Below are 57,671 nucleotides of genomic sequence, written 5' to 3'. Positions count from 1 at the left end.
TCGAAATGGTCTGATGAGGAATTATCCGGAAAAACTGAAAATAACCGAGTGGTCAACTTCGCCGGTCCGAAACGATTGATTGGACAACTGGTGGATGTCACCATCACTGAAGCATTACGCAATTCATTACGAGGCCGTGTAAACATTAATGACTGAACCAAAAGAACAACACAATAAGGACAACGAAATAATTGATAACAACACTGTTCGTAAACTCAATTTCCCTGATATCAATAATGGCAGCTTAATTAATTTGTATGGCTTACATGACAGTCATTTAAAAATGCTGGCGCGACATACCGGAACCGATATCAAAGCCCGTGGTCAAAATTTCCAAATCAGCGGCAATGAAGCGCAAGTCAACCAAGCGGTTCACATGTTAAATTTATTGGCGCAAGAAGCCAAAAAAGAAGCGCTTAATCCGGAAATTGTTCACGTCATATTAGCAGGTAACGCCACCAAACCAGATTACCAGCCACAAGATGTCGCCATTCGCACCAAAGCCGGTGTCATCACCGGGCGTTCTGATAACCAAAAAGCCTATCTGCATAACATCGTCACCCATGACATAAATTTTGGTATCGGTCCAGCCGGTACCGGCAAAACCTATCTGGCAGTGGCTTGTGCTGTGGAAGCCTTTGTCACTGACCAAGTGCGGCGTTTGGTGCTGGTCAGACCGGCTGTGGAAGCCGGTGAGCGCTTAGGTTTCTTGCCCGGTGACTTAAGTGAAAAAGTTGACCCCTATTTGCGACCACTTTATGATGCTTTATACGACATGCTGGGTCACAACAAAGTCGAAAAGATGCTGGAAAAGAACGAGATCGAAGTCGCGCCCTTGGCCTTTATGCGTGGTCGAACCTTGAATGATGCCTTTGTGATTCTCGACGAAGCCCAAAACACCACCACCGAACAGATGAAAATGTTTCTCACCCGTACCGGCTTTAACACCACCGTGGTGGTTACCGGCGACATCACCCAAATTGATCTGAAACCCGGCCAACAATCCGGTCTCAAGCACGCCATGAACATCTTGCAGGATATTAAAGGCATCAGTTTCTCCTGGTTTAAATCCAAAGACGTGGTACGTCACTCCCTGGTACAAAAAATTGTCGACGCCTACGATAATCAGAAACCTGCAGTTGAATCTAAGAAAGGTGAATGATAACACTCGACTTAATCAACGATGACAATCTACCGGCGCCTGATTCAGCCCAGTTCCAAAACTGGCTCAATCAGGTGGCCACCAGGCTGAATATAACCGGCGAGGTTTGCATAAAGATTGTTGATGAGGCCGAAAGCCAAAATCTCAACAAAACCTACCGCCAAAAAGACAAACCCACCAACGTTCTCTCTTTCCCCTCAGACATTCCTGAATTCGTCGAATCGACTCACCTCGGCGACCTCGCCATCTGCGCCCAAATCGTCGAACAAGAAGCCCAAGCTCAAAACAAAAACATAAATGATCACTGGATCCACCTCACCATTCACGGCTTTCTCCATCTCTTAGGCTACGACCACATAGAAGACACCCAAGCCGAAACCATGGAAGCCCTGGAAATTGAATTACTGGCCGATTTGGGAATAGGGAATCCGTATATTTAACTTAACCGCGACGTCCTTGTATCTTAGAAATCGTCTGTTATTTATCAAGTGATAGACTATCCAATGGCGATTGGATAAAGGGGTAGTGACATTGCAACGTCCTCCAATCGTAAAAGATTGTGCGCGAGATTAATGCCTACCCCTTACTTTAACTTCCTCAAGTACGAACAGTATCTGGTGCATCGCCGACAAGCCTTAGCACGCATAGCTACAAGAATGTATCGAAGTTAAATCATCCAATCACTGTTAATTATAACAAAACAGAGGTGATCGTATGTTTTATTGTGGAATTGATATTTCTAAACTTAAATTTGATGCAGCCATTGTTCATGACGGCGTCATTAAAACGAATACATTTAACAACACCATCGCAGGCATTAAATCATTTTATTCCTGGCTCAAAGGTTCTGACCATGAGATTATTTTTTGTATGGAAGCTACCGGTATTTATAGTGATTTATTAGCAAAAAAGCTACATCATTCAGGCTATCAGCTGGCTGTTGTTAACCCAATTAAAACCCATAACTTTAGTAAACTGGAGATGCAGCGTAACAAGACCGATTTGATTGATTCACAAATGATCGCAAGGTATTGCCGATATCTGTGGAATGAATCTAAATTCGAATTAAATCGTTACAAACCTAAAAGCAAATACTTTGAAAAGTTACAGTATTTGTTCACTCGGCTTGACCAGCTTAAGAAGATGCAGACTCAAGAAAAGAATCGAATAGAAGCCTGTTCAGACAAATCAATACGCCGAATGCTCAAGACCATGCTGAATAATATCAGCAAACAAATTGAACAAGTTGAGCGGCAAATCCGGCTTTGCCAGAAGCAAGATAAGCTACTTGATAAACAGTCTAAATTACTAACCAGCATTCATGGTGTTGGTGAAATAACTTCATGGGCTATATTAGCTTATGTGGGTGATGTTTCGCTTTTTAACAGTTCTAAGCAAGTGACAAGCTTTGCCGGATTAAACCCAAGAAAAATGGAATCAGGAACCAGTTTAAAAAAATCATGTTTATCTAAAATGGGGCACAGAAGATTACGAAGATCACTTTACATGCCGGCATTAGTGGCCATTAAACACAATCCAGTTATGCTGAAACATTATGAGAAATTGTTGGCCAAAGGTAAACCTAAAAAGGTAGCGATTTGTGCTGTTATGCGGAAACTACTGGTTGTCTGTTATGGTGTACTTAAATCTGGTAAAGAGTTCGATGTTAATTACAGAGCCCAATAAGACACTTGCCCAAGCCTCTGCGGCGAGCAGTGGGGTTTGGGGCAAAGCCCCATTTAAAAACATGAAATAATGGTTTACTTTTAAGACAGTATCTCGCGGTGTCTTTGGTCACCCAGCCTTCAACCAGAGCCAATTTCACGCCTTTGTCTTGTCTAACCATATCAAACTGTGGTCCGGTCCAACTGGACGCCACCGTTGACCAGGGATAGGCCGCCGGTTTGGTGTCATGAATAATAATGGCTGCAGCCGCACCCTGACGCGCAGCTTCGTCGTATTTGTAATCCCAACGACCGTAATAGGTCATGCTGTTGCCATTAAATAAATCATCGTCCTGGGTGGCATAGCCCGGATCATTGACCAGCATCACCACTGTTTTACCGCTTACATCCATACCCGCATAATCATTCCAGTTTTGTTCCGGGGCATTGATGCCATAACCAACAAACACCAATTCGCTGTCATCAATGGCCACAGATTCAGTTTGCTGCCGAGTCCATATCACTTGTTCTTTGGTGTAGTGTAAAGTCAAATCCTGACCTGAATCGTCATGAATGGTTAGGCTTGGTTTATTCATGGCTTCAACCGAAGTCAACGGCACGGCTTGTGTATAACTGTCGCCATTGCCGGGTTTAAGACCCGCGGATTTAAATTCTTTAATTAAATGATCAACGGTTAATTCCTCACCCCGGGTGCCGGGTCCACGGCCTTCAAATTTATCAGAAGCCAGGGTTTTGATGTGGTCTGTTAATGATTCGACTGTCATGGCATTGGCACCGACTTGCTCAGTCACATTAACAGGCAGGTTGGAATCTTGCTTATGCAGCTCTTGGCTGCATCCAAATAAGAATATGGGCAATACACAGATAAGGGATTTCATGGTTGCTTGGCTCCTAAAGGTTACAAATCAATATGTATTGATTTGGCTAAAATGAAACAGTTTCTTTCTCATAAGCCATGTTTAATGGTTTGGTTGACTAAAGTCAACTACCCAATATAAATACACCCGTGGTGCATTTAGAGCGATAAATGGTAAATAAACATGATTTAATAACCAAAAAGACGACTCGTCATTCCGGCCAATACCACATCCTGTTAACTTGGCACACCTACGTCCTGTAGGCGACTAAGCGAAGCGCATGGACGCCGCCAAGGATGGCGGTGTTAGAATCGAGACCGGATCGGAGATTGAGGAATCTTCTCAATTTAGTCAGAATTTTAAACTTTGGGAGATATCTCCACTCGCTTCGCTCGGTCGATATGACAACATTTGTTTTGGGTTCTTCCAAATGCACCACGGGTAAATACGTTTAATCTGAATTAAGGAAATATTTAAAAGTTTGATTGTTTGGGTAGTTTGTTTAACCGACCCAAGTTTTATTATGTCAGTGATTTTTAGGTATATTTCAAAATAATAGATAGTTTAATCATGATAATATCTTGATTCTTATCGATATCATACTGCCATGCAAAATAACAAGTCTGTTTTAGTTGTCCGAATTATAGCCATCGTAACCGCGGCAATCGCGCTGTATTCTCTTGCGGGTCTATTGAAGGTTATTTGGTTGGAATCGAGTTACACGCCTCAAAGTGATTCCATGTCTAAAATTTTTGTGTTGAATTTAGTGTGGTACATCTGGTTTGCTTTGTTGCTTGTTCTGAAGATTGTATCGGCCTATGGTCTATTTCGAATTCGACCTTGGTCCTGGAAGTTTGCCATTGCTGTATTCTCTGCTGATTTTCTCAGTCGTCTATACGGTATAATGTCTATGCTCGGTGAAGCCCCCACTCTAAATCAGAGTGAAGGGGGAATAATCGGATCCTTCAATATTTGGCCCATCTATATTCAGGCAATCATACCGCTTATTGTAGTTATTATTTTATTGCAGAAACCCATTAAAAAGCTATTTAGTAAGAACGAAAGGATTTAATCGGTCTTAATTTCAGTTCATTCCTTACTCATAACTAACTTGCATATTTTCAATGCTGGCTTCGACTTTTTTGGGTTTATTAAAGTAGGCGATGTGATACACGGCTTCGCCTTCTTGCACCAGTGGGATGTTTTGTTTGCCGATGATAATACCGTCGGCATTGCTCAAAACTTTTGAGGAGACATCGCCCAGGGGTTTTTTGATTTCCGCCAATACATCATGCTCAGACACGCGATCGCCCAGTTCCTTTTTATGAATGACAAAGCCGCTGTCAGAAGCCCGTACCCAGCCGCTGTTTCTGGCGACAAAAGGCTCAAAGGGTGGTTTTTTTGATTTCAGTTTGGGTAGCATCTCTAAATGGCGTAAGACATTAATAATGCCTTTGACGCCAACCTTAATGGATAACTCGTCAAACCGCAGGGCTTGGCCCGCTTCATAAAGTAACATGGGAATGCCGTGTTCATCGGCACATTGCCGTAAGGAACCGTCTCTTAAGTTGGAATTAATCAATACCGGAACCGCAAAGGCTTTGGCCATTTCTAAGGTGACCGGATCATCCAAATTGGCTCTGATTTGCGGCAGGTTACTGCGATGAATGGCGCCGGTATGTAAGTCAATACCAAAATCACATTTGGTGACCACTTCTTGCATAAATAAATAAGCAATCCGCCCGGCCAGAGAGCCTTTGGCAGAACCCGGAAAACAGCGGTTTAAATCGCGCCGATCGGGTAAATAACGACTTTGATTCAGCACCCCAAAACCATTGACTATCGGAACCGCAATTAAGGTCCCACGCAAGGAATTAATTGATCGACTATTAATTAAACGACTGATGATTTCTATGCCATTGAGTTCATCACCATGAATGGCGCCACTGACAAAGATGGTTGGTCCGGGTTTTTTACCGCGTTTCACATAAATCGGAATCGACATATTGGTGTCGGTGTATAATCGTACCGTTGGTAGTTCAATTTTCTTGGTTTCTCCCGGCATAATGCGGTGACTGCCAATCACTAGCTCATCTTTTGATTTGTCATTTTGATTCATAAATTTAAATTTACCTTGGGTGTAAGAAAACTGAATACAATTTTATGCAATGCTGATTATAGGATTAATAAGTTAAAAGGGTAAGGTTAATTATGCAAAGAAATTTAATCAAATAAGTACTGTAGGAAGGGCTCTGCCCATCAACAGCTATGTCCTAAATTTTAGCATTTATACAGCTTAGCATGGCATCTGTTTTCAGGCAGAATTGTGATGGGCGGAGCCCATCCTACTGTTGTCATGTTGGTTTGTGTACTGTTAATCGGGTGTAAAATGTGAGCCATTTGGCACTTTAAGCAAGACATGAAGCATTCGGAATGCTCTGAATATAGGTCAATTAAGAAATATGTTAGACTAATCGAAATTAAACATAATTGAGGATAATTAATGCAAAAATTGAGTCAAATTAAACAACAATCTCGTGTTACTTTTAAATTTGTTTTTATCACGTTAATCGCTTTACTACTGAGTAATTGTGGTAAACCAAATTTTGAAGAATTTTACCTCGCTGAAATGGCCGAGATTGGTAATGATGTCACCGGAGTGAAAGTCATCGATCGAATCGAGGTCGATAATTATGGTGTCGCTTTAACGGCTAAGATTATAGATGGGGAAGGGCTTAAGTATGTCAGCATGAAGCCTTACGAAATAACAGCAGATGGCTGGGACCTTAAACCCGGTTCAGGCTGCAGCAGTGCCTATGCCCGACTAGGCTCAGGAAATAATAATGCCTACTGTGGAAAAATTGACCCGCGTTATGAAGGTGTGACAGATGTTTTACTTAATGATGAAAAAGTAAAAATCATTGAACTTCATAATCAAAAATACTGGTACACAGTGTCCCAAAAAGACACGGCCATTATAAGCTATGTTAATAAAGATGGAACAACACTGAAAAATTACGAAGTAGATTAATGGCTTTGGGATGCATTAAACAGTAGAAATTTCTTAGCACTTAAAATTGTTACAATTTTTACGTTCCATAAATCAGATGACTGATTTATGGAACGGTTATGGCATCTTCGTTTCTGAAATTCAATAACCAGTGATAAATATCATGGCCGGCGCTTAAATCATAGGTGCGACGCCATGAATTATGACCAACACCAGGGTAAATGACCATGCTCACATCTGCCAATGGAGATTGGCAGTCCAGTATTTTATTAATGGGCGTTGTGGTCCCTGTCACATCTACGGTGCCATCATTGTCACCATGAAAAGCCCAAATGGGTGTTTTTCCCAAATCACAGCCGGCATTGTTGTAGGCACTTTTGCCGTTACCGGCAATCGGTACCATCGCAGCAATTTGTGTATTGGTGTTTTTACCGAGATAATTCCATGCGCCAATCGCGCCACAACTAATTCCGGTTAAATAAACCCGTGTTGGGTTGATGTCATAGTTAATCAGGGCATAGTTAATAAAGTCTCTGATCTGATTGCTTGAAGTGCAACCATTGGACGAGCGTTGTGGCGAAAGCACCACAAAAGGTAAATCCTCATGCCAAGAATTATTGTTGATTAATTTGGGCGGACCATTGGCTAAGACACGGTTAAGTTGGCTGTCGCCATTGCCGTTTTCACCTAAGCCATGAATAAATAAAAGCAGTGGGTATTCTTGACCCGGAGTTTCGTAACCGGCTGGCAAGTACTCATAATAGCCTTGTGCGGCATCGGTTGTTCCTATTGGTTTAGGTGTATGGCGACTTGAAGGCTGGCCATTGCCCGTAGCAATCGTCGGTAAATCAGATTTTTCAAAATTATTGACAAAAATGGCCTGACTAATTGTGGGCTGGAACAGCCAACATAAAACCATTGCCATAAAAATTATGTTTTTAATCATTCATTAATTACTTTCCTGAGTATAAAGAAATTGTAATTGGCTAAGCCTTAAGTTTCGAGAACTGGTTAGCATAAAAAACAAATAGATTGAAATTGAAAAATATTGTGAGAAAGATATGTCAAAGAACACTTTAGAAATCTAAAACCACTATCTAGTCCGTAAATGAGTCAAATTGATGGTATTTTTGATAATTGACCCTATGTCTGATTGTCCAACTAGCATACTATCTATTAGCATAATAATGCATTGATATGAAAGTCCACCATTTAAGCGGTTATATTCAGTCGATTTATCTCGTTGAGTACCCAACAGGCTTATTGTTGCTTGATGGTTGCTGTCGAGCTGATGTGCCAATGATCAGTGAATTTATAGAACAACAGCTACAACGCCCCCTATCTGATTTAAAAACCCTGGTGGTAACCCATATGCACCCAGATCATGCCGGTGCTGCGCATAAATTGCGTCAATTAACAGGTTGCGTGATTGTTTCTGCTGATAAACCCCAACAGTGGTACCGTGGACTTAATGGACTGTTGATGCATTGGATTGATATGGCTTTGACTGTTTTTGTGGCAAGGAAACTTAAAAAGCCTTGGAAGAACGTCCTCTATAGTCGAAAACTAAAACCTGATGTTAAAGTCAAAGAAGGCGACCAGGTGCCGCATTTCCCCGACTGGACATTACTGGAAACTCCCGGTCATACGGATCGAGATTTATCGGTGTTTCACCCTCAGGGAAATTGGATTTATGTGGCCGATTTAATCATTAAGCTTAAGCGCGGATTTATCGCACCTTTTCCGGTGTTTCACCCCAACAAATACCGCCAATCCTTGCGCAGAATTAAACAGCTTGCACCAACTAAAATCATGTTGGCTCATGGCGGTATGTTGCAGATGCAAGACGCCGATTTTGATCACATGATGAATGAAATGATTGAGAAGTCACCAAAATTACCGCGCACACCCTTAAGGGCTTCGCTGCTTAAAATTAAAAGGGTTATGGGTAAAATCGATACAGACAAAGACAATAAACTCTAATTCAATTTTTGATTCGATTTCTTGGGCATAAAATTATGGTTACATTGTATTATGCTCTTGATAATCACAATCATAATAGTCAAATACCTCTATGATTAAAATTCAACGCTCGCAAGAACTGGCGAAGTTACGTCGACTGGCTCTGGCTGGTCAGGGTTTATTGCACAGGCAACCCTTTGGTCAGGGCTTGTCTGGCGTGCGCAGTGCCATTGAACATTTAGGTTATGTCCAGATTGACACCATATCGGTTGTCGAGCGGGCGCATCATCATGTTTTGCAGACGAGGGTGCCGGGCTTTAAGCCGGATATGTTGGATCAACTGTTGCTGGGTGGTGATGTTTTTGAATATTGGTCACACGCCGCGGCTTTTCTGCCGATGACTGATTTTCGATTTTCCTTACCCTATAAGCAGGCCATAAAAAGTGGCCAAACCCACTGGTACAAAAATCCGGATAAAAAGCTCATGGCAGAATTGCTTGAGCGGATACGTCTTGATGGTCCGTTACGCTCGCGGGATTTAGAAATAAAGCGCACCACAACCAAAGGCTGGTGGGACTGGAAGCCGGCTAAAAAAGCCTTGGAGCAATTGTATATGCAAGGGGATTTAATGGTTAGTAGCCGAGAAGGTTTCCAAAAAATATATGACTTGACCGAACGGGTATTGCCATCAGACGTCAATACCCGGATACCAACTATGGCAGAATTTGCGGCACATATTGTGGAGCAACAATTACGCTGTCATGCCCTTGTTTCACTGAAAGGCCTGACCTATCTGCGACGTAATATCGAACTCAATAAAGCGGTCAAAACTCTGGTTAATGAACGTTTGACACAAGGTTTTTTAGAGCAAGTCAAATTGAGCAGTGGTGAAGTTTATTACATAACAACCGGAGCGCTTGATGCGCGTTTACCCAACGTTAGCAACCGCATGGTTATTCTGTCACCCTTTGATAACAGTGTGATTCAACGCGATCGACTAAAAAGCCTGTTTGGTTTTGACTATAAAATTGAATGCTATGTACCCGCAGCCAAACGTCAGTATGGTTACTTCTCACTGCCACTGCTGTACCGCGATGAGTTTATTGGCCGCATGGATTGTAAATCCCATCGCAAGACCCAACATTTAGAGATTAAATGCCTGCATTTTGAAAAACATAATTTTGATGTGGATTTGGTGACTTCGGCTTTTGTCGATGCCATTCAACAGTTCAGGCAGTTTCAACAATGTAATACGGTGTCCTTGACCAAGGTGGAGCCGAATGATATCTCTCAACTATTGCGCAATGCGCTTAAATGACTGGAGTAAGCAATGGACAATAAACAACCTCTTTTAACAGAATACCCATTAGGTGATATGACCCTAAAAAACCGCGTGGTTATGGCGCCGTTGACCCGGAGTCGGGCCGATAATCCGGGTAAAGTCCCGAATGATTTGATGGTTGAGTATTATGCTCAGCGAGCTTCAGCCGGTTTAATCATTTCTGAGGGTTCCCAGATTTCCGAGCGCGCTGTTGGTTATATCAATACCCCGGGGATTCATACCGATGAACAGGTGCAAGGCTGGCAGAAAGTCACCGAAGCGGTGCATGCCAGGGGTGGCAAGATCTTCTGTCAGTTGTGGCATGTGGGTCGCATGTCGCATCCGGATTTTCATCAGGGTGAGTTGCCGCTGTCGGCGTCTGCCATTAACCCAAATTCTCAGTCTTTCACACCTGAAGGTTTTAAAGACACGGTGACACCCAAAGCCATGACCATCGACGAGATAAAACAGACCATTTCTGATTACGGCCAGGCGGCCAAAAATGCCATGGCAGCGGGATTTGATGGTGTTGAGATTCATTCCTCCAATGGCTATTTATTACATCAGTTTTTCAGCAAAACATCGAATCACAGAAGCGATGAATATGGGGGTACCATTGAAAATAGGGCAAAAATTCTGTTTGAAGTGATTGATGAAATTAAACAGCATGTTCCTGAAAATCGCATCGGTTTGCGACTTAACCCCTCATTGCACGGCATCTTTGGTATGACCCTTGATGAAGAAAGTATCCCGACCTTTGATTACATCGTAAAGTCGCTCAATAATTACGATTTGGCCTACCTCCATCTTTCAGAGCCTTTTAATGATGTCAGTGATGTGCCATACGCCGAGCCGAACATCGCCAAGCATTACCGACCACTCTATAAAGGTACTTTGATGATTAATACCGGCTTTAATCGAGAACGCGGCAATCAAGTGATTGCCGATGGCTTGGCTGATTTGGTGGCTTTTGGTAAGTTGTTTATTTCCAATCCTGATTTGGTTGAGCGCTTTGCCGCGAAGGCTGAAACCGCACGATGGGATGAGGATACCTTTTATACCCCGGGTGCCAAAGGTTATACAGATTACCCAGTGCTTGATCCGACTTAATGTGATTGGACCATTTTTAGTTTGGCGGCCTGATGTCGTAAGAATGGCGTCAGGGTTTTGAGGTGATTATGTTTTAATTCAGGGTTTATAATAATGAGCATCTGCTAAATATGAAAAATACTGAAATGAACATAGCCACAGAAAAACTCAAAGACCAACGACAAGGTAAAGGTTGGACCCAACAGCACTTATCTGATATCAGCGGACTTAGCCTAAGAACAATCCAACGGGCTGAAACGGTTGGTAATGTATCGAATGAAACCTTAAAAGCCCTGTCTGCCGTTTTTGAAGTCGAGCGTTCCTTTTGGCAAGTGGATTCTTTTTCAAAAAAAGAGAAACAACAAATCCTACAAAAAGGCTGGCGCATTGCTTTGCAGTCCATTGCTTTGGCGCAAGTGATTGCTTCGCTTGTTGTTTGGTTATTTGTTGGTTCAATTAGTATTATATGGCTAAAAGTCCTGATGGCAACTTGGCTGGTTTTGGGATTTTGTTTCTTCGTGGTTCGCTCTACTGCCTATCAGCATAACCTTAATTCATACCAAGCATTTCAAGCGATACGGGATAAGTTTAAACTGTATTAAGATTTAGGAATTAAACATGTATAAGTATTTATTTGTGTTGTTTTTTTTATTTTCAGGTTGTGATCAGTTTGATTTAGCTGTTAGCTTGAACGATAGAGTCAGAGCTGTCGAAAAAATTATCCAAGAAAAATGTAATGTTATAAATAGAGCTGAATCAACAACGACTTCAAAGAAAATACAATATATCAAAATTTTAATTCTGAAAGGATATGAAAAATCTCAGTGTGAGAATAGTGATGTTCTGAGGATATTAACTGACTATTTAGAGGAAGAATTTGGTCATTCGGATATACCACTATATATTGAGTATACTAGGAATAACAAACAAGTTCTGGAAGAGTTATAAATCAAAAAAATAATTATACTTTAATTATTGATTCATAATGATATGCTGTAGTTGCTTTTTAGACTTATAATAAAACCATGGAAGAAAGAAAAAAATTAACGGTACTGATCGATGCCGACAACATCAGTCCGGCGCTTTGTGAGGCTTTGATTCAGGAGGTGGCTAAATACGGCGTTGCCAGTGTTAAGCGGGCTTATGGAGATTGGACCACGCCACAATTGACCTCATGGAAGCCGATGTTGCATGAATATGCCATTAGTCCGATGCAGCAGTTCAGCTACACCACTGGTAAGAATTCCACGGATTCATCGATGATTATTGATGCCATGGATTTGCTTTATACGGATAAATTCGATGGCTTCTGCCTTGTTACCAGTGATTCTGATTTTACTAAGCTGGCGACCCGAATCCGGGAAGCCGGCTTGGTTGTTTATGGCTTTGGTGAGAAGAAAACCCCCGGTTCGCTGCAAGCGGCATGTGATAAGTTTGTGTTTTTAGAGGCCTTAGTACTGCCGAGCAGTGATTCAGATGCGGATAAAGGCAAAAAAGTGGCTTCTAAAGAACGAAAAACCAAGAAGCAGTTAAACCAAGATACCAAGCTCATCAGTCTTCTTCGGGGTGCCGTTGAAGCCACATCAGATGATGAAGGCTGGGCAAATATAGCTGCAGTCGGGGCTCATATCGCCAATCAGAGCTCCTTTGATTCGAGAAACTACGGTTATCGCAAGTTGAGTGCTTTAATTGAAACCACTGAATTATTTGACATAGAAAAGCGCAATCCACGGGGTAAGAACACCTATGATTTGTATCTGCGAGATAAGCGATTTGCAGAGTAGTTTCAGCAATTTATGACCTTAAAGGTTTAAACAATCATATTTTAGTCATGAACAAGCATGTTAGTATTGGTAACAAAGCATGCTTGTTCAATGATGTTTGCCTATGATTGGTCTAAACTTTCACCACCATTTTGCCTTTATTTTTACCTTCAAAAAGATCCATAAAAGCCTGGGGAATGTTATCGAAACCTTCGCGGATGGTTTCGGTGTATTTGAGTTTATCTTGTTGTAGCCATTCGGCCAGTTGTTTTATGCCTTCAGGGTGGCGCTCAACATAGTCGAAAATAATAAAACCTTGCATGGAAGCACTGTTTTTGACCAAGAAGGGTTGCGGACTGATGCCTTTCGGGGCTTCGGTGTTGTTATAAACCGCAATGGCACCGCAGTTAATGGTTCTGGAGAACTTGTTGATGTTAAATAACACGGCGTCAGAAATTTCACCGCCGACATTATCAAAATAGACATCGACACCGTCGGGACAGGCTTGACCAATGGCTTTCACCATGTTGTCGGTGGTGTTATAGTTAATACCGGCATCAAAACCAAAATCTGATGTCAGCATCTCGATTTTCTCATCGCTGCCGGCAATACCAACCACCCGTAAGCCCAGTATTTTACCGATTTGGCCGACAACACTGCCAACAGCACCGGCTGCACCGGAAATCAGCAGGGTTTCACCTTTTTTCGGTTTGCCAATATCAGTGAGACCAAAATAAGCGGTTAAACCGGTCATGCCTAAAATGCCCAAATAGGCAGATAGGGGTGCCTTATCAGGATCAACTTTTATCAGACCGTCGGTTTTTAAAACCTGAGTTTCTTTCCAGGGCATCATACCGGAGACAAAATCACCGGCTTTAAAATCATTATGTTTAGATTCGATGACCTCTGCAATGATTCCTGACGCCATGGGTTTCCCGACTTGAAAAGGTTCAATATAAGAAGGTGCATCACTCATGCGACCTCTTAAATAGGGATCGACCGAAACATAGCGGGTGCTCAATAAAACCTCGCCATCTTTTAATTTAAGCACTTCTGAGGTGGTGAATTCAAAGTCTGATAAGGTCGGCTTGCCAACCGGTCTGCTTTTTAAATTAATTGTTTTTGTGGTTTGCATGGTTTCTCCTTTACGCATTATTATTTTTGAATTAAAGATAACAGCCCTAAATATTATCCACGGAACGTGACAAACCTTCTGTATGGTTTTAAATAATAGAAAGGACAGTTTTGTTATTTATCATTATAAGCTTTTGCTTGTGAAGTTTAAGTAAATCGAGTTGAGTGATTAAGGAATATTTACTGATAATGATAATTTATGACAACAATCGTGCTTAAATAGGATTGTAAATTTCTTTCAATGCGAGAATAAGTGATGAAAATAAGCTGTCACTGTGGCAATGTTGTTATTGATGTTGACAAACCAACTGAAGTGACACAATGTAACTGTTCAATTTGCAGTCGCTATATGAGTTTATGGGGCTATTACCCACCTAATGAGCCGCTGATTACTATTGGTGCAGACGGCATCGATTCGTATTCCTGGGGTGATAAAGAATTGGAATTTATGCGCTGTGCCAACTGTGGTTGTGTTACTCACTACAAAACAAAACCCAATACATTAAAGCAGAAAACTGCCATTAATATTGGTCTCGCTCGGGAGAAGATTGCTGATGTCCCTGTTCGGATCTTTAATGGCGCTGTAGAGCTGTAGATTTTTTAATCATGGCGTTTAGTGAAGCCATGTTCAATGAATATTGCAATCGTTGTAGCCTTGCTAAGTTTATTGGGTTAACCTCTCATTGGGGATCTGAATTGAAGGGTCAATTTTATTTATGCTTTTTGCAGTTGAATGTTTTCATTTATTTTGTAAGATTTCTAATAAATTATTAGGGTCTTGGCGATTGTCCCAGAAAGCAGTGATTAAAATCTCTTTATCAGATACTTTGTAGAAAATACTGAAATTTTCCAACGATGCAACCCGGGTGTCTTTAAAATTCGCTCTTTTGTAAATGAAAGGTGATTCAGCGATTTGGTTGGTTTTTTTCGAAACGGTTTCAATGAGTTTTTTTTGAGTAAGTATTTGACTTATTACGCTTGACCCAATATTCAAGTAGGCCAACTAGTTGGATATTAGCGGTTCTGGTTCATTTTACAGTCCGTTTAACCATTCAAGGTTTCGTTTGTCCATGGCTTCTTGAGATATTAGTCGTCCTTTTTTAATATCTGATTCGCTCATTTTGAGCATTTCTATTTGTTCCGAGCTTAACTTCAATATCTCATTATGTGTCGCGCTTGATGAGATCAGATTATCAAGTGCCGCCAAAAGATCCTTGTTTTTTTATGGTTAGGGTTTTATCAATCAGCTCGTTTCTTATTTTGTCAACTGTTGCCATAAAGATATTTTATTTAATTGGTAATTTCATAAACTATAAAGCCATTATAGTATTTTTGAGTAGATTTGTATATTTAAACGAAGGTGCTTGAGTTGTGTTAAAAGTTAAACATAAAGTAATGTGATAATATACGTGGTCTAATTTAGGGGTATTTAGTGCAAAAACATAACACCATTAAATGGAGTTTGGGTCGAGATTGGCACTGCTTGCACCCGAATGTTCAAAAGCGCTTTAATCGTTTGCCTACAGAAGATAATCCGATTCTCTATGAAGGTGTGATGGAGCGGGTAGAGTGTTCAAAAGCGGGGCAGTTGTTTGCTTTTTTGACCAAAGTGATTGGCAACCCGTTAAGTCCATATCAAGGCACCGATATCAAGATGTCAGTGCGGCTAACCAGTTCTGCAAATAAGTCCGGTGTTAACTGGAAAAGAACCTATTACTTTCCGGGCAAAGCGCCGTTTAGTGTAACCTCCACCAAAAAAGATGACCGCGGTAAAATGATGGAGATGGTTGGCGGTGGTTTTGGCATGTTTTTAAATGTGTATGCCGAACAGGGTCAGCTGCATTTTAAGAGTACTCGATATTTTTGGAAATTCATTCGTTGGTATCTGCCTTTACCGCATTGGTTGAGCCCGGGTGAAACGCATGTGATTCATCAGGACTTGGGTCACGGAGATTTTAGATTTTCGATTACCATGGATCACCCGGTGTTAAAGCGGACCTTTTATCAAACCGGCATTTTTCGTGAAGTCAGCAATCAGGAACAAGCCAATGACGGCTAAGATTCTGGTACTGGGTGGCTATGGCACCTTCGGTAGTCGCATTAGCCGGGCTTTGTGCCGAAAAGGCTTTCATGTCATTATCAATGGCCGCAATAAGGAAAAAGCCGAAAAACTCAAAGCTGAGATTCTCAGCGACAAAGCCGATGCACTGATAGAGGTGGCGTGCTTTGATGTGTTTACTGAATTATATGAGCAAATAAATCACTTAAAACCTTCGTTGCTTATTCACACTTGTGGGCCTTTTCAGGGTCAAGACACGTTAATCGCTGAGACGGTTATTAAGGCCGGTGTTCATTATATTGACCTGGCCGATGGCCGCGATTATGTGCAAGACATGTTAAAGCTAGATGCGCTGGCAAAATCCAAGCATGTGATCGTCATTACAGCCGCCAGCACGGTGCCAACTTTATCGTCTGCTGTTTTAAAACACTTTCAACAAGAGCATGACATTAAATTATTCCAATCCGTCAAAATGGGCATTTCACCGGGTCAAAAAACAGACCGTGGTCTGGCCACCAGTCAAGCGGTGTTATCGTATATTGGCAAGCCATTAACGCCCTGGCGCGGTGCGCCCAATAAGCCATACGGCTGGCAGCATACCTATTTGCAAAAATATCCGGGCATCAGGAATCGCTTGATGGGGAATTGCGAAGTCGCTGATTTGGATTTATTGCCGGATTATTTTGCCATTAAGAAATTACAGTTTTCAGCCGGTATGGAAAGTAAACTGCTGCATAGCGGTATTTGGCTGTGTTCCTGGCTGGTGCGATTGGGTGTGCCTTTGAAATTAGAACAACACGCGGGCTTTTGGTTAAAGCTTAGTCGCGGGTTTGATTTTTTAGGCACTGAAGACGGCGGTATGCATGTTGAGATTACTGCGGTCAACAACAAGAATCAAAGCATCCATAAAACCTGGTTTATCGTTGCTAAAAACAACGATGGTCCACAGATCCCCTGTGTTCCGGCGATTGTTATGGCGGAGAAAATATTGGACGGAGGGTTAAAGCCTGGTGTGCAGCCTTGTATTAATATGGTTAGCCTGGATGAATACCTCAATGAATTGAAACCTCATGCTATTGAGACATTTGAGTTTTGAGTTGCGAAACATTATAAACTCAATAAATTAGTGAACACAGCCCTCAATCCCCTCTCAAGAGGGGAGGTGAATCGGTCAGTTTTTGTTAAAGATACTAATCAAAAGAGGAAGCTAATTCCCCTCATGAGAGGGGTGCAGGGGTGTGTTCTTTCAGTTTATCGTCATTTAAAAATAAAAACAGATTTTACGCTTTAGAGTATCATTTTTTATCACAGGTTATAATGCGGTGATTTATTGACCGCATTGGATGAACCGCCATGGAAATCAAAGTTAATTTTCTCGACAACCTCAGACAAGAAGCGCTGTTTGATGATTTTAAGGTTATTACGGATCAGCCGATTCGTTATAAGGGCGATGGTTCGGCACCGGGTCCGTTTGATTACTTTTTAGCTTCGTCAGCATTGTGTGCGGCTTATTTTGTGCGGATATATTGCAACAGTCGCAATATCCCGACGGAGCATATCCGTTTGTCACAGAATAATATCGTTGATCCCGAAGACCGCTATAACCAGATTTTTAAAATTCAGGTGGAATTACCTGAAGATATTTCGGAAAAAGATCGGCGCGGGATTTTACGGTCCATTGATCGCTGTACGGTAAAAAAAGTGGTGCAAACCGGCCCTGAGTTTCAAGTCGAGATTGTCGAGAATCTGGATGCCGAAAGTGGGGCTTTGTTGATGGCGGATGTCGATCAAGGTTCACAAACATTTATCGAGGGCAAGGATTTGCCGCTGGAGCAGACCATTGCCAATATAACGTCGTTAATTGCTGATTTGGGTATTAAAATCGAAATTGGTTCCTGGCGCAATTTAGTGCCCAATGTCTGGTCACTGCATTTACGGGATGCCGCATCACCCTTGTGTTTTACCAATGGTAAAGGTTCGACCAAAGAAAGTGCTTTGTGCTCGGCATTGGGTGAGTTTGTGGAGCGCATGAATTGTGGTTTTTTCTACAATGATTATTTTTTTGGTGAAGCCATTGCCAACAGTGAGTTTGTGCATTACCCGAATGAGAAATGGTTTCCACTGGCAGCGGATGATGCGTTACCGGCCGGTATACTCGATGACTATTGCTTGGCGATTTATAACCCAGAAGGTGAATTGCGCGGCTCGCATTTAATTGACACCAATTCAGGGCGGGTTGATCGCGGCATTTGTTGTATTCCTTATCAGCGGCTTTCGGACGGTGAGACGGTTTATTTCCCGTCCAATCTTATTGAAAACCTGTATGTCAGTAATGGCATGAGTTCGGGCAACACCTTAGCTGAAGCCAAAGTTCAGGCTTTATCGGAAATCATCGAGCGGGCGGTCAAAAAGAAAATTATTCAGGAAGAAATTGCCTTACCGGATGTTCCAGAAGCGGTTTTGGCGAAATACCCGAACATTGTGGCGGGTATTGAAGCCCTGGCAGAGCAGGGTTTTCCAGTGGTGGTCAAAGACGCGTCTTTGGGCGGACAATTCCCGGTGATGAATGTCACGCTGATGAACCCGAAAACCGGTGGTGCCTATGCCTGTTTTGGCGCCCACCCGAGTTTTGAAGTGGCTTTGGAACGCACCCTGACTGAGTTGTTACAAGGCCGTAGTTTTCAGGGTTTAGATGATATGCCACGGCCGACTTTTAACAGTCTGGCAGTGACTGAGCCGGAAAACTCGGTGGATCATTTTATTGATTCAACCGGTGTTGTCTCCTGGCGCTTTTTTAGTCATCAGTCTGATTATGAATTCTGTGAATGGGATTTTGCAGATAGCACCGCAGCCGAAAGCGATTTTCTGATGGGCTTATTCGAAGACATGGGCTTAGAAGTCTATATGGCGGTATTTGATGAGCTGGGCTCTCCGGTATGTCGGGTATTGGTGCCGGGTTATTCGGAAATTTATCCGGTGGAGGATTTGGTTTGGGATAACACCAATATGGCACTGGATTACCGAGAAGACATTCTCAATATCCATCGTTTAAATGACAAGGAACTGCATGATCTGGTAACCCGTTTAGAAGACAGTCAGCTCGATAATTACATGGACATTAAAACCCTGATTGGTATTGAGTTTGATGAAAATACGGTGTGGGGACAACTCACCATTTTAGAGCTTAAAATACTGATTTATCTGGTTTTAAAGGACTATGAAGAAGCCCTTGATTTGGTGCAGGCTTTCTTGCAATACAATGATAACACCGTTGAGCGGGAGCTGTTCTATCTGGCCATGGAAGCAGTGCTGGAAATCACCTTTGACGATTCAATGCAGATTGCGCATTATATGGATAATCTTAAACGTATGTTTGGAAACGAAACGGCTGAAGCAGTGGTCGCATCCGTGACCGGTGAAGTCCGCTTTCATGGTTTAACCGAAACCAGTATGCAATTAGAAGGCTTAGACCGGCATTTGAATTTAATCGAGTTTATTCAAAAAGTGCACCGGGCGCGTGCTAAAATTAATCTAAGTAATTGATGCCAAAAGCTACATATTTAAATGAAATTGATGAATCTTAAATTTAAATACTTCTTTTTTTGTTATGGTTTATTTCTGATACATTGTTCAGCCCACGCAAGTTTTGTCTTTGTGCCATTTGAACAGTTGTTGGCAGACGCAGAATTGGTTGTTAGCGGTACAATTATTGATAAAAAGTGCAGTGAGAAGAAATCCACGGGTTTAATATTTGAACAGAATCCAATTACGGGTGAATCCTATATTAAAGAAACGGTTGAATACGATGCATTCTTTACGGATTATGAATTACATGTTGATGAGATATTAAAAGGTGGTGTGGCCATCGATGTTATTCAAATTGAAGCCGGTGGTGGATGTGATGATGAGGGCTATTGTAGAAGATTGAGCACCGGTTATGAGCTCGAAGTGGGTGATCGCGTATTCATGTTATTAAAAAAAGATAAAGGTGGTGTGTTTTATGTTTCCGTTCAGGGAGGGAATACAGTTTATTATCTGACAGATAATAGTCAAATATACAACCATCATGATAATTTAGAGTATATTTATGGTCAGAGTTTTGATAGCAATCGTCGCCCGGTGCCTCAAAACCTAATAGAAATTAAAGAAATCATCAAGCAACAAGAGTACAAGGATTATCAAAAGTAGATTGAATTAAAATATTAAGACTGCCAGCTGAGTTTATTTGAATTCATCCAAAAAGTTCACCAAGCACGTGACCAAGCCATGAAATCAATGACATTGAGCACATTAATAATTTGTGAGGCGGGTCACAAGTCGGGTGCTATACTTCAATTAGATTGGGGTTTTACCCTGAAGGTTGAATGTTATGAAAAAAATCACCGTGCTTTGTCTTTTGATTGTGTCTGTTTCGGTTCCGGCCGAAGAATATTTTATTTCCCCGCAGGGTGATGATGCAAATCCCGGGACCATTAGTCAGCCATGGCGGACTATTTCTTATGGTCTGAATTCTGTCAGTGCCGGTGATACATTAACCTTACGGGGCGGTATTTATCGTTTAATAGAGGAAACCAATCGACCGAGTTACATCAACACACCGAATCTAACCTTACAAGGCCATGCCGGCGAAACAGTCGTACTTTTGGGCTCTTACAGCACTGGATCCGATACCTGGCAAGCGTATAACGCCAATGTCTGGCGCATTCCGGCGGATCAATTGAACAGCGATCCGAAAGGCATGTTTAATGGCAATCAGCGGATTGACCACCAAACTAATTTTGATAGTGGCCGTAATCATGATCATGTGGTCAATTTGCTTGAGCCCAATCACTGGACCAAAGCAGATATTAACGGCATTCAGTGTTTTGCGGATAATAGTGGCTGTTATATATACCTGTATCCGAAAGACGGTGAAATACCCAACAATGAAGTTTATGAACTATCGCAACGGGGTTTACCGAGGGTGGCCGGTAATGGCGATTATTTTACCTTGAGAAACCTCGAAATTTATTACACCCAAAGTAGTCCGATGTTCTTTGAAGGCGCCGACTTTGTGACTCTGGAGGACAATGTGTTTGGCCATATCTCTAATGGCAATGATAATTCTTATGCGGTGCGTATCTGGGACTCTGAAGGCAGTGTGGTGCGCAGAAACCGTATATTTGATTCGGTGTACTGGGGCGGTGTTTCAAACAGTAAGGGTGTGAGCTTTATGGTGACTAAGCCGGGTGCGCCCAATGTGGTTGAGTACAATGAAATTTATGCTATCCCGGGACGTTCAGCCGTCGGCACGAAAGGCGGCACATCCAATTTGATTGTTCGTTATAACTATATCCATGATGTTTATAACGCCTTTGAGCCGGGCAGTTTTCGCTGCATCTGGTCTTCTACCAATACCGATGGTTGTCAGGAAACAGATGCTGAATACCGACCGGCCGGTGATTGGCAAATATACGGTAATATTGTGACCAACACCGAAGTGGGTTTGCGCTTACCGGCCTATGATGAGGATAATGATAATAACTGGTTGTACAATAATGTTTTCTACAATGTTCAATCAGCCGTCAATATTGGCTGGGATGGTACCTTTGGCACTGTGATTGCGAATAATATTTTTATAAACAATGAAGTCGGTATTTATTTGCAAAGTGGCGGCACCACAACCACGGTGGATGATTACCTCGATCAGTTTAATTCACATCATAATTTATACTTTAATAACAGCCATGCGGATATTCATCTCAGACCCAATTGGGGTGGAAACTTTTACAGCGGCACACCGTACTTTTTGGCTCCCTTTCAAAACCAGTTTAACGAAACGGAATTACAGTCTATCAGCGTGGATCCACAATTTATCAATACCACAGATTTTTATCTTTCAGAAAACAGCCCGGCTGTAGATGCCGGTGACGGTGCGTTTTGGAATGTACCTGCTGTGCATATGGGCGCCCATCCGTTTACGGTGTTATCGGATGTGATATTTGTGGATGGTTTTGAGGTGCCGTGATCTGATAAAAGGTATCGTCATTAACATTGGTATGGAATAATCTATGGAAGTTGTCACTGTTGTCAAAGCTTTAGCAGTTTGGGTTATTATTGCGCTGCTGGCCATTATCAATGGTGGCGTACGCGAGTTTGCATTGGTTCCCATATTCGGCAAACGGACAGGTTTTATGGTAAGCGGGCTGTTGCTCTCTGTTTTAATTCTTGTTGTGACTTATATGACCTTACCCTGGTTAAATATCGACAACAGTGGTGTGTTGATCGGAGTTGGTTGTGGTTGGTTGCTTCTTACTCTGGTGTTCGAATTTTCATTTGGCCTGTTGCGGGGTGTCCCGTTAAAGGAAATTTTACAAGCCTACACCTTTAAGGGCGGTAATATATGGCCGATTGTGCTTTTGGTCACTGCTTTAGCGCCCTGGGTTTCGGCCTGGATGCGTGGTTGGCTGTCCGTTTTTTAGACGCATAAGCACTTTTTTAATTATGAAAGACCTATGTAATTATCTGAGTATCTATCTAAATTTACATTGGGTTAATGATAGTTTTACATTGATTTTACAATGAATGTTTAAACTGATAGGAAATCGATTAAAGACGATTAAAGGCCATTTAAAATAACTAAATACTAATTAACCCATGGTGCATTTGGAGTGATTTTTGGAAAATAAAGATGGTTTTACCTCCAAATAACGGTATGTCATTCCGACTAAGCGTAGCGCATGGAGGAATCTCCTCAATTTTGCGATTGATTTCTACCGTTGGGAGATATCTCCACTCGCTCCGCTCGGTCGATATGACAGTATTTGTTTTTATTCGCCCTAAATGCGCCACGGGTTAATTAATCTGAAGGAGAGTCCATTATGAATGATGATAAAAATATCGAAGTACTTCAAGACGTCACGGCAAAATTGATTGATAGTTGTGAAGGTTATCAAATGTGTGCAGACATTGTAGAAGATAATCAAACCCTGAAAAGTGAGTTTTTACAACGAAAAAATAGTCGTAATTTATTGGTTAAAGACTTTAACGCTAAGATCGCCAGTTTAGGTGGCGAGGTGAAAGATTCCGGATCTGCGGCCGGTGCTTTGCACAGAGGTTATACGAAGTTTATCAATGTCTTTAAAGATGATGAAGAAGCGGCTGTGGATGCCCTTGATGATGGTGAAGAATATCTCGCTGAGTTTATTGAGAAAAAGCGTAAACAAGACGGATTAACACCTGAAACGATCTTGTTATTGAATAAAGCCCATGCTTCGGCTTTAGAGGGAGAGCGTTTTGCTGACTTTTTAGATGATTGATAGTGTCTTTTAAACAGATACTTTATACGGCCGGATAATCGCGTTTGATTTTCCGGCTTTTTCATATGTGTTTTAAGTCAAAGCACCAGTGCCAAGGCTCAGCAATGATGCCATGGGGGTTATTTTCGGGATAACTTTCAAAAAAACCATAATCCGCGGCGTTGTCTTGTAACCAGGCATAGGCATCGGTGTCAGCGAAATCAGCTTCCAAAACCCGTGCTTCACCGTTGGTGGTGAGGTCTAAGGCACAACCGGTGTGGTGTTCACTGTGACCGGGTGGGGTATTAACTTTGAGGATATCAGCTAATTGTTGATCTTTATCCAATTTCTTTTGGATGAGTTCCGCTTGGTAGTTTAATGAGCGATAAGCCGATACTGGTGTTAACTGAATACCTTTTTTTTGAGCAGCTTGTTGCATGGCTTGCCATGCTTTGAGCGCTTTCGGGTGCAATTTAATTGGTCGTTGAAAGCAATCAACGCCGGCGTCCACAATTTGGGTGGCTGTTGGGTATTTAGGTGAATTTGTGGTTTTGGTATCGATGCCTAGTTTATGATTTAATTTCTGATATAAATCAGGGTAATTTAATTTTTCAGGTGTAACCTCAAAATGGTCGTTAACTTGCTCAAAGCCTAGGTTTTTTAGATAAAGTCGGGCATGGGGAAGATTCGTTTTTGCTTTGACGGTTTGGCTGTTAAGGGCTTTAATCAAGCCATAACCGGCTTCGCTGGCCACCCCCAAGTGTAAGGATTTGGGTTTCAAGATAATATTAAACCAATCATTATGAAAAAAAACTTTGCCTAGTAAGCTGTTATGGGTTTTGCTGCAGATGGACCAGCAGTTTTTGTGGGTAGGTTGCAGACTTAATCTGGGGGTTGTGATGGTAATCATTTACGCGAACTCTATTTTTATGATGATTTTAAACGGCAGGTCCCAGTCTGACAAGGCATACACCAAAATTGGTTTACTGCGATAAAATTTATATACAGTCATTTTACCACGATAAAGACAACTGAATATTTGGGATAATCGGCATGGCTGACTTGGTGGCGCTGATTAACTGGCTGTCCGCCATTGAATATTCGGTACAACAGGGGTTATTAATATCGAGCACATTTTGAATCTGAATAAGTAAGTCCCAACGGCCATAACTTTTTAACCAGTGGCGATTTAATTGTAAATCAAGCTGGAAAAAATCCGGCCATTGGCGGCTGTTTCTATCACTCACAGAAATGATGTCTTGTTGGTACAGCAATTCTGTTCGTGGCCAACCGCTGTGGTATTGAGCAGAGGTAGTTAATAGCCAATCTCCAATGGGCTGGCTGATACCGGTTTTTAAAGTGTGACGTTGTTGCCAACTGCGGTCAACCTTAAACTCATTAATTTCATCCCGAGTTTCGGCCAAGGTGTAACTGACGCTCCAATGGGTATTATTTAATTGACCGGCTAAGGTTAATTCAATACCACCGGCTTGGGCATCGCTGGGACTGATGCGTTGATAATCGGCGTACAGTTCGGGAATCAGGTGATAGTCGCTAAAAAGGTTTTCATAATAGGCCAGGGTACGAGAGTATTTTTTGTAGTAAGTTTCACCTCGAAGCAACCAGCCATTGGGTAGTCGCCGCCGGTAATCAATCACCATCAGGTCTGCCGAAGACGCCGCTTGATAACTGGGATTGTCGTCTGATAAAAGCAGCTCATCTAAGCGTTGGGCTTGTTGATGGCGACCAAGACCAAAGCGCCATTGGCTGATACTATCGGGTTGGTAAACCATGTTTAAGCGTGGACTGATGCCTTGATGCGGTAACCAGCGGGCTTGCTCATTATAGAGGCCTATATCAGTTACCCAGCGGTCATTGATTTGCCACCTCAGATTGATAAAATAAGACCAAAAAAGGCCATCGGTTTGACTTTGAAAATCCTGATTTTGGGTTGTCGGAGTGTTCAACAACTCAGCCCAATACGGGTTGTGTTGAACCATGCGTTGTGAATCGATGTCGGCTTCAGTATTTTGTACTGTCATACCTAAGTCAAGGTTAAACCAGGGCGCTAACCGCCATTGGTGCTGCCAACTGAGTTGTAGATACTTTGTTAATATATCTTCAGTTAAGGTACCTGTGGATAACTGATCACTAGTTTCACCTCGGCGTTGATCATGATGACGGCTGAAGGCCAGTTGCCAATTGGATTGATGGGCTTGCAGATTATCATATTGCCATTTAAACCAGACATACTGATCATGGTAAGCGGCTTTTGCTTGTTCATCACTTTGATTAACACTAAGTTCGTCTCGTGATACCAGAAAATGTTGGGAGCTCTGCCACTTAGGTGATGTTTGTTGGTTGAATTTAACATAAGCATCCTCAAATTCCGGGTGGATGTTGAGGTGTGATATCAAGTTTTGTTTTAGTAAATAACCGCCTGAACGCACCCCGACTAAACCATCTTTATAATCGTTTGACCACCATTGAGTATGACTGATGTCCAATAGTCCAACTTGGCTGATGCGGTCATAGTCTGTATTTCTTCGTTCACTGTCGACCGATATCACAGCACTTAAACGACCGCCATATTGAGCTGGAAAAACCCCGGCATAATGACTGACTGAGGTCGCCACATTGGGGTTAATGGTGGATAGCAGGGAGGCAAAGTCCTTAAAATGATAGGGACTGCGTAAAATCATGCCATCCAATTCAATCAGGGTTTCATTGAGTAAACCACCGCGAACATGACTGCGGCCATCAAGGCCGGCTGAGTTATGAGATGCCAAGCCTTGACCTGATTGTAATGGATCGTGATTAAAGGCATTAGGTTGCATTAAATCCGCGCCATCCATAACATAACCCGGCAGGTTGTTTTTATCAAAATACAATAAGCTGGTGGATACTTTTAGATCGCTTAAGGCCAAGGGTGCCGGGATTAATTCGAGGCGTTGAATAGGCTGCCTGAGGCTGTCTTCTGTGATGGTTTGAGTCAACGGTTCATATTTCGAGGCAAAAATATGCAGTATGCCGCTGGTGAGTTGTTGCTGAGACAGAATAATAACACCGTTTTTGGTGCTAAAAAGATGCCCTGCTGGGGTGGTGATTTGAAAAGATCGAATACTTGATTGATTGCTGCTATCTTGAGCTTTAAATAAAACTGGGTTGCTAATGACTTGGGAATGGCTTTGCAGAACCCATACATCTTGATCGATGGCATTGAGCTGCAGACCAATGTGGCTTAAATTATCTCGAAAGGCAGTGAAATTGACGTCCGGTAATAATAGGGTCTGTCGTAATTGCTGGTCAGTGACCTGGTCACTGCTAAAAAAAATGGCTTGACCATTGTCGTTAAAAATATCCACCCAACTGGCCACGGTTTTTGGGTTAGCCAGTCCTATTTGACTGGCAAGCAGCAATAACGGGAGCAGATATAAACGTGATATCGAACTGGGTTGTTTCAAAGGCTCAACGAAGCAATCTAATTGAAACCACTATGTTACTTGTCTTGATTAATAATTTGCAAGCGACCTTGGTCAATTTGATACTGATAGTCGGTGCTGGCAAATACCGTTTTTAATGCCATATCTACAGACATCTTGTCTATGGTGCCCTGTAACAAAACCCCTTGTGTGGCTTGTTGGTGCCCTTGCCAGTCAACCGCCAAGTCAGTATGCTGGCTTATCCAAACAACAAAATCATATAAAGATTGTCCTTTTAATGCATAGGGCTGCTGGGTTTTAAAAGTCCAGGACCACATGGGATGGTTATGCCCGGTAAACGTGTGCACTGATTCCACCCCGTCAGGGCTTATCGACATTAATTCATTACCTTTGACAGTGTGCTGTTTTTGTTGACGGCTGATATTGACCCGGCCGCTTTTAACGGCCACTTGTAAACGATTTGGTTGGTGCTTGACCACATACTGAGTGCCCACATGACTGACTGAACCGAGTTTGGTGCTAATCATAAAAGGTTCCGCAGATTGTGTGATATCGGTGTTGTGAAACAGTTGTCCTGTCAATAATTCAATCTGCTGGTCACTCTGCCAGACAATGCGGGCATCCGGTCCCTGGCGTAACTCACTACCGTCATTTAAATGCCATATCAGGTAGCCGTCAGACGAACTTGCGATAATATCACCGGGTTTTAGACTGACATCCGCTGTCATGGGTTGTGCTTTGTGTGAATCTTGCTCAAGCATAATGGTACCGTGAATATCGACTTGTTGGTACATGGCAGGTAATCCTTGAGAGCCATTATCAAAGTTTATAACCAAGACCAGGGCAAAGACAACAATGACAGAAGCTGCAACCGCTGCTGTCCAAGCAAAACGTTGTCGACGTTGTTTTTTGAGATTCTTCTGCCAATGCGCCATCACAGCCTGTTTAGTCGCTTGTTGTTTAGCCGCATCAGGCTCAGTGCGCTGTTTCAATTGTTTTAAAATAGTGTCGGCTTGCTCTTTATTCATATTCATACTCCCAGTTTGACGGGTAAAAATGGTCCAAACTGTCTGTTTTTAAAAGTGCTGTAAAAGCCTGTTGGAATGATTGTCGGGCTCTGGCCAGGGCAGATTGGATGGCAACCATGGTGGTATTGGCTCTCTCGGCCATTTCTGCGACACTGAGCTCATCAATATATTTCCAGGTAAGTAAATCGCCGTAATTGTTCGGAAGGTGATCAAGCACTTCTTCAATCAGCTGCTGTATTTGTTGATTGTGTAACTGCAATTCCGGTTGGGTTTCCTGGCCATCGGCAATGGTTAACAGCACCTTGCGGATTGATGGGTGTTCTGCCATCGGAACAACGTGTCGCCGACGTCGTTTTTGTTTACTGAAATGGGCATAAATAAAGCTGCGGGCAATTTGACACATCCAGGTGAATAAGGCGGCTTCAGCCCGATAATCTTTTAAATTATCTAACGCTTTACACAGGGTTTCCTGAGCCAGATCCATGGCTAAATCATGATCACCATCCACCCGGCCCAAGATAAAGCGAAACAGCTTGCTGTGGTAGCTATCAAAAAAAGTATTAAATGCCTGTGTTTGGCCTTTTAATAATTGTTTGACGAGTTGCTTATCCTGTTTATGTTGCATCACAAATGAGTTTATTTAACGATTGTTTAACGCTTAGAGTGAACGGCTCAGGAAAAACAATCGCGAACGATGAATTATTTTTTTGGTTATCGATTGATTGGCTCAGTCAGTGTGCTCTAAACACGAAAATACCCGTGAGTTTATATGACAAAGCCAATTTTAACTTCATTATATGCCTATTACCATGACATTGGCGAATACACCAATCAACAGTTTAAGCCGACTGACCCAAGTCTTAAATTAAATCAGCGCCGTACAAAAAAACCAAATTCACATCAAGCCCCCAGCACTTATGTACGATTAGTTTATACAAGTGAATCAGAGCGAAACATTATTGAGCAATTTATTCAGCGTCAATATAAGCAACATTTTAATGCTGACATTCATCATTTCTTTCCGATTTTAATCAGTGTCTATCAGCAATCAAATGATCAATTAATTGGTGCGGTTGGTCTGCGTTATGCTGATCAAGGGAGCTTGTTTTCAGAACAATATCTGAACAAACCGGCGGAACAGCTGCTGGCTCGATATGCCGGCCAAAAAGTGCCGCGCTCATCGGTGATTGAATTGGGTCACTTTGTCATTGTGAATCGTCGCTATTTAGCCCTGGTGGTGCGTGCCATTGCCAATTTTATTGGCCAGCTGCAGGCACAATGGACGGTCTATACCTTGTCTGAACCGATGGTTAAAGCAGTTAATAAATTATCTATTCCTACCCAATTTTTAGCTTCTGCCTGTGCGGATAAATTAATCGATAAGCAAAACCATTGGGGGCAATACTATCGTCATAAACCGGCGGTTTATTGTTCTCATACCATCACAGCCATTCAAGCCATTCATAACAAAAAGCTTAGCTATGAACGCCATTGATGAGATATTAACGCACAACCCCCATTGTGTGGCTATTCATGCTGATAACAGCTCTGATTGGCTGGCGGTTGATCAATGGGCAACAGACAATCAATTGGTGATTGTGCCGGTGCCGCACTTTTTTACGCCATCACAAATAGCCCATATGGTGAAACAGGCCGGTGTCGATTGTGTATTTTGTCAACATGACCTGACAACATTCTGGCAATCTTTAGGTTTTTATGAAGTGACTATTTATGGCGCACTGACAGTATTGACGAGAACCTTAGAACGGGCGGTTGGATTACCTACCGGTACCCATAAAATCACCTTTACATCCGGTTCAACGGCCGAACCGAAAGGGGTTTGTTTAAGTTTGTCTCATTTACAAACGGTGGGGCAATCATTGGCACAGGCCACCGAGCATCTGGGCTTAAAACGACATTTAAGTGTTCTGCCGTACAGTATTTTATTGGAAAACATGGCAGCAGTGTATGCCAACAGCTATACCAACATGGGGCAGGGCTTGAAGATTATTTCGCCTTCATTAGCACAGGTTGGCTTACAGGGCTCAGGTCAGTTTCAACCTGAAAAACTGGTTTCAGCCATGGTCGAGCATCAAGCTGATAGCCTAATTTTAATGCCCGCCATGCTTAAATCTTTGCTCAATTATCTAACCGAAAACCCAACTGATTTATCCTGGTTACGGTTTATGGCAGTGGGTGGTGCAGTATGTCCGCCGATGCTAATTGAGCAAGCGCACCGGATGGGCCTGCCAGTGTATCAAGGCTACGGTATCAGTGAATGTGGCTCAGTGATCTGTTTGAATAATGCCTTGAATTCGGCCGACTCTGTGGGCCGTCCATTAAATCATGCAGATATTAATTTGGATCAAGATAAGCAAATTATTTATTACGGACCACAGTTTTTAGCCTATTTGGGTGATGAGGATAAAGGGTCCGAATTGACTAAAAATCAAGCATATGCCACGGGTGATATCGGTACCATCGATAGCCAAGGTAAATTAACCATCCGAGGTCGATTAAGTCATCTTATTGTCAACGGCTTTGGTCGTAATATCTCACCGGAATGGTTGGAGGCTGAGCTGTTGGCTTTGACTGCCATTCAGCAAGTCATGGTGGTAGGTGATGGTCAAGCTTTTTTAACCGCCTTGTGCGTCACTGATTGTGATGGCGAAACCCTGAATCAATTGATTCAAGCCATCAATGAACAATTACCTGATTATGCTCGGTTACGGGCTGCGGTCAAGGTTCCACCTTTTACAGAGCTCGATGGTACCTTAACCGCCACCGGCAAATTAATCCGTTCTGAAATATATAAAAAACATGCAACTCAATTGGAGCAAATATATGACAACCAGCCAACCCCAATCTGCCAACATGCTTTCTAATTTCGCACTTCTATGCAGTCAAACTGAAGTTGAGAAAAATAAATTATGGCAATTACCTGTTATTGAACAAGCCTTGTCCGGTCGCCTCAAGCTGGAAACCTATGTGGCTTTTCTCAGCCGCGCCTATCACCATGTGAAACACACGGTGCCCTTACTGATGCAAGCCGGTGCACGCTTTTCAGATGAGGATGACTGGTTACGACGTGCCATGGCTGAGTATATTGAAGAAGAACTGGGTCATGAGGATTGGATTTTAAATGACATTAAAGCCTGCGGCGGTGATGCCGAGATGGTGCGAACATCAGCTCCCAGCTTTGCTGTTGAGGTGATGGTTAGTTATGCCTATGACAGTATCAATCGGTGTGATCCCTTGTGTTTTTTAGGTATGGTGCATGTCCTGGAAGGCACTTCGGTGGCTTTAGCAAGCCAAGTGGCTCAAAGTTTAAAAACGTCACTTAATCTGCCCAATAAGGCCTTTAGTTACTTAATTTCCCATGGCGATTTGGATCAAGGCCATCAACAATTTTTTGAAGGTTTAATTAATCGTTTGAGCGATGATCAATTGGCCGTTGTGGTTAACGCTAGCCAACGATTTTATCGTCTCTATCGACATATATTTGAGGAGTTGACGTTCGCATGAGCAAAAAAGGCAAACACCTTTGGGCACACTCAACGGTGCTGATAACCGGAGCCACCGGTGGTTTAGGGCAGGCTTTGGTCAAGCGACTCGACCAAGCCGGGGCACAGCTGATTGTGCATGGCAGAGATGAGTCGCTTGTAAAGCAATTAGTCGATAGCCTGGACAATCCTGCCGACTATGTCGTTGGTGATTTAACGACTACGGGTGTTTTGGCTGATATTCGGGTGGCGGCAGAAAAGACCAAAAATCGCCATCGTCTGTTAATTAATAATGCAGCGATTAATTTCCCGGGATTTCTCCATGCGCAAAGCGACCAGTCCATCGTGCAAACCATCGAAGTCAATTTGACTGTACCCATACTGCTCAGCCGACATCTGTTGTCTTGGCTGAGTGGCGGTGGTCAGGGACGTATCGTTAATATTGGTTCTTCGTTTGGTGGTATCGGTTATCCGGGGTTTAGCAGCTATTGTGCGACTAAATTTGGCTTGTTGGGTTTTTCCCAGGCTTTACACCGGGAATTACGGAGTGAGGGAATTCAGGTGCATTATTTAGCACCACGGGCGATGGATACCCGCATTAACAATACCACTGTCAAAGCCATGAATAAACAGTTAAAAAATGGCGAAGATAAGCCCCAAGCAATTGCTGATGTCATTATGCGTGCCATTGAGAAAAATCAACAACAACGTTTTTTGGGCTGGCCGGAAAAGTTTTTTGTCAAACTAAACAGCTTGTTTCCAGGCTTGGTCAGTCGTTCCATTAATCGGGATTTACCGATTATTCAGCAACACTTAAATCAGGAGAATTCCCATGAAATCTAGTCTAATTACCTTATGGCTGTTGCTCTCATCAGCAACTATGGCCGCCATGACAGATGAGGTTAAGCAGGTTCAATCACACTGGGCTGAGGTTAATTATATGGCCGATGGTGAGGCCAAAGAAAAGGCTTTTGAGAAGCTTGTCGAGCAAGCCAATCAAGCCGCCCTGGTTAACCATAATTTACCTGAAGCCTTGGTTTGGCAAGGTATTGTCTACTCATCGTATGCCGGTGCCAAAGGCGGGCTTGGGGCTTTGGGTTTGGCTAAAAAAGCCAAAAAAGCCTATGAAGCAGCCATTGATATGGATGGCTCAGTATTAGAAGGCAGTGCCTATACATCTTTGGGTGTTTTATATTTCAAAGTGCCTGGTTGGCCTTTGGGTTTTGGCAGCGATAAAAAAGCCGAGCAACACTTGCTCAAAGGCTTGGCATTGAATCCAAAAGGCATTGATGCCAATTATTTTTACGCCGAGTTTTTATATGAAGAAACGGATCGTTTAGATGATGCTTTCAACTATTTACAACAGGCAGAGCAAGCTGCGGATCGCCCGGATCGACCCAAAGCTGATGCCGGACGCCGTCAGGAAATAATGGTCTTAAAACAGCGTATTGAACAAGATCTGGCTGATTAACCAGTGTGAAAAAATCAGCTTTTTCACAACTTAAGGTAAGCGATAGGCCTGCTGATCATAAGCCCAGCTGGCAAACAGGGCATGGGCTAAGGGTAATTCAGTATCGGCTTGGTCTAACTGAATCCCTAAGTTGTCATTGATATTGGTGAAACTCAGATGTTGGGCATCAGGCCGCAAGATGGTGATAACATCATCGTTCATATAGGCTTGATTCTTACCGTATTGCATGATGGCTCGGCCGGGCATGGTTAATGGCTTTTGGGTTAAATCATAACCCGTCATCGGATTGGCAGATTCAATACCTAACAAGCTCATCAAAGTGGGCGCCAAATCGATTTGGCTCACCAGGCGATGATCTTTAAAGGGCTTAATGTCATCTGAAATAATCAGGCCGGGTATATGAAAATGAGGGACAGGTACCAATTGTGCGCCTTGCACCCTTGCATCATGATCTGCCACCACCATCACCACGGATGTCTTAAAAAAGCCGTTCTGTTCAAGTTTGTTAAGGAATTTATTGACCGCATAATCGGCATAACGTACGGCATTATTAACGGTTTGCGGTGGTTGTTCGTACAACTCAATTTTATTCTCCGGGAATTCAAAGGGTGTGTGGTTGCTGGAGGTGAAAATGAGGGTAAATTTGGGTTGGTCGCTGGGTCGATTCAAGTAATCAAAGGCTTGATTAAATAAATCTTCATCTGAGACCCCCCAATTACCCATAAACTCATAAGACTGGTAATCATTTTGATCGATAACGGTTTGAAAGCCATTACCTAAGAAAAATCCTCGCATGTTATCGAAGTGCGATTCACCGCCGTAAATAAAAGCGGTTTCATAACCTTCATCAGCCAATAGTTCAGCAATGGAAAAGAAATCCTGTTGAGCTTTGGGTAGTTTTAACACGGCTCTGGCTGGTGTTGGTAGAAAACCGGTGGTGATGGCTTCCAAGCCTCTGGCCGAGCGCGTCCCGGTGGCATATAAACGCTCAAACCACCAACTTTTTTCCGCCCATTGGTCTAAATGCCGGGTGACCGGGCGACCGCCCAAAGCCGAAACAAATTGCGCACCCAAACTCTCTTCCACCACAATAATCAGGTTTTTGTTGATTTTGGTTACGCTGGCAGGGGCTTTATGCAGGCTGGGAATTTGTTGGTTATTGAGTAATTTATCCGGGCCGATTTGATTCTGAATAATAGTCAGCATGTCATCGGTGGGCATGCTGCCGTAGATTTTAGCCGCGGAGGCTTCATGGCGCATCTGATAGACATCGTATAGTACCTGATAGAGCGAATTCAGCGGCAGGGTGTTGAGCATGCGATCCTGACTGAATGACACCATCGCCGGGTTTATGGGTCGGTGTTGTAAACCGGAACGAATACCCAATGCAAAAACCGGGATTAGCAACACTAAAAGGGACAAACCTGGCCAACAGATATGTGATTTGAGCGACCTATCTGTCTTAAATAAATGGTAGAAAAACCAAGTGACTAATCCGGTCAGACCTAAAATCAAAAGCGTTGACAGTAAATAACCATTAAACAGCATTCCCAAGACTTCTTTGGGGCTAACCAAATATTCGATAAATAAACGGTCCGGACGGGTGTCGTATTCCATGATAAAAGTGGGGGTGGCCAATTCAAAAAACACCAAAAGCACCAATGTCAGAGGATAATAATGCCGTACAAACCGACTAAAGAAACCACCTGAGGTATTAAACAACTGAATCCCCAATAAACATAACAGTGGAATTGAGGCCAACTGCAACAACAGACTGATGTCAATACGTAAACCACCCATTAAAATGGGCCCTAATTGACTGGCTGAAGACAGGCGATCATACTGCCACCAGGTCAGCATTATTCTTGAAAAAGACAGCAATAATAACCCCAGTAATAAATAAAGGGTGAGTTGTTTTAAGTGTCGCATTAAAAATGGATTGAGCATGGGCATAAAAATAAAACATTAAACGCCTTAGAGTCCATCAGTTGAATCAATCAATCGAAACTAACTTTATTCAGTCTCATAGGGATTAAAACAATTAAAAAATGGATTTAATTTCAGCCTAATATATGACAGAGACTTGAAAAAAAATCCACTGAGGCTTATATGAGATGCGGACGGTGCTATAATAGCGCGCTTTTAGTTTAACCAAACGAGATTTAACCATGAACTTTTTCATTTCTGATGCCATGGCCCAGTCAGGTGGCCAAGCCGGTAGTCCAATGACTTCATTTATTTTTATCGGTGTGTTCTTTGTGATTATGTATTTTATGCTGATCAGACCGCAGCAAAAACGTATGAAGACGCATAATGAAATGGTTTCTAATTTGGCCATTGGCGATGAAATCATCACCAATGGTGGCACTTTAGGTTCCGTGGTTAAATTAGATGATAACTTTATTACGGTTGAAATCGCGGCCAACACGCAGATTCATGTGCAACGAAATGCAGTTTCAAAAGTGTTGCCCAAAGGCACCATCAAATCAATTAAATAAGGATTTTTTATGAATCGATATCCACTGTGGAAATACATCTTGGTATTGGTGGTCGTGGCCTTGGGCAGTTTATATGCGTTGCCCAATATTTACGGCCAAAGCCCGATTGTACAAGTTAAGCCTGACGACCAAAGCGACTTACAGGTTGCCACCATTGACATCATCAAAGATACGTTGACTGAACGTCAAATTGGTTTTGATTCTGTTGTTGAAGATAATGGTTCTGCCATTGTCAAATTCAATGATTTGGATAATCAGCGTAAAGCGCAGGATGTGTTAAAGGAAGAATTGCCGGGATTTGATACCGCCATGAACTTAAAACCCAATGTTCCTGACTGGCTGGCTGCTTTAGGTGGTCGAGCCATGAACTTAGGACTGGACTTGCGGGGTGGTGTGCATTTCTTATTGGAAGTGGATATGAAAGAAGCGGCTGATAATAAAAAGAAGCAATTACGTTCTGATATTACAGCAAGTTTAATTAAAGAAAAAATTCCGAAAAAAGGTATCCGCTGGGATGGGAATCGATTATCCATAGAGTTTCGCGACGAAGCAACTGCAGATAAGGCGTTACAAAGTATTAAGCGTGATTTCAGTGAGTTAAGTTTTGAATTACAAACAAATAATGGTGAAGCGCAAATCACAGCCTTATTAACGGATCAATCGATTCGTGATATCAAAGAAAATGCTTTAACGCAAAACCTGACCACCTTACGTTCTCGGGTGAATGAAATCGGGGTGGCAGAACCGATTATTCAAAGACAAGGCGTAGACCGTATTGTGGTGCAATTACCGGGTATTCAGGACACCACCCGTGCCAAAAATATTTTAGATGCCACTGCGACCTTAGAATACCGTGCCACAGATATGGAAAATAATGCGGTGGCTGCACACCAATCGGGTCGAACGCCTATCGGTTCATCATTATTTTATGACCGTGATGGTCGCCCGGTGTTATTAAAAGACCGGGTCATTGTTACCGGCAATCAATTGGTGGATGCCAATGCCACCTTTGATCAACAATCCGGTAGCCAAGCGGTATCGGTACAGATTAACAGTGTCGGTGCTAAACGCATGTTGGAGTTTACCAAGAACAATGTGGGTAACAACATGGCAGTGGTCTTTAAAGAGCGCATTCCTTTAGGTAAAAACGAAGAAGGTGTGATGCAATACAAAAATAAAGAAGAAGTGATTAGTAATGCCCGTATTAATGGCGTTTTCTCAAATCGCTTTCAAACCACCGGTTTAGATCAAAAAGAAGCCACTGAACTGGCCTTATTATTACGCGCAGGTGCTCTGGCTGCACCGGTACAAATTGTTGAAGAGCGCACCATTGGACCGTCTTTGGGTCAAGATAACATCGATAAAGGTGTTAAATCTGTTCAGATTGGTTTGGTGCTGGTGGTGATCTTTATGCTGATTTATTACAAAATGTTTGGTGTCATTGCCAATATAGCTTTGACCATTAATGTGGTATTGATGGTGGCTTGTTTGTCCTTATTCGGGGCGACATTGACCTTGCCCGGTATTGCCGGCATTGTGTTAACTGTTGGTATGGCGGTGGATGCCAATGTTTTAATTTTCGAACGGATTAAAGAAGAGTTGCGAACAGGCTCTTCGATTCAAAGCAGTATTAAATCCGGTTACGATAAAGCTTTTTCCACCATTGCTGATGCCAATGTCACAACGTTGATTGCAGCCGTGGTATTGTTTGCTTTTGGTACCGGTCCCATAAAAGGATTTGCCGTGACTTTGTCGATTGGTATTTTGACTTCGATGTTTACCGCAATCATCGTTTCCAGAGCCATCGTTAATTTAATATACGGGCGTCAGAAACGTCTTAAATCCATCGCCATTTAAGGGAGCTGATAATGAATATTTTTGGAGATACAAACTACGACATCACCGGCAAAAAGAAAATTGCCATGGTGTTTTCGTCCATCATGATTGTTATTGCTATCGTGGCCATTGTTATCAAAGGTTTTAATTTTGGACTTGATTTCACCGGTGGTACGGTGATTGTGGTGCATTATGAAGAAGCCGTTGAATTAGAAGACGTGAGAACCCAGTTAAGTGATGCCGGTTATGCGGATGCGGTGGTCAAGAATTTTGGTTCCAGTCGTGACATTGAAATTACTTTGCCGCCGATAGAGGAAACCACTGACATGGCTGTTGAAGTGACAGAAAACGACAATCCACAAACCGGCACTGATGAAGCTAAACTCAGTAATATAATTTTAGAAGTATTACAGCAGCATGACGCCAGCGCCCGAATTTCAAAGGCTGACTTTGTCGGTTCACAAGTGGGTGATGAGTTGGTTGAAAAGGGTTCTTTGGCTTTATTGTATGCAATCTTTGGTATTTTAGTGTATGTGACCATTCGTTTTGAATGGCGATTCTCATTAGGTGCCATTGTTGCTTTGGTGCATGATGTCATTATTACCGCCGGGGTGTTTGCCATCTGGCAAGTGGAATTTGATTTGACTGTGTTGGCGGCATTGTTGGCTGTGATAGGGTATTCCCTGAATGACACCATTGTGGTATTCGATCGCATACGGGAAAACTTTTTATCCGGCCGTAAAGCAGAAACAGAAGCCATTATTAATACCTCGATTAACCAGACTTTATCACGTACTGTGGTGACTTCATTTACCACCATGTTGGTGTTGTTTGCCTTGTATATTTTTGGTGGTGACTTGATTAATTCTTTTGCTTTCGCGTTGATTATCGGCGTGGTTATTGGAACGTATTCGTCTATATTTGTGGCATCCACAGCGACATTGGCTTTAGGTGTCAGTCGTGAAGATTTAATTCCGGTGGCCAAAGAAGGTGGAAATTTAGACCACATTCCATAATAGCTTTCAAATGAACATAAAAAAACCCAAGCTTAGACTTGGGTTTTTTTGTGCTTATTTTATTGCTTCTATCTTTGAAAACCCGGACTGATGTGTTTGCTAAGTTGTGCAGATAGTTTAAGATTGGTGGCAATCAGTTGTCCACTTTTTTGACTGTCCTGCTTACAGTTAAAATCAACACATTGACCGCCGGCCTCGGTCATGAATAGTTCGCCAATCATGGTGGTAATAGCGGGTGCCTGTGGTTGCCAGTATGCGTCTAAACGACCCGCTGCCACCCAAGTCAGGTCTAATATGTCGCAACCCAACATGCGGCAACCGGCCACTTGTTTATTAATATTTCTGAGCGCCAATCCATGGGCTGTGGCCAATGTTTCATTGTCAGGCAGATTAGTGGCAACAATGGCGGCCGCCATTTCTTTGTGTTGGTCGATGCGCAAGCGCTTATTGTCCAGAAAAGCCCCTTTGCCACGGGTGGCGGTGAAGCAGTCACCTGTCAGCGGTTGAAAAACCATGACGTGTTTTAGTTTATTTTGCTCTGTCATTACCAAGCCTATGGCACAATGCGGAATATCATAAAGTAAATTAGCGGTACCTGCTAAAGGCTGAATGTACCAAGTACGGTCACCTTTATCATCAGCCGTTAATACACTGTCTTCAGTGCGAATAACGTCATCAGGATAGGCCCGTTTAAGGGTATAAAATATATCATTTAAACTAACCTCAACAGCTTTATCAATAAAACCATTTTGTAGTTTCTTTTGGACGGACAGTAACTCATTTTGAAAGATGAGTTGTTCAATGGATTTTGACGCTTTCAAAGCGGCTTTATGAGCAATATTAAGTTCCGGAGACATGTTATTGATGTTACGAGGGCAAGCGCGTATGATAGCAAAATTCATCGCAAAAGACATCTGTTCATGCACAGACTGAAACAAATTAACATGGTGCTGATAGGTACCACACATCCTGGGAATATTGGCGCCTCTGCCAGAGCGCTTAAGGTGATGGGTTTAAGTCGCTTGTCATTAGTCAATCCGGAAACGCATCCTTCGCCGGAAGCACGCGCACGCGCATCCGGTGCCGATGATGTGTTATCAGAGGCAGTGATGAGTGACACCCTGGATAAGGCGATACATGATGCTCAGTGGGTGTTTGGTACCAGTTCACGCAGTCGTGGCATGGATATTCCTATGCTAAATATGCGTCAAGCAGCCAAAAAAATGATTGAGGCAGCTGCTAACGGCGATCAGGTGGCGATGTTGTTCGGTAAAGAGCGTTATGGTTTAACCAATGAAGAAATGCAACGTTGTCATTTTTTGGTTAAATACCCGGCTAATCCTGATTACCCTTCATTAAATTTAGCGGCAGCAGTACAATTGGCGGCTTATGAATTGCGTATGCAAGCGAAAATGACAAACGATGATGGTGATTCTGCAAACTATGAATCACACGATAATAATCGCTGTAATCATGAAAAAATGAGTGGTTTCTATCAACACTTATTTGAAACCATGTCTGATTTGGATTTTCTAAATTCGGCTAATTATGCTTCTATGACCGAAAAATTCCGCATGATGTTTAATCGAATGGGTGTTGAGAAACATGAAATGGATATGCTGCGTGGTTTTTTAAGTGCCATTAACAAGAAGCTAAAAAAATGACCATATTAGACTTGACACTCGTCTTGTTAAGGGTAAAATGCCCAGTTCTTGTTGAGGCAAGAATTATGACTCTTCCCCGGTAGCTCAGTTGGTAGAGCGGGTGACTGTTAATCACTAGGTCGGCGGTTCAAGCCCGTCCCGGGGAGCCAAATTATGAAAAAGTCGCACAGGTTGCGACTTTTTTTTTGCTTATTAATTATGTGTTTGCAGGCTTTGCGTGGGTGTAATTTAATCACTTATCAGGTAAAATAACCTGCTTTTATCAAATCCATTTGACAGGAAAAGACTATGGCTCTTGAAGAATATGATGATTACGAACAAGAACAAATCATCAAAGATTGGTTGCGCCAAAACTGGTTCACCATTTTTGCGGGTATTGCATTAGGCATCGGTGGTTTATGGGGTTATGCCAAATGGCAAAATACACAAGCTGAACAAAACCAAGCAGCTGCTATGGAGTATCAACAATTGGTGTCCGTGCTTGAAACAAAGTCACCAAGCGAGGCAGCGGATGCATTGGCACAGTATGATGAGAAATATTCTGCTAATTATTACGCCATGAAAGCGCATATGACCTTGGCCGATCGATGGTTAGCTGAAGATCAAGTTGATCAAGCCATTAAAGAATACCAGTTTGTTCTTGACGCCAAAGCCGGTAAACCCATTGCAGAAATGGTGCGTTTACGTTTGGCTCGATTATATGTTGCCAATGAAAACTATGATGCCGCGCGGGAACAACTCGCGATGGTTCAATCAGGTGCTTACAAAACGGTTGTAGAAGAAATTAAAGGTGATATTTTTGTGGCAGAAAATACCCCGGATAAAGCCCAAGATTCCTACCAGTTGGCTTTACTCAGTGGTGAAGGTTATTCCGGTAAAGCCTTACTTGAAATGAAGCTTGCTGATATTAAAGTTAGCGAGTAAATGAGGTGTATATGCGACTGATACTATTTATTTTAATCCTGTTTTTAACAGCTTGTGGCTCAAAAAAAGATGAGATAAAACCCAACGAATTAACTGATTTTACAGAGACGGGTTCTTTCAAGCTATTATGGCAGAAGAAATTAAAATCATCAAAAGATGCTTATGGCTATCAGCTCCGTCCTGCACCCCTCAATAAAGCACTATTTACGGCTGATGTAAATGGTGGCGTTTACCGTTATGGTGCTGATAATGGCCAGTTAGATTGGAAAACAAATGTTGATCATGTTATCAGTGCCGGCCCCGGTGTCAGTGACACCTTAGTGGTGGTCGCCGGGCCAGATGGCCAGGTCACTGCATTAGATGCGGATTCGGGTTCAACAATATGGCAGAAACAAGTCAGTTCCGAAGTACTGAGCCCTCCGGTTATTGATCGTAATCGCGTCATTGTTCGTTCGATGGATGGACGTATTTATGGATTAAATATCAGCAATGGTGAGCGTCAATGGCTTTATAGTAGTGAAGTCCCTAATTTAACCTTACGAGGTACCGGCACCCCATTATCAAAAGGTGGTCGCTTATATGTGGGTTTAGATGGCGGCGATGTGGTGGCACTTAATATTTTAGATGGCCAAGTGATGTGGCAACAAAATGTGGTCAATAACCAAGGTAAAACTGAAATTGATCGACTGTCTGATATTGATGGTGACATGGGCGTGGTGGCCACAGATTTGTACGTCAGCAGTGCCGCGAATAAAACCTTGGCAGTGGCCACAGAATCAGGTCAATTATTATGGCGTAATAACCATGGCAGCAATACCGGAGTGACAGTGTCACGACGCTTTATTTACTTGGCTGATAATGAATCCATAGTTCGTCAAATCGATCGTTCCAATGGGGAACTGGGTTGGGTGATTGAAGATTTTAAAAATAGAGAACTCAGTCGTCCGGCCTTCTATCTGGGTGATTTGTTGATTACTGATTTTGCAGGCTATGTTCATGTCATTGATGCATTTACCGGTAAAATGCTCAATCGTAAACAGTTTGGTAAGAGTGGTTTTTATGGTGCCCCGGTTGTTGATGGAAACACCATCTATACTTATAATAAAGATGGCACGTTAAGTGCTTTCCGCTACAGCGAATAACCTACAGTTATATGTCAGCTGTCATCACCATCGTCGGCCGCCCTAATGTGGGGAAATCGATGCTTTTTAATACCCTGACTGATACCCGTGATGCCTTGGTGGCTGATTTGCCTGGACTCACACGTGATCGTCAGTATGGTGAGATTAGCTTACAAGATATCACTGCTACGTTGGTTGATACCGGCGGTATGCTGGGTGATGAGGGTGAGCTCACCGAACTCATGGATGATCAAATCATGCAAGCGGTTGAAGAAGCCGATTTGCTGTTATTTGTGGTCAGCGCCAAAGATGGTCTGTTGGGTGATGATGAAGCAATTCTTAATCGCATCAGATCCTTAGGTAAGCCAATTTGGGTATTGGTTAATAAATCAGAAAATAAAGATCCCGATATGGCTTTGGCTGATTTTTATCAATTAGGAATCGAGACCATGCATGCCATGAGTACCGCTCATCGCAGAGGTATAGCTGAATTAAAAGAGAAGTTAACTGGTTTTTTAAAACAACAAAATAAACAATCTGAAACCACAACTGATTTTGGTCCTGGTTTGGCGATTATAGGGCGCCCGAATGTCGGTAAATCCACATTGGTTAATCGTTTATTAGGGGAAAATCGGGTGTTGGCTTATGATTTGCCGGGTACCACCCGTGACAGCATACATCTGCCGTTAGTTTGGGAAGACAATCGATATACTTTAATTGATACTGCCGGTGTCAGACGACGATCTAAAATTGGCGAAGGTATTGAAAAGTTTAGTATTATCAAAACCATTGACGCCATCAAGCACGCACAAGTTTGTTTATTATTAATTGATGCCACTGAGAGTATCACTGATCAAGATATGCATTTAATCGGATTGGCTGTGTATCACGCTAAACCTGTGTTATTGGTCATAAATAAGTGGGATCATTTAAGTGAGGATCATAAGCAGCAGGTAAAAAGTCGGCTAAATCATAAATTACAAGCTTTTCAATGGTTACCACGGGTTTATACCTCCGCATTACATGGTTCTGGTTTGCGCCATGTTATGGAACGGGTGGCATTGTTATTAGAGCGCGCCAATATGGAGTTGACTGCTAACCAGCTCACCAATGTGCTGAATGAAGCATATAAAGCCCACCAGCCGCCATTGGTCCAAGGTCTTAGTTCCCAGTTAAAATATGCCCATCCCGGTGGTCACCACCCAATGCGAATTATCATTCATGGTAAACGTGTGGATAAATTGCCTGACTCTTATAAGCGTTATTTAGAAAATACATTTCGTGACGCTTTTGATTTAAAAGGCATTCCTTTGGTCCTTCAATTCAAAGCTGGACGCAATCCTTTTGCTGATAAAACCAAAAAGAAATCAGAATTTCCTTCAAGACGTAGTAACAAACACCCAAAATAGCGCTTTAAACTGTTAATTTTTCTTGGTGATGCTAAAATGCGCATGTTTTTTAGCCACAGTAAAGACCATGTCAAACATTGCACAAATCTTAGACGGAAAGAAAGTCTCCCTGGCGTTACAGAAATCACTGACAGAGCAAATAAATAAACGGATCGAGGCCGGTTTTGATGCACCCGGATTGGCCGTGGTTTTGGTGGGTAATGATGAAGCATCTGCGGTCTATGTCAACCACAAAATTAAAGCTTGCGAACGCACCGGTATCATCTCAAAATCTTATCATTTACCTCGTCAGACTTCGGCTGTGGCATTGTATAACTTAATTGACGAGTTAAATAACGACCCAAAAGTACATGGTATCTTGGTGCAATTGCCGCTACCTGAACACATTGACGAAACAGAAGTCACTAATCGCATTAATCCCAATAAAGATGTGGACGGTTTTCATGCCATCAATGTGGGTCGTTTGGCTCTCCGCCAGCCAGGGTTACGACCTTGTACGCCACGTGGTGTGATTACTTTATTGCATCATTACGACATTGACCCCAAAGGTCAACATTGTGTGATTGTGGGTGCCTCGAATATAGTTGGTCGGCCTTTGCTATTAGAAATGTTATTTGCCGGTGCCACTGTGACCAGTTGTCACCGTTTTACTCATGACCTCGCGCACCATGTGAGCCAAGCAGATATCCTCTGCGTGGCAGTGGGTAATCCCAATGTGGTTGATGCTGCGTGGATTAAACAAGGTGCCATAGTGATTGATATTGGAATTAATCGCTTACCCGATGGGACTTTGTCAGGTGATGTGGATTATGACGTGGCGAAGAACAAAGCGTCTTGGATTACTCCGGTTCCCGGTGGTATTGGCCCTATGACCGTGGCGACATTGATGCAAAACACCTATGAAGCCAGCTTATTGATGTAATTCAAATTCATTTTTCATCATTAATGGCTTCATCAGAGTCTGATTTATCTTCAACCTTATCGGCTATGGCGTTCATAGCGCGGTCAAATAAGGGGACTTGATCAAGTTTATGGGCATTGCCAGTACGAAAGTCATGAGCAATTTCATCTACACTTTTGTCAGTTACTTTTATACCGCGGGCATTGACGAATAATCGTTTATGACTAATCGGGCTTATCCAAGACAGCTTTGCACGGATGTTTCCGTCTGCATCAGCATCAACAAATTCAATCCAATCACCAACTATTAACGCCTCGGCCTCTGTAAAATGTTGATCTTCAATATGCTCAATACTTCGGGCTTGGTCATTGATTTTCTTGTTAGCAATAAAGTGAACAATTTCCGGCTGATCGTCCTCATCTTCTTTAACGCTAAAAGCCTCTTGGGGTAGTACAAACTCATGATCTTGATCGCTGGCTTCTTCTAAGGCATTAATTTCAAGTAACAGTTGATACAAGTCAGAGGTTTTTTGCTTGACGTTTCGCTCATCAAAGGCGACTAACCTTAAACCATTACTTAAAAAGTCACATACGTGGCTTACTTGGGCTTTGGTGGCTTGTTTCTTTTTATCTTTAACTGAAACAAATATGAGTTTATCGACAAACTTAACATAAGGTTCAATGACATCAGGTTCATCATGGTGTCGCAAATGGATCAGCGTTAAAACATTAGCCCAAGGTGTTAATAACAAATCAGTGACCTGTTTGGGTAACTGATAATTCTGCATTTTGGATTCTAAAATTTCTGCTGTTTTTGCTTTGGCATTAAAAATACGTTCTTCACCAAGCGCTTTTTCATAAGTACGTTTTTCGATGACTTTGGTTTTTTTCTTATTTTTGGCATCAAATTCCTGAAAGTCTTCAATAACAGATGGAAAGTCTATGTCATCTTGTTGGTGTTCAAGAATATGCTGCACGATACTTTCTATCTTATTGATAAAGTGTTTGTTTCGATCGCTTTCTTCAGTCCATCCGATTGATGCCTTGGCCAGAACATCAAGTAATTTTCTGGCATTGTCATTTTTATTTGAAAATAGCTTACGGTCTTTTAAAGCAATATGCAGGTATGGTATTTGTAATCGAGATAACAGCACTTGAATCTGAGCCGGCAGATTGCGATCCTCTACCAGAAATTCAAAGAGCATACTTATTAAATCAATGGTGTCCTCATCACTTTTGTTGACATTGCGTTGTTCGCCGCCTTCCACGTCTAATTCTTGTAACCGTTGGATAAGAACTTGTTTTATCTGCTTCGGACTTAAAGCCGAACCACCGGCATTCATTTGTTGCAATTCGTGTGACTGTAACAAACCTAAGGCTGAATTAATGACGGATGAGTCATACACTGCAGTCGGTGTTGTGCTGCCCTGATGTCGTTCATTCAGTGCTGATAGAATGGTTTGAAAAGTATGATCGTCAATGGCTGCTTGATTTTCATAGCGCCGTGTTTGAGGCATTTGAGTTTGTTGTTGCTCGTACTGATGTGTTTGCGATTGCTCACTGGGGCGATATGACGAAGCACCTGTCGATTGTTGACCGGGTAGCTTGAACTTAATGTCAGGATAAATGCCTTGGCTAATCAAATACTGGTTGATGTCTTCATACGGTTTTGTCAAGTTTTCGATTAGGCTGCGTTCGTACAATTTAATAATAATCAATAAGGTATTGACTTCAATATTAAGCAAATCCAGTGGTGCGGCAAAAGCATGGACAATAACGTAGGGTGATACCGGAATCTGACTTAGTTTTAAATCTGTACCGCCTGCTAATAAAGTAAAACGTTTTTCTAAGGCATACAATTGCTTGTGAAAATAGGTATTGGATTTGTCGATAAGGTTGGTTACAGCCAATTTTTTATCTAACTCCTTTTCTTCGACTAAAGACAGACCGTCCTCAGAAGTCAAGTTGTCATCGCTGTCTTGGTTTTTAATGTACTGATAATCACCTTTTTTGAATTGTTTGAAAGCATGTTGAATGTTGTCAGAAAACTTACGCACCATCAGTTCTTTCTTTTTACGAACAGTACGCATGGCTTCGAAATACTGGGTTTGCATGTCATTGGTTTCAGCTTTTTCCGCCATGTCAAACAAGGTGTCATCCAATTTATCAAAGTATTTCTGGATACTGGGCTTTAAGCCGGTGATAAAAATTTTATGAATTTTAGGTAAAATTTGACCCAAGTTAGCTTCTGGGTTGTTCTGGATGTTAACGATATTTTTATTGTCTTTATAAGGTTTGTTATCTTTTCTATCGTTCATTGTCATATACCAAGCTTTAACGTCTTAATTGAGTTTAGACGTCTATTTGTCAAATAGTTGTGAAGAGACTCACAGTTTACAATAATTGTCATTTGTGGGTAATGACATTAATCAATCATTGAATTTTGGCCAGCTATAAAATACCGTATATTTTAAAATGGTTTCACCTTCAGCAGGTACTTTGACATTGAATTCGATGCTGTTGGCATCGGTTTTATTGTAATCATGGCTTTGCTCAGTGATTTCCCAGTTACTCCAGCGATAAAGATGTTCTTTAACTGTGACATGTTCTGCTGTTTTCTTGCCATTGGTGAGTTTGATTTCAAAGCTTTCATGGATTTGGCGGTTACCTAAGACGATGTTTGTTTGGCGGCGTTCGCCATTGACATCAAAAGAATTACCCAGAGTGAGCGAAACTGTTTGGTTGTTGGCGGTGTGGCCAATTTGATCGGCACCTATAAAGGTCAAATGGCCATCTGAATCCACTTGATTTACCCGAATGCGGCCTGCCGGCATGGCCATGCCAAGATTGTTTTTTTGGGTATTTTTAAAATGAATTTGGGCCGCCACAGGTGTTTTTTGTTGATTGAGATAACTTAGATAACCAGCGTCCTGAATGGGTCTTGTGGTATTGAAGCGCTGATTATTTAAGGGGTCAAAGACCAGTTTTTGTTCACAATGAATTGGTTTTTGTGGCGCAAATAACCGGATTTGTTTGGTTGAATTTTGCGGTAAATCAACTCGGCGCGGTAGTGTATATTGGTGGTATTCAAAGACACTTTCTTCCTGAAAGCTTTGGTCGCTTTCCATATAGGGTGCTCTGTAACGGCTTCCGCTGACTTGAACTTTGTTGGCTGCTTGGTTGACATCGCCTGCCACCAATTTGAGTCCATAATTATCAAAGCTCTTTCCTGATTGATTAATAATGGATACCCAGGCGCTTAAATCAAATTGGCAATCTTTTTCCCGGTCTAATTCCAGTATGTAGTCGGCCCACCAGGTCATGCCTGCCGTTTGGTAACTGATGGCAACCAATTGCTCTTTTTGGATGTTTGAGTCTAACAGCCAGACCAGTGTTGGTTTGGTTAATAAGCCACCCGGCAACTGTGGGAAACTGATTTCAGACCAGTTGTGTAAAGTTATCAATGAACCGTCATCTTTTTGAATGATCAAACCACCTTGGGTGCTCAGCAGGCGACCGCTGATACGGCTGGGCTCACCGCCTTTATCAAAACTCACTGCGATGGATTTATCAATGTATTTTTGCAACAGGCTGTCGCTGCCGACTAAATCGTATTGATAGTTTTGATCTAATACCACTGCCGCATCCGGATTGTCGGGGGTGCTGAAGGTAACAGTGGTGGGATCAATATGGGCCGTTACATCATCATAGACCAGCTCAAAACGGCCTTTTTGAAAAGCCATGTTTTTCTGCTGTTTAACCACCGCAAATCCCGGGATTTGTTGTGCTTGAATGTGTTGGTTTTGATTAATGTTATAACCGACCGTTGATGAATAGATGGTTAAACTGTTATCTTCAGCGGTGAAGACTACACAAGACACCATACAAATCGTGGCAGTGGCCAAACCTTTCATTAAACGCATGTAATTTGTCTCATTCAGTCAGTGAAAAATTCGCGGCTAAACTTAACTTGAAATAAAGTGTTTGAACCTGTTGGTTTCGCTTCGATAGAAAAATTAACATTTTCTTCGTTATTTAAGGCAAAAGTACCCAGATAATAAATGGCCTCATCTTGCTCGACAATTTTAATCAGTTTGATGTCTTTGCTTTGGTGGACAAGATTTTTGGCTTCAATGGTGATGTCGGCCTCCACCGCTTTGGGCTCTTCACCACTTTTGTCCATCACTGAGATACTCAAAATACCACGGTTTTTAGAGCGGGTAATTTGATAGGTGTTGGCAATTTCCTTAGACAGAAAGGTCGAAGGGAAGGTGTTGTAATGAAGCTCATGATCACCCTGAATGACCACTTGTTCAGCCATTAATAGGCTGCTAAAAGTCATTAAAAAACCAATTATAAGTGTGTATCCAATGTGTTTTTTGATTGTCATACCTGTTCTCCCGTTAAATGTTGAGTTACACAATTATCATAACACGAGTTTTGTTAAAACTTCACTAAATGCAAAGCCAGTCTGATAATTTTTATGAGCTCATAAAAAAACCCACGGTGAAAACCGTGGGCTTTTAAGCTTAGTTTAAGTTATTAAGACAATAAGTCTTTAATGGTTTCGCCTAAGAATGTGGGTGATTTAACAGTGGTAACACCGGCCGCTTCTAAGGCTTCATATTTGGCCTGCGCAGTACCTTTACCGCCGGCAACGATGGCGCCGGCATGGCCCATACGTTTACCTTCAGGTGCGGTGACGCCGGCAATGTATGAAACCACAGGTTTAGTCACATGGTCTTTAATAAATTCAGCGGCTTCTTCTTCAGCCGAGCCACCAATCTCACCAACCATAATGATACCGTCAGTTTGATCATCTTCCTGGAACAGTTTTAAACAATCAATAAAGTTGGTGCCTTGAATTGGGTCACCACCAATGCCAATACAGGTTGACTGACCTAAGCCGGCTTGCGTGGTCTGATGAACGGCTTCATAAGTTAAGGTACCTGAGCGAGACACAATGCCAATACGGCCGGGTTGATGAATTGGGCCCGGCATAATACCGATTTTACATTCACCCGGGGTAATGACACCTGGGCAGTTTGGGCCAATCATATACACATCAGGGTGCTGATCAAGCACCGCACGAACCCGCATCATATCCAGTACTGGAATACCTTCAGTGATTGTAACAATCAGCTTAATGCCGGCATCGATGGCTTCTAAGATGGCGTCGGCGGCGAACGGTGGTGGTACAAAAATGACCGAAGCGTTGGCGCCGGTTTCGGCAACACCCTCGGCGACTGTGTTAAATACCGGGCGATCCAGATGTTTAGTACCGCCTTTACCCGGGGTTACACCGCCAACTAAATTGGTGCCGTAATCGATGGCTTGTTCACTGTGAAAAGTGCCTTGGGAACCGGTAAATCCTTGGACGATTAATTTGGTTTGTTTATTCACTAATACGCTCATGATTATGCTCCTACCGCTTCTACAGCTTTGTTGGCTGCGTCATCTAAATCACTGGCAGAAATTACAGCCAGTCCACTGTCTTCTAAAATTTGCTTGCCGGCATCAACATTGGTGCCTTCCAGTCTCACCACAATCGGCACTTCAACACCAACTTCTTTAATGGCGGTGATAATGCCGTTGGCAATCAGGTCGCAGCGCACGATACCGCCAAAGATATTGACCAAAATAGATTTCACATTGGGGTCTGATAAAATAATTTTAAAAGCAATGGCGACCCGCTCAGCAGTGGCACCACCACCTACATCTAAGAAATTAGCTGGTTCACCGCCTTTCAGTTTAATGACATCCATGGTGGCCATGGCCAAGCCGGCACCATTAACCATACAGGCAATATCGCCATCGAGTTTAATGTAGTTTAACTCGTGCTCATGGGCTTTGGCTTCGGCCGGATCTTCCTGGCTGAGGTCGCGTAATTTGGCCAAGTCTTTCTGGCGATATTCTGCATTGTCATCAGAATTAATTTTGGCGTCTAAAGCCACCACGTTTTGGTTATCGTCAATAATTAACGGGTTGATCTCAATCAAAGATAAATCCAAATCATGAAACATTTTGTGCATTTGCATCATGATATGAGTTAATTGAAAAACCTGTTTTTTGTTTAAGCCCATGGCAAAACCGATTTTGCGACAAGCATAAGGCCACAATTCTTCCGTGTTATCCACATTAAGCGTGTGGATTTTTTCAGGATTGGTTTTTGCCACCTCTTCAATTTCCACGCCCCCTTCGGCAGAGGCTACAAATGACAAACATTTGTTGGCACGATCAACCAGTAAGCTTAAATACAGTTCACTTTCAATGTTGGCCGCTTCCGTAATAAGAACTTCATTGACCGGTAAGGCCATGCCGCCGGTTTGGTAGGTTTTAATTTCCATACCTAGCATGTCGGTAGCGTATTGTTTGACCTCATCTAAGCTTTTGGCGAATTTAACACCGCCGGCTTTGCCGCGTCCACCGGCATGGACCTGGGCTTTAACCATCCATTGAGTGGCATCCATCGCCTTGGCAACAGCCACGGCATCTTCTGCGGTTTTAACGGCAGTACCTTTGGGCACCGGAATGTCATATTGGGCAAATAAATCTTTTGCCTGATATTCGTGGAAATTCATAAGATTATATCCTGCGTTTATGGTTAAGATTGGCGGGGTATTTTAACGGAAAAAAGATGGCTTTTGGGGCTTAAATTACACAATACCGTTTTATTGGGGATGAATAAGTCGATGAACTGGTATAAATATGATCTTATATGAAAATCTGATTATGTGAAAGCGTTCTCATTGTTGGTATTAAAATGCCCATAAACTGGCATTTTATCGAGACTAAACGGTGGTGAGATAATTTAGATTGGTCATGGCTTAGTTGTTGTTTGACTGTTTTCTTAAAACATGATGCTAAATAGTTGTCAATGATTGATAATTTCGGGTAAAGTATTAAGCCTATGAAGTTTATACAACCTCCTTTTAAATAATGAATATTGCTACATCTAAATCCATGGTGAGTGGTGCGTTGCGTCGTTTAGTGCAAGCTGAAGTGATGTCTATGGAAGATGCCGCTGAAGCCAATGATGCGGCCAAAAAGAAAAAAATCCCCTTATTTACCTATTTGGTAGAAAATCAATTGGTTAATCCTGAGGACTTGGCTGACGCTGCGTCAAAAGAATATGGCGTGCCTTATTTGGATATTTCCAGTTTTGATTTGTCAGAAGCGCCCAAGGGCGTCATCTCAGAAAACCTGATTGAAAAACATCAAGTTATCCCGCTATTTCTGCGTGGTAAGCGAATTTTTATCGGTTTAGCAGATCCTACCAATTCACGGGCGCAGGACGAAGTGAGGTTTCATACCAATTTAACGGTTGAACCTATACTGGTCAGACAAGACTTATTGTCTGCAAGTATTGAGGAATTGCTCAAAGATTCATCTTCAATGATGGATGAGTTTGATGAAGAAGGTTTAGATAATTTAGAGTTTGAAGATAGGCCTGATGAAAGTGAGGATGATGATGACAGCGCTGATCGTTCTGATTCTCCGGCAGTTAAGCTCATTAATAGTGTCTTGCTTGATGCCATTAAACGAGGGGCATCTGATATTCATTTTGAACCTTATGAAAAAAATTATCGGGTTCGTTATCGAATAGACGGTATGTTAACAACCATGATTAAACCGCCAAAAAGCATATCTAATCAAGTGTCTTCTCGTTTAAAAGTGTTGGCGCATTTGGATATTGCTGAAAAGCGGGTACCTCAAGACGGTCGTGTTAAATTGAATTTAGGCAAGGGAAAATCCATTGATTTTCGTTTAAGTACTTGTCCGACTTTGTTTGGTGAGAAAGTGGTGATGCGGATACTGGATGCCTCAGCAGCACAAATGGGCATTGATAAATTGGGTTATGAAGAAGATCAGAAAAAGCTTTTTTTGGATGCCATTGTTAAACCTTACGGTATGGTGCTTGTTACCGGACCAACCGGTAGTGGTAAAACGGTTTCCTTATATACCGCACTTAATATCTTAAACACGGATGGTCGCAACATTTCTACGGCAGAAGATCCGGTTGAGATTCGTGTTAATGGCATTAATCAGGTTCAACAAAATGCCAAAAAAGGCATGACCTTCTCAGCGGCGTTGCGTTCATTTTTACGACAAGACCCTGATGTCATTATGGTGGGTGAGATTCGTGATTTGGAAACCGCGGAAATTGCTATTAAAGCTGCGCAGACCGGTCATATGGTTTTGTCAACATTACACACAAACAGTGCGCCAGATACCATTGCGCGTTTAGCTAATATGGGTGTGGCACCTTTTAACATCGTTTCAGCCGTGTCATTAGTGATTGCTCAGCGATTAGCAAGGCGTCTTTGTGATAATTGCAAAAAACCCACTGAGTTGCCACGAGATACTTTGTTGGAAGCAGGGTTTACTGATGAAGACCTGAAAGATGCCCAGATATTTGACACAGTGGGTTGTCCTAAATGTAATGAGGGCTATAAAGGGCGAGTGGGTATTTACGAGGTCATGCCTATGACTGAAAACATTAAGAAAATTATTTTATCGGGTGGGAATTCTATGGACATCGCCGAACAAGCGGGTAAGGACGGTGTTTCAAATTTAAGAAAATCAGCCTTGTTAAAAGTCAAAAACGGTATTACCGATTTGGTTGAGGCCAATCGGGTAACAGTGGATTAAGATTATGGCAAAAGTAAGAAAATTAGATGAACTGCAAACCTTTGAGTGGAAAGGTGTCAATAAAACCGGCAAAACACTTAAAGGTGAACAAAAAGCAAAATCAAGCACCTTGGCAAAAAATGAATTACGCCGTCAAGGTATTCAGGTAAAGAAAATCTACAAAAAACGTAAGTCATTATTTAGTAGTGGCAAATCTATTAAAGCTCAGGATATCGCCTTGTTTTCACGGCAGCTGGCGACCATGATGGAGTCTGGGGTGCCGATGGTACAGGCCTTTGAAATTATCGAAGGCGGCCAGTCAAATCCACGTATGGCCAAACTAGTCGGTGAGGTGAAAACCGAAATCCAATCCGGTTCATCGTTATCTGAATCACTGGGCAAGCATCCGGTGTACTTTGATGAGTTGTATTGTAACTTAGTGGCGGCTGGTGAAAAGGCTGGTGTTTTGGACGAATTATTAGACACCATTGCCACCTATAAAGAACGGACTGAAGAAATCAAAGGCAAAATTAAAAAAGCCATGTTCTATCCGGCAGCCGTATTATTTGTGGCCATTGGCGTAACCATTTTGTTATTGGTTAAAGTGGTGCCGCAATTCCAGGATATGTTCACCAGTTTCGGGGCTGATTTACCGGGGTTAACGCTGATGGTTGTGAATGCTTCCCATTATATGCAGGCCAATTGGTGGAAGTTTTTATTGGTTGTCGGTGGAGTTATTTTCGGTTTTATTTATTTCAAAAAACGTTCGCTTAAATTTGCCCATGCCTTGGATCGATTGGCGTTAAAAATACCCATAGTCGGTGGTATTTTATATGATGCCGCAGTGGCGCGTTTTTCCAGAACTTTATCAACGACTTTTGCCGCCGGTGTGCCTTTGGTAGAAGGATTACAAACGGTCTCAGGTGCGGTAGGGAATGTCGTTTTCAGAGACGCGGTACTGGAAATAAAAGAAGATGTATCTACAGGTCATCAGTTGCAGCTGGCCATGAGTCAAACCAATGTTTTCCCTCATATGGTCATTCAAATGGCGTCAATCGGTGAAGAATCAGGTAATTTAGATGCCATGTTAGCGAAGGTCGCTGATTATTACGAGCAAGAAGTTTCCAATGCGGTGGATGCCTTAAGCAGCTTATTGGAACCCATTATTATGGTTTTGGTTGGTGGCTTAGTAGGGGTCATGGTTGTTGCTATGTATCTGCCCATCTTTAAAATGGCATCGGTCTTTTAATGTTTACGAGCATTGTTCAGGCTTTGAACGAACACCCGTTATTATTTGTTGCTTTTGCATTATTGGTTGGGTTGCTTGTTGGCAGCTTTTTGAATGTGGTGATTTACCGGCTACCTCCCATACTAAAATATGGTTGGCAGCAGGAATGTGCTGAATTAAATGACCAGCCATTTAACCAAAAACCACCTCCCAGTATAACGTTCGATCGTTCACATTGTCCGCACTGTAAAAAACAGTTATCTGCATGGCAAAATATTCCATTATTTAGTTATCTTTTTTTACGTGGACATTGTTTTTATTGTCAAAAACCCATAGCGATACGCTATCCCTTAGTGGAGTCGTTGACAGGTCTTTTCATGGGGTTTTTAGCCTATTATTTTGGTTGGGGCTTGCCTTTTGTGGCTGCTTCAATGTTGCTGTTTTTTCTGGTTGTCATCACCTTCATTGACTTAGATACATTTTTGATACCTGATCAACTGAGTTTAAGTTTATTGTGGTTCGGCTTGTTTTTTAGTTTATTTGAGGTATTTGTCACGCCACAACAAGCTATTATCGGCGCCTTAGTTGGGTATTTGTCTTTATGGTTGTTGTTTCATGTTTTTAAAATTCTGACAGGCAAAGAAGGCATGGGTTACGGGGACTTTAAGTTATTGGCTGCCGGCGGTGCATGGTTGGGATTTGACAGTCTTATTGTGGTACTAATTCTGGCTTCAGTGAGTGGCTTGGTAATTGCTTTGATTCAACGCTTGCTTAAACAAGGTGAGGCTAAAATTCCTTTTGGACCTTATTTATCCATCGGCATATTCGCAAGTCTTATTTTTGGTGATACGTTACTTAATTGGTACCTGCCTTAATGAGTAAACTTGTTATTGTTTTGACTGGCGGTATTGCATCCGGCAAAACTCAAGTGTCGGATACGTTTAAGGATTTAGGAAGTACTGTGGTTGATGCAGATCTGGTGGCTCGCCAAGTGGTGGCCAAAGATACCACCGGCTGGCAATCTGTATTTGAGCGATTTGGTGATGAAGTCATGCAGCCTGATGGTGAGTTAAATAGAGACATACTGAGAAATATTGTCTTTAATGATCCGCGCGCTTTAAAGGATTTAAATGACATCACTCATCCTCTTATTTCGCAAACAATTAAAAGTCACATTGAGCAAACGTCACAAGGCATTGTTTTGGTGGTGATTCCACTGTTAACAAAAGATAATCAATATCCATATTTTGAACGGATTTTGGTGATAGACGTATGCCCAAAAGTGCAAAACAAACGATTACAGCAGCGTGATGGCATTGATTGGAAACTTGCTGATAAAATGATGGCGTCGCAAATGACTCGTGATCAACGGTTATTACTTGCCGACGACATTATTGTTAATAACCGCTCATTGCATGATTTAAAGCGATCAGCTGAATTGATGCATGGTTATTATCAAAGCCTTTTGGCTTAAGTGCAGTATTGTCTGAAAAAAAACATTTTATGTTTTATTCAGCCTCTAAGTTTCGGTTATAATGCCAAATCCCAAAAACGGGCCCGTAGCTCAGCTGGTTAGAGCAGTGGACTCATAATCCATTGGTCGTAGGTTCAAGTCCTACCGGGCCCACCATTTTGGTCAGTGCGCCAACTATCTTCAACAGCGAATTCAAATGGTAGTAAATTAATTCTAAATCAACGATTTATTGGTGGTTTATAGGTTAATTGACGGTTAATTTTGGGTTAATCATTAATTAAAAAACCAAGCTGTTTTTACGGGAAATTAAGATAAAAACACTAATTTTTCACATTAAAAATATAATTATGTCTTGATTTTTCAGTGGTTTAAAGGTTATTCTTGCAATGGCTTCTTAAAAAAAGTAAAGTAAGTTAACAAAATGTGAAAGGTGCCACAAAAACAGATTATGTAACATGGTCTTATGGGCACTTGGATAATAAAGCATTTTGACAATGTATTTAACGGGTAAAGAGAGAGATTATTTTGCAATTATTAGGTCGTAAAAAAGTTCAATTGGTTGGCGTTGACCTCAGTTCTTCTGCGGTTAAAGTGTTGCAACTATCCGGGAACCAAGACAATATTAAAGTTGAACGTTATGCCGTTGAGCCGCTGCCTGCTAATGCGGTTTCAGATAACAGTATTGCGGAAGTTGACTTGGTATCAGCAGCCATTAGCAAAGCATTCAGTCGTGCGGGCATTAAAAACATTGGCGCAGCAACAGCCGTTTCAGGGTCTGCCGTTATCACGAAAATCATTCAAATGCCTGCTGAATTGACAGAAGAGGATCTGGAAATTCAGCTGGAACAAGATGCCACACAATATATACCGTATCCCATCGAAGAAGTTAGTTTGGATTTTTGTGTTTTAGGGCCGGCTGAAAACAATCCTGAGCTCAATAATGTCTTAATTGCCAGTTCTCGCTCCGAGAACGTAGATATTTTAATTGAAGCCTTTGGTGGAGCAGGTATCCCATTGGAAGTGGTGGATGTGGAAGCTTTTGCCATTGAACGTTGCTTTAATCAAATAAAAGATAAATATGGTATTGAAGACGAAGAAGTGGTGGCATTGTTCGATATTGGCGCCACCACCACAACCATGCATGCAATGCACAAAAGTACCGGTATTTATAGTCGAGAACAGGCATTTGGCGGTAGTCAATTAACGGAAGAAATTATGCAACGATACGGCCTGTCTTATGAAGAAGCCGGTTTGGCTAAAAGACAAGGCGGATTGCCTGATAGTTATGAATCTGAAGTCTTGCAAGGATTTAAAGATACTGTTGTACAACAAGTTAGTAGAGCATTACAGTTTTTCTTTTCAGCCACAGAATTCGGGAATGTAGACCGGATATTGTTAGGTGGTGGATGTGCCGCGATACCCGATTTGGATATTTTAGTGGAAGAACAAATTGGTGTGCCCACGGCCATTGTGGATTCAGTGGCGACGTTTAATGTCTCTTCAAAGGTTAAAAAGGAAGCCTTGGAGGCGGACTCACCGGCTATGATGTCTGTAGTTGGTTTGGCAATGAGGAATTTTGACTAATATGGTAAAGATTAACTTACTTCCATGGCGCGAAGAGCGACGTCAACAGCTCACCAAAGAGTTTTATATTATGCTTGGGGTCTCGGCAGGCGTGGCGCTATTACTGTTTGCTTTGGCTTTTTATTTTTATAATCAAAGTTTGGAATTTCAGAATAAGCGCAATGCATTTATGACCAGTGAAATCCAAGTGCTTGATCAAAAAATAGCAAAAATCAAAGAGTTGGAATCTAAAAAAGCCGGCTTAATTGCCCGCCAGCAAGTGATAGAAGAACTGCAAGCCAGCCGCACTCAAATGGTTCACTTATTTGATGAGTTGGTTAAAACCATCCCCAACGGTGTTTTTTTAGAGAAAATAACACAACAGGGTAAGACCATTTCTCTGGAGGGGTATTCTCAGTCCCATTCGAGGGTCTCTGATTATATGAGAAAACTCGACAAGTCGGAATGGTTTAGTAACGTAGATTTGGACTATATTAGAACTGATAATACGCTGGTTTCGCATGAGCAAAAATTTAAACTAAGTGTAAAACTCGTGAATCCAAATATGAAGGATGAAACGGTTGAGGAGGTGAAATCATGAGTTTTATTGATGATTTACAAAGCTTAGATTACAGCAATCCGG

56 protein-coding genes and 2 tRNA genes (2 of these 58 running past the window's edge) are annotated in these 57,671 nt (G+C 42.2%); 42 read left to right on the top strand and 16 right to left on the bottom strand.

Annotated elements, in window-relative coordinates; translation table 11 throughout:
• From miaB to OS173_RS05070, 4 genes are all read left to right on the top strand, one after another.
• Nucleotides 1-156 carry the end of a tRNA (N6-isopentenyl adenosine(37)-C2)-methylthiotransferase MiaB gene (miaB, locus tag OS173_RS05085; RefSeq protein WP_267183191.1) on the top strand. The gene continues 1,176 nt to the left of window position 1, outside the view, so 156 of the gene's 1,332 nt are visible here — the last part of the coding sequence; its start codon lies beyond the left edge, outside the window; its stop codon occupies nucleotides 154-156.
• A complete protein-coding gene (locus tag OS173_RS05080) occupies nucleotides 149-1,162 on the top strand; it encodes a PhoH family protein (protein WP_267183190.1) in 1,014 nt (337 codons plus the stop codon). The genes miaB and OS173_RS05080 overlap by 8 nt, the downstream gene beginning before the upstream one ends.
• Nucleotides 1,159-1,602: an rRNA maturation RNase YbeY gene (gene ybeY / locus OS173_RS05075; protein ID WP_267183189.1), complete on the top strand. Its 444-nt coding sequence runs from the start codon at nucleotides 1,159-1,161 to the stop codon at nucleotides 1,600-1,602. The genes OS173_RS05080 and ybeY overlap by 4 nt, the downstream gene beginning before the upstream one ends.
• Nucleotides 1,603-1,876: 274 nt before the next feature.
• Nucleotides 1,877-2,848 (top strand): IS110 family RNA-guided transposase, encoded by a 972-nt coding sequence (locus OS173_RS05070; RefSeq protein ID WP_267183188.1) that lies wholly within the window; start codon nucleotides 1,877-1,879, stop codon nucleotides 2,846-2,848.
• On the opposite strand, the gene OS173_RS05065 is transcribed toward OS173_RS05070, so the two are convergent.
• The gene (locus tag OS173_RS05065) at nucleotides 2,829-3,725 is read right to left on the bottom strand and encodes a protease-associated domain-containing protein (protein WP_267183187.1); all 897 of its coding nucleotides are present in this window, start codon (nucleotides 3,723-3,725) and stop codon (nucleotides 2,829-2,831) included. The two genes, OS173_RS05070 and OS173_RS05065, sit on opposite strands and share 20 nt — an antisense overlap.
• 586 nt (nucleotides 3,726-4,311) lie before the next feature.
• Between OS173_RS05065 and OS173_RS05060 the strand changes: the two genes are divergently transcribed.
• The gene (locus OS173_RS05060) at nucleotides 4,312-4,776 is read left to right on the top strand and encodes a hypothetical protein (RefSeq protein ID WP_267183186.1); all 465 of its coding nucleotides are present in this window, start codon (nucleotides 4,312-4,314) and stop codon (nucleotides 4,774-4,776) included.
• Between the two features lie 24 nt (nucleotides 4,777-4,800).
• Here the strand turns inward: OS173_RS05060 and OS173_RS05055 are convergent, their stop codons facing one another.
• Nucleotides 4,801-5,823: a succinylglutamate desuccinylase/aspartoacylase family protein gene (locus tag OS173_RS05055; RefSeq protein WP_267183185.1), complete on the bottom strand. Its 1,023-nt coding sequence runs from the start codon at nucleotides 5,821-5,823 to the stop codon at nucleotides 4,801-4,803.
• A 384-nt stretch (nucleotides 5,824-6,207) separates the two neighbouring features.
• Here OS173_RS05055 and OS173_RS05050 point away from each other — a divergent pair, with 384 nt between their 5' ends.
• Entirely contained in the window at nucleotides 6,208-6,735 is a 528-nt protein-coding gene (locus OS173_RS05050) for a hypothetical protein (RefSeq protein WP_267183184.1), read from the top strand.
• 85 nt (nucleotides 6,736-6,820) lie between these two features.
• On the opposite strand, the gene OS173_RS05045 is transcribed toward OS173_RS05050, so the two are convergent.
• On the bottom strand, nucleotides 6,821-7,660 hold the full coding sequence (locus OS173_RS05045; RefSeq protein WP_267183183.1) for a carboxylesterase family protein: 840 nt from the start codon (nucleotides 7,658-7,660) through the stop codon (nucleotides 6,821-6,823).
• Between the two features lie 251 nt (nucleotides 7,661-7,911).
• Between OS173_RS05045 and OS173_RS05040 the strand changes: the two genes are divergently transcribed.
• The 6 genes from OS173_RS05040 (at nucleotide 7,912) to OS173_RS05015 (ending at nucleotide 12,870) form a co-directional block, all read left to right on the top strand.
• Entirely contained in the window at nucleotides 7,912-8,697 is a 786-nt protein-coding gene (locus OS173_RS05040) for an MBL fold metallo-hydrolase (protein ID WP_267183182.1), read from the top strand.
• Nucleotides 8,698-8,788: 91 nt separating this feature from the next.
• A complete protein-coding gene (locus tag OS173_RS05035) occupies nucleotides 8,789-9,994 on the top strand; it encodes a winged helix-turn-helix domain-containing protein (protein ID WP_267183181.1) in 1,206 nt (401 codons plus the stop codon).
• A 12-nt stretch (nucleotides 9,995-10,006) separates the two neighbouring features.
• Nucleotides 10,007-11,107, top strand: a complete 1,101-nt coding sequence (locus OS173_RS05030) for an alkene reductase (protein ID WP_267183180.1) — start codon at nucleotides 10,007-10,009, stop codon at nucleotides 11,105-11,107.
• A gap of 110 nt (nucleotides 11,108-11,217) precedes the next feature.
• Nucleotides 11,218-11,688, top strand: a complete 471-nt coding sequence (locus OS173_RS05025; RefSeq protein ID WP_267183179.1) for a helix-turn-helix domain-containing protein — start codon at nucleotides 11,218-11,220, stop codon at nucleotides 11,686-11,688.
• 16 nt (nucleotides 11,689-11,704) lie between these two features.
• Entirely contained in the window at nucleotides 11,705-12,034 is a 330-nt protein-coding gene (locus tag OS173_RS05020; RefSeq protein WP_267183178.1) for a hypothetical protein, read from the top strand.
• A 77-nt stretch (nucleotides 12,035-12,111) separates the two neighbouring features.
• Nucleotides 12,112-12,870, top strand: coding sequence for an NYN domain-containing protein (locus OS173_RS05015; protein ID WP_267183177.1), 759 nt, complete (start codon nucleotides 12,112-12,114; stop codon nucleotides 12,868-12,870).
• 112 nt (nucleotides 12,871-12,982) lie between these two features.
• Here OS173_RS05015 and OS173_RS05010 read toward each other — a convergent pair whose 3' ends face one another.
• Nucleotides 12,983-13,984, bottom strand: a complete 1,002-nt coding sequence (locus tag OS173_RS05010; RefSeq protein WP_267183176.1) for an NADP-dependent oxidoreductase — start codon at nucleotides 13,982-13,984, stop codon at nucleotides 12,983-12,985.
• 255 nt (nucleotides 13,985-14,239) lie between these two features.
• Between OS173_RS05010 and OS173_RS05005 the strand changes: the two genes are divergently transcribed.
• Nucleotides 14,240-14,578 (top strand): GFA family protein, encoded by a 339-nt coding sequence (locus OS173_RS05005; RefSeq protein ID WP_267183175.1) that lies wholly within the window; start codon nucleotides 14,240-14,242, stop codon nucleotides 14,576-14,578.
• A 144-nt stretch (nucleotides 14,579-14,722) separates the two neighbouring features.
• Here the strand turns inward: OS173_RS05005 and OS173_RS05000 are convergent, their stop codons facing one another.
• Complete coding sequence (locus OS173_RS05000) at nucleotides 14,723-14,986, bottom strand: type II toxin-antitoxin system RelE/ParE family toxin (protein WP_267183174.1); 264 nt, start codon at nucleotides 14,984-14,986, stop codon at nucleotides 14,723-14,725.
• Between the two features lie 429 nt (nucleotides 14,987-15,415).
• Between OS173_RS05000 and OS173_RS04995 the strand changes: the two genes are divergently transcribed.
• The 7 genes from OS173_RS04995 to OS173_RS04965 all read left to right on the top strand — a co-directional run bounded on the left by OS173_RS04995 (nucleotide 15,416) and on the right by OS173_RS04965 (nucleotide 23,340).
• Nucleotides 15,416-16,042, top strand: coding sequence for a DUF4166 domain-containing protein (locus tag OS173_RS04995; protein WP_267183173.1), 627 nt, complete (start codon nucleotides 15,416-15,418; stop codon nucleotides 16,040-16,042).
• Nucleotides 16,032-17,138 (top strand): saccharopine dehydrogenase NADP-binding domain-containing protein, encoded by a 1,107-nt coding sequence (locus OS173_RS04990; protein ID WP_267183172.1) that lies wholly within the window; start codon nucleotides 16,032-16,034, stop codon nucleotides 17,136-17,138. Before OS173_RS04995 ends, OS173_RS04990 begins: the two co-directional genes overlap by 11 nt.
• 257 nt (nucleotides 17,139-17,395) lie before the next feature.
• Complete coding sequence (locus OS173_RS04985) at nucleotides 17,396-19,585, top strand: OsmC domain/YcaO domain-containing protein (protein WP_267183171.1); 2,190 nt, start codon at nucleotides 17,396-17,398, stop codon at nucleotides 19,583-19,585.
• Between the two features lie 30 nt (nucleotides 19,586-19,615).
• Nucleotides 19,616-20,230 (top strand): hypothetical protein, encoded by a 615-nt coding sequence (locus OS173_RS04980; RefSeq protein WP_267183170.1) that lies wholly within the window; start codon nucleotides 19,616-19,618, stop codon nucleotides 20,228-20,230.
• Nucleotides 20,231-20,411: 181 nt separating this feature from the next.
• Nucleotides 20,412-22,049, top strand: coding sequence for a right-handed parallel beta-helix repeat-containing protein (locus OS173_RS04975; protein ID WP_267183169.1), 1,638 nt, complete (start codon nucleotides 20,412-20,414; stop codon nucleotides 22,047-22,049).
• 43 nt (nucleotides 22,050-22,092) lie between these two features.
• Nucleotides 22,093-22,503 (top strand): hypothetical protein, encoded by a 411-nt coding sequence (locus OS173_RS04970; protein ID WP_267183168.1) that lies wholly within the window; start codon nucleotides 22,093-22,095, stop codon nucleotides 22,501-22,503.
• A gap of 399 nt (nucleotides 22,504-22,902) precedes the next feature.
• On the top strand, nucleotides 22,903-23,340 hold the full coding sequence (locus OS173_RS04965; protein ID WP_267183167.1) for a PA2169 family four-helix-bundle protein: 438 nt from the start codon (nucleotides 22,903-22,905) through the stop codon (nucleotides 23,338-23,340).
• Between the two features lie 61 nt (nucleotides 23,341-23,401).
• On the opposite strand, the gene OS173_RS04960 is transcribed toward OS173_RS04965, so the two are convergent.
• The 4 genes from OS173_RS04960 to OS173_RS04945 form a co-directional block, all read right to left on the bottom strand.
• Nucleotides 23,402-24,100 carry a M15 family metallopeptidase gene (locus tag OS173_RS04960; protein ID WP_267183166.1) on the bottom strand — a complete coding sequence of 233 codons (699 nt, stop codon included), beginning with the start codon at nucleotides 24,098-24,100 and terminating at the stop codon, nucleotides 23,402-23,404.
• 232 nt (nucleotides 24,101-24,332) lie between these two features.
• Nucleotides 24,333-26,783, bottom strand: coding sequence for a TonB-dependent receptor plug domain-containing protein (locus tag OS173_RS04955; protein ID WP_267183165.1), 2,451 nt, complete (start codon nucleotides 26,781-26,783; stop codon nucleotides 24,333-24,335).
• A gap of 35 nt (nucleotides 26,784-26,818) precedes the next feature.
• Complete coding sequence (locus tag OS173_RS04950; RefSeq protein ID WP_267183164.1) at nucleotides 26,819-27,790, bottom strand: FecR family protein; 972 nt, start codon at nucleotides 27,788-27,790, stop codon at nucleotides 26,819-26,821.
• Nucleotides 27,783-28,415 carry an RNA polymerase sigma factor gene (locus tag OS173_RS04945; RefSeq protein WP_267183163.1) on the bottom strand — a complete coding sequence of 211 codons (633 nt, stop codon included), beginning with the start codon at nucleotides 28,413-28,415 and terminating at the stop codon, nucleotides 27,783-27,785. The genes OS173_RS04950 and OS173_RS04945 overlap by 8 nt, the downstream gene beginning before the upstream one ends.
• 144 nt (nucleotides 28,416-28,559) lie before the next feature.
• Here OS173_RS04945 and OS173_RS04940 point away from each other — a divergent pair, with 144 nt between their 5' ends.
• Genes OS173_RS04940 through OS173_RS04920 form a run of 5 tightly spaced genes read left to right on the top strand, consistent with a single transcriptional unit; the run spans nucleotide 28,560 to nucleotide 32,764 of the window.
• Nucleotides 28,560-29,285: a thermostable hemolysin gene (locus OS173_RS04940; RefSeq protein ID WP_267183162.1), complete on the top strand. Its 726-nt coding sequence runs from the start codon at nucleotides 28,560-28,562 to the stop codon at nucleotides 29,283-29,285.
• Entirely contained in the window at nucleotides 29,272-30,675 is a 1,404-nt protein-coding gene (locus tag OS173_RS04935) for an AMP-binding protein (RefSeq protein ID WP_267183161.1), read from the top strand. The genes OS173_RS04940 and OS173_RS04935 overlap by 14 nt, the downstream gene beginning before the upstream one ends.
• On the top strand, nucleotides 30,635-31,315 hold the full coding sequence (locus OS173_RS04930; protein ID WP_267183160.1) for a TenA family transcriptional regulator: 681 nt from the start codon (nucleotides 30,635-30,637) through the stop codon (nucleotides 31,313-31,315). Before OS173_RS04935 ends, OS173_RS04930 begins: the two co-directional genes overlap by 41 nt.
• A complete protein-coding gene (locus OS173_RS04925; RefSeq protein WP_267183159.1) occupies nucleotides 31,312-32,136 on the top strand; it encodes an SDR family oxidoreductase in 825 nt (274 codons plus the stop codon). The genes OS173_RS04930 and OS173_RS04925 overlap by 4 nt, the downstream gene beginning before the upstream one ends.
• Entirely contained in the window at nucleotides 32,126-32,764 is a 639-nt protein-coding gene (locus OS173_RS04920; protein WP_267183158.1) for a tetratricopeptide repeat protein, read from the top strand. Before OS173_RS04925 ends, OS173_RS04920 begins: the two co-directional genes overlap by 11 nt.
• 30 nt (nucleotides 32,765-32,794) lie before the next feature.
• On the opposite strand, the gene OS173_RS04915 is transcribed toward OS173_RS04920, so the two are convergent.
• Nucleotides 32,795-34,693 carry an LTA synthase family protein gene (locus tag OS173_RS04915; protein ID WP_267183157.1) on the bottom strand — a complete coding sequence of 633 codons (1,899 nt, stop codon included), beginning with the start codon at nucleotides 34,691-34,693 and terminating at the stop codon, nucleotides 32,795-32,797.
• A gap of 239 nt (nucleotides 34,694-34,932) precedes the next feature.
• Here OS173_RS04915 and yajC point away from each other — a divergent pair, with 239 nt between their 5' ends.
• From yajC to secF, 3 genes are read left to right on the top strand one after another with little or no spacing between them, the layout of a single operon-like run.
• On the top strand, nucleotides 34,933-35,262 hold the full coding sequence (gene yajC, locus OS173_RS04910; protein WP_267183156.1) for a preprotein translocase subunit YajC: 330 nt from the start codon (nucleotides 34,933-34,935) through the stop codon (nucleotides 35,260-35,262).
• Between the two features lie 9 nt (nucleotides 35,263-35,271).
• Complete coding sequence (gene secD, locus OS173_RS04905) at nucleotides 35,272-37,119, top strand: protein translocase subunit SecD (RefSeq protein WP_267183155.1); 1,848 nt, start codon at nucleotides 35,272-35,274, stop codon at nucleotides 37,117-37,119.
• 11 nt (nucleotides 37,120-37,130) lie between these two features.
• Nucleotides 37,131-38,114: a protein translocase subunit SecF gene (secF, locus tag OS173_RS04900; RefSeq protein WP_267183154.1), complete on the top strand. Its 984-nt coding sequence runs from the start codon at nucleotides 37,131-37,133 to the stop codon at nucleotides 38,112-38,114.
• Nucleotides 38,115-38,182: 68 nt separating this feature from the next.
• On the opposite strand, the gene OS173_RS04895 is transcribed toward secF, so the two are convergent.
• On the bottom strand, nucleotides 38,183-38,971 hold the full coding sequence (locus OS173_RS04895; RefSeq protein WP_267183153.1) for an inositol monophosphatase family protein: 789 nt from the start codon (nucleotides 38,969-38,971) through the stop codon (nucleotides 38,183-38,185).
• Between the two features lie 63 nt (nucleotides 38,972-39,034).
• Here OS173_RS04895 and OS173_RS04890 point away from each other — a divergent pair, with 63 nt between their 5' ends.
• The 6 genes from OS173_RS04890 (at nucleotide 39,035) to folD (ending at nucleotide 44,154) form a co-directional block, all read left to right on the top strand.
• Entirely contained in the window at nucleotides 39,035-39,778 is a 744-nt protein-coding gene (locus OS173_RS04890) for an RNA methyltransferase (RefSeq protein WP_267183152.1), read from the top strand.
• 73 nt (nucleotides 39,779-39,851) lie between these two features.
• Nucleotides 39,852-39,927, top strand: a tRNA-Asn gene (locus tag OS173_RS04885).
• Nucleotides 39,928-40,066: 139 nt separating this feature from the next.
• Nucleotides 40,067-40,702 carry a YfgM family protein gene (locus OS173_RS04880; RefSeq protein WP_267183151.1) on the top strand — a complete coding sequence of 212 codons (636 nt, stop codon included), beginning with the start codon at nucleotides 40,067-40,069 and terminating at the stop codon, nucleotides 40,700-40,702.
• 11 nt (nucleotides 40,703-40,713) lie between these two features.
• Nucleotides 40,714-41,844 (top strand): outer membrane protein assembly factor BamB, encoded by a 1,131-nt coding sequence (bamB, locus tag OS173_RS04875; protein ID WP_267183150.1) that lies wholly within the window; start codon nucleotides 40,714-40,716, stop codon nucleotides 41,842-41,844.
• Between the two features lie 11 nt (nucleotides 41,845-41,855).
• The gene (der, locus tag OS173_RS04870; RefSeq protein ID WP_267183149.1) at nucleotides 41,856-43,232 is read left to right on the top strand and encodes a ribosome biogenesis GTPase Der; all 1,377 of its coding nucleotides are present in this window, start codon (nucleotides 41,856-41,858) and stop codon (nucleotides 43,230-43,232) included.
• 67 nt (nucleotides 43,233-43,299) lie between these two features.
• The gene (gene folD / locus OS173_RS04865; protein ID WP_267183148.1) at nucleotides 43,300-44,154 is read left to right on the top strand and encodes a bifunctional methylenetetrahydrofolate dehydrogenase/methenyltetrahydrofolate cyclohydrolase FolD; all 855 of its coding nucleotides are present in this window, start codon (nucleotides 43,300-43,302) and stop codon (nucleotides 44,152-44,154) included.
• A 7-nt stretch (nucleotides 44,155-44,161) separates the two neighbouring features.
• Here the strand turns inward: folD and OS173_RS04860 are convergent, their stop codons facing one another.
• From OS173_RS04860 to sucC, 5 genes are all read right to left on the bottom strand, one after another.
• Nucleotides 44,162-46,450 (bottom strand): DUF1631 domain-containing protein, encoded by a 2,289-nt coding sequence (locus OS173_RS04860; RefSeq protein ID WP_267183147.1) that lies wholly within the window; start codon nucleotides 46,448-46,450, stop codon nucleotides 44,162-44,164.
• A gap of 111 nt (nucleotides 46,451-46,561) precedes the next feature.
• Nucleotides 46,562-48,055 (bottom strand): DUF4139 domain-containing protein, encoded by a 1,494-nt coding sequence (locus tag OS173_RS04855; RefSeq protein ID WP_267183146.1) that lies wholly within the window; start codon nucleotides 48,053-48,055, stop codon nucleotides 46,562-46,564.
• A 14-nt stretch (nucleotides 48,056-48,069) separates the two neighbouring features.
• On the bottom strand, nucleotides 48,070-48,522 hold the full coding sequence (locus OS173_RS04850) for a DUF4426 domain-containing protein (protein WP_267183145.1): 453 nt from the start codon (nucleotides 48,520-48,522) through the stop codon (nucleotides 48,070-48,072).
• Between the two features lie 152 nt (nucleotides 48,523-48,674).
• A complete protein-coding gene (gene sucD / locus OS173_RS04845; protein WP_267183144.1) occupies nucleotides 48,675-49,547 on the bottom strand; it encodes a succinate--CoA ligase subunit alpha in 873 nt (290 codons plus the stop codon).
• Between the two features lie 2 nt (nucleotides 49,548-49,549).
• Nucleotides 49,550-50,713, bottom strand: coding sequence for an ADP-forming succinate--CoA ligase subunit beta (gene sucC, locus OS173_RS04840; protein ID WP_267183143.1), 1,164 nt, complete (start codon nucleotides 50,711-50,713; stop codon nucleotides 49,550-49,552).
• Nucleotides 50,714-51,071: 358 nt separating this feature from the next.
• On the opposite strand from sucC, the gene pilB reads away from it, so the two are divergent.
• The 8 genes from pilB to OS173_RS04800 form a co-directional block, all read left to right on the top strand.
• Nucleotides 51,072-52,784 carry a type IV-A pilus assembly ATPase PilB gene (pilB, locus tag OS173_RS04835; protein ID WP_267183142.1) on the top strand — a complete coding sequence of 571 codons (1,713 nt, stop codon included), beginning with the start codon at nucleotides 51,072-51,074 and terminating at the stop codon, nucleotides 52,782-52,784.
• Nucleotides 52,785-52,788: 4 nt separating this feature from the next.
• Nucleotides 52,789-54,012, top strand: a complete 1,224-nt coding sequence (locus OS173_RS04830) for a type II secretion system F family protein (RefSeq protein ID WP_267183141.1) — start codon at nucleotides 52,789-52,791, stop codon at nucleotides 54,010-54,012.
• Nucleotides 54,012-54,866, top strand: a complete 855-nt coding sequence (locus OS173_RS04825) for a prepilin peptidase (protein ID WP_267183140.1) — start codon at nucleotides 54,012-54,014, stop codon at nucleotides 54,864-54,866. The genes OS173_RS04830 and OS173_RS04825 overlap by 1 nt, the downstream gene beginning before the upstream one ends.
• Nucleotides 54,866-55,465: a dephospho-CoA kinase gene (coaE, locus tag OS173_RS04820; protein WP_267183139.1), complete on the top strand. Its 600-nt coding sequence runs from the start codon at nucleotides 54,866-54,868 to the stop codon at nucleotides 55,463-55,465. Before OS173_RS04825 ends, coaE begins: the two co-directional genes overlap by 1 nt.
• A gap of 79 nt (nucleotides 55,466-55,544) precedes the next feature.
• Nucleotides 55,545-55,621: transfer RNA gene (locus OS173_RS04815), tRNA-Ile, on the top strand.
• A 369-nt stretch (nucleotides 55,622-55,990) separates the two neighbouring features.
• Nucleotides 55,991-57,049 carry a type IV pilus assembly protein PilM gene (pilM, locus tag OS173_RS04810; RefSeq protein ID WP_323373171.1) on the top strand — a complete coding sequence of 353 codons (1,059 nt, stop codon included), beginning with the start codon at nucleotides 55,991-55,993 and terminating at the stop codon, nucleotides 57,047-57,049.
• A gap of 1 nt (nucleotide 57,050) precedes the next feature.
• Nucleotides 57,051-57,629, top strand: a complete 579-nt coding sequence (locus OS173_RS04805) for a PilN domain-containing protein (RefSeq protein ID WP_267183138.1) — start codon at nucleotides 57,051-57,053, stop codon at nucleotides 57,627-57,629.
• Nucleotides 57,626-57,671, top strand: partial view of a type IV pilus inner membrane component PilO gene (locus OS173_RS04800; protein ID WP_267183137.1) — the 5' end (the start) only. Its footprint extends 593 nt past the window's final position; the window shows 46 of its 639 coding nt (coding positions 1-46); the start codon lies at nucleotides 57,626-57,628; the stop codon falls past the right edge of the window. The genes OS173_RS04805 and OS173_RS04800 overlap by 4 nt, the downstream gene beginning before the upstream one ends.

The organism is Marinicella gelatinilytica, assembly GCF_026410405.1.
GTDB lineage: Bacteria > Pseudomonadota > Gammaproteobacteria > Xanthomonadales > Marinicellaceae > Marinicella > Marinicella gelatinilytica.
The sequence above is the reverse complement of the archived record's forward strand: the minus strand, read 5'-3'. Positions and strand labels throughout refer to the sequence as shown.

Excerpts from the sequence above, each read along its gene's own strand:
- OS173_RS05080 (WP_267183190.1), top strand. The coding sequence starts at position 149 with ATGACTGAACCAAAAGAACAACACAATAAGGACAACGAAATAATTGAT.
- ybeY (WP_267183189.1), top strand. The coding sequence starts at position 1,159 with ATGATAACACTCGACTTAATCAACGATGACAATCTACCGGCGCCTGAT.
- OS173_RS05070 (WP_267183188.1), top strand. The coding sequence starts at position 1,877 with ATGTTTTATTGTGGAATTGATATTTCTAAACTTAAATTTGATGCAGCC.
- OS173_RS05065 (WP_267183187.1), bottom strand. The coding sequence starts at position 3,725 with ATGAAATCCCTTATCTGTGTATTGCCCATATTCTTATTTGGATGCAGC.
- OS173_RS05060 (WP_267183186.1), top strand. The coding sequence starts at position 4,312 with ATGCAAAATAACAAGTCTGTTTTAGTTGTCCGAATTATAGCCATCGTA.
- OS173_RS05055 (WP_267183185.1), bottom strand. The coding sequence starts at position 5,823 with ATGAATCAAAATGACAAATCAAAAGATGAGCTAGTGATTGGCAGTCAC.
- OS173_RS05050 (WP_267183184.1), top strand. The coding sequence starts at position 6,208 with ATGCAAAAATTGAGTCAAATTAAACAACAATCTCGTGTTACTTTTAAA.
- OS173_RS05045 (WP_267183183.1), bottom strand. The coding sequence starts at position 7,660 with ATGATTAAAAACATAATTTTTATGGCAATGGTTTTATGTTGGCTGTTC.
- OS173_RS05040 (WP_267183182.1), top strand. The coding sequence starts at position 7,912 with ATGAAAGTCCACCATTTAAGCGGTTATATTCAGTCGATTTATCTCGTT.
- OS173_RS05035 (WP_267183181.1), top strand. The coding sequence starts at position 8,789 with ATGATTAAAATTCAACGCTCGCAAGAACTGGCGAAGTTACGTCGACTG.
- OS173_RS05030 (WP_267183180.1), top strand. The coding sequence starts at position 10,007 with ATGGACAATAAACAACCTCTTTTAACAGAATACCCATTAGGTGATATG.
- OS173_RS05025 (WP_267183179.1), top strand. The coding sequence starts at position 11,218 with ATGAAAAATACTGAAATGAACATAGCCACAGAAAAACTCAAAGACCAA.
- OS173_RS05020 (WP_267183178.1), top strand. The coding sequence starts at position 11,705 with ATGTATAAGTATTTATTTGTGTTGTTTTTTTTATTTTCAGGTTGTGAT.
- OS173_RS05015 (WP_267183177.1), top strand. The coding sequence starts at position 12,112 with ATGGAAGAAAGAAAAAAATTAACGGTACTGATCGATGCCGACAACATC.
- OS173_RS05010 (WP_267183176.1), bottom strand. The coding sequence starts at position 13,984 with ATGCAAACCACAAAAACAATTAATTTAAAAAGCAGACCGGTTGGCAAG.
- OS173_RS05005 (WP_267183175.1), top strand. The coding sequence starts at position 14,240 with ATGAAAATAAGCTGTCACTGTGGCAATGTTGTTATTGATGTTGACAAA.
- OS173_RS04990 (WP_267183172.1), top strand. The coding sequence starts at position 16,032 with ATGACGGCTAAGATTCTGGTACTGGGTGGCTATGGCACCTTCGGTAGT.
- OS173_RS04985 (WP_267183171.1), top strand. The coding sequence starts at position 17,396 with ATGGAAATCAAAGTTAATTTTCTCGACAACCTCAGACAAGAAGCGCTG.
- OS173_RS04980 (WP_267183170.1), top strand. The coding sequence starts at position 19,616 with ATGAATCTTAAATTTAAATACTTCTTTTTTTGTTATGGTTTATTTCTG.
- OS173_RS04975 (WP_267183169.1), top strand. The coding sequence starts at position 20,412 with ATGAAAAAAATCACCGTGCTTTGTCTTTTGATTGTGTCTGTTTCGGTT.
- OS173_RS04970 (WP_267183168.1), top strand. The coding sequence starts at position 22,093 with ATGGAAGTTGTCACTGTTGTCAAAGCTTTAGCAGTTTGGGTTATTATT.
- OS173_RS04965 (WP_267183167.1), top strand. The coding sequence starts at position 22,903 with ATGAATGATGATAAAAATATCGAAGTACTTCAAGACGTCACGGCAAAA.
- OS173_RS04950 (WP_267183164.1), bottom strand. The coding sequence starts at position 27,790 with ATGAATAAAGAGCAAGCCGACACTATTTTAAAACAATTGAAACAGCGC.
- OS173_RS04945 (WP_267183163.1), bottom strand. The coding sequence starts at position 28,415 with ATGCAACATAAACAGGATAAGCAACTCGTCAAACAATTATTAAAAGGC.
- OS173_RS04940 (WP_267183162.1), top strand. The coding sequence starts at position 28,560 with ATGACAAAGCCAATTTTAACTTCATTATATGCCTATTACCATGACATT.
- OS173_RS04935 (WP_267183161.1), top strand. The coding sequence starts at position 29,272 with ATGAACGCCATTGATGAGATATTAACGCACAACCCCCATTGTGTGGCT.
- OS173_RS04930 (WP_267183160.1), top strand. The coding sequence starts at position 30,635 with ATGACAACCAGCCAACCCCAATCTGCCAACATGCTTTCTAATTTCGCA.
- OS173_RS04925 (WP_267183159.1), top strand. The coding sequence starts at position 31,312 with ATGAGCAAAAAAGGCAAACACCTTTGGGCACACTCAACGGTGCTGATA.
- OS173_RS04920 (WP_267183158.1), top strand. The coding sequence starts at position 32,126 with ATGAAATCTAGTCTAATTACCTTATGGCTGTTGCTCTCATCAGCAACT.
- OS173_RS04915 (WP_267183157.1), bottom strand. The coding sequence starts at position 34,693 with ATGCGACACTTAAAACAACTCACCCTTTATTTATTACTGGGGTTATTA.
- yajC (WP_267183156.1), top strand. The coding sequence starts at position 34,933 with ATGAACTTTTTCATTTCTGATGCCATGGCCCAGTCAGGTGGCCAAGCC.
- secD (WP_267183155.1), top strand. The coding sequence starts at position 35,272 with ATGAATCGATATCCACTGTGGAAATACATCTTGGTATTGGTGGTCGTG.
- secF (WP_267183154.1), top strand. The coding sequence starts at position 37,131 with ATGAATATTTTTGGAGATACAAACTACGACATCACCGGCAAAAAGAAA.
- OS173_RS04895 (WP_267183153.1), bottom strand. The coding sequence starts at position 38,971 with ATGTCTCCGGAACTTAATATTGCTCATAAAGCCGCTTTGAAAGCGTCA.
- OS173_RS04890 (WP_267183152.1), top strand. The coding sequence starts at position 39,035 with ATGCACAGACTGAAACAAATTAACATGGTGCTGATAGGTACCACACAT.
- OS173_RS04880 (WP_267183151.1), top strand. The coding sequence starts at position 40,067 with ATGGCTCTTGAAGAATATGATGATTACGAACAAGAACAAATCATCAAA.
- bamB (WP_267183150.1), top strand. The coding sequence starts at position 40,714 with ATGCGACTGATACTATTTATTTTAATCCTGTTTTTAACAGCTTGTGGC.
- der (WP_267183149.1), top strand. The coding sequence starts at position 41,856 with ATGTCAGCTGTCATCACCATCGTCGGCCGCCCTAATGTGGGGAAATCG.
- folD (WP_267183148.1), top strand. The coding sequence starts at position 43,300 with ATGTCAAACATTGCACAAATCTTAGACGGAAAGAAAGTCTCCCTGGCG.
- OS173_RS04860 (WP_267183147.1), bottom strand. The coding sequence starts at position 46,450 with ATGAACGATAGAAAAGATAACAAACCTTATAAAGACAATAAAAATATC.
- OS173_RS04855 (WP_267183146.1), bottom strand. The coding sequence starts at position 48,055 with ATGCGTTTAATGAAAGGTTTGGCCACTGCCACGATTTGTATGGTGTCT.
- OS173_RS04850 (WP_267183145.1), bottom strand. The coding sequence starts at position 48,522 with ATGACAATCAAAAAACACATTGGATACACACTTATAATTGGTTTTTTA.
- sucD (WP_267183144.1), bottom strand. The coding sequence starts at position 49,547 with ATGAGCGTATTAGTGAATAAACAAACCAAATTAATCGTCCAAGGATTT.
- sucC (WP_267183143.1), bottom strand. The coding sequence starts at position 50,713 with ATGAATTTCCACGAATATCAGGCAAAAGATTTATTTGCCCAATATGAC.
- pilB (WP_267183142.1), top strand. The coding sequence starts at position 51,072 with ATGAATATTGCTACATCTAAATCCATGGTGAGTGGTGCGTTGCGTCGT.
- OS173_RS04830 (WP_267183141.1), top strand. The coding sequence starts at position 52,789 with ATGGCAAAAGTAAGAAAATTAGATGAACTGCAAACCTTTGAGTGGAAA.
- OS173_RS04825 (WP_267183140.1), top strand. The coding sequence starts at position 54,012 with ATGTTTACGAGCATTGTTCAGGCTTTGAACGAACACCCGTTATTATTT.
- coaE (WP_267183139.1), top strand. The coding sequence starts at position 54,866 with ATGAGTAAACTTGTTATTGTTTTGACTGGCGGTATTGCATCCGGCAAA.
- OS173_RS04805 (WP_267183138.1), top strand. The coding sequence starts at position 57,051 with ATGGTAAAGATTAACTTACTTCCATGGCGCGAAGAGCGACGTCAACAG.